This window comes from Caulobacter sp. GW821-FHT09H08, assembly GCF_059415885.1.
In genome coordinates, this window is sequence record NZ_JBWKOC010000003.1 from 871,747 (window position 1) to 925,840 (window position 54,094).

At 67.8% G+C, this 54,094-nt stretch carries 58 protein-coding genes and 1 riboswitch (2 of these 59 running past the window's edge); of the genes, 38 read left to right on the forward strand and 20 right to left on the reverse strand.

The annotated features are described in order from the left end of the window. The 4 genes in view from AC07NN_RS13695 to AC07NN_RS13710 are tightly spaced (at most 26 nt apart) and all read right to left on the reverse strand, a layout consistent with a single transcriptional unit that may run on beyond the window. Positions 1-387 carry the 5' portion of a hypothetical protein gene (locus AC07NN_RS13695; protein ID WP_494641576.1) on the reverse strand. Its footprint begins 132 nt before the window's first position, so the window shows 387 of its 519 coding nt (coding positions 1-387); its start codon is at positions 385-387; its stop codon lies off the left edge, out of view. A gap of 14 nt (positions 388-401) precedes the next feature. Next, complete coding sequence (locus AC07NN_RS13700) at positions 402-902, reverse strand: hypothetical protein (RefSeq protein ID WP_494641578.1); 501 nt, start codon at positions 900-902, stop codon at positions 402-404. Positions 903-928: 26 nt separating this feature from the next. Further along, a complete protein-coding gene (locus AC07NN_RS13705) occupies positions 929-1,396 on the reverse strand; it encodes a hypothetical protein (protein ID WP_494641580.1) in 468 nt (155 codons plus the stop codon). An 11-nt stretch (positions 1,397-1,407) separates the two neighbouring features. After that, positions 1,408-1,878, reverse strand: coding sequence for a hypothetical protein (locus AC07NN_RS13710; RefSeq protein WP_494641582.1), 471 nt, complete (start codon positions 1,876-1,878; stop codon positions 1,408-1,410). Positions 1,879-2,058: 180 nt separating this feature from the next. On the opposite strand from AC07NN_RS13710, the gene AC07NN_RS13715 reads away from it, so the two are divergent. The 4 genes from AC07NN_RS13715 to AC07NN_RS13730 all read left to right on the forward strand — a co-directional run bounded on the left by AC07NN_RS13715 (position 2,059) and on the right by AC07NN_RS13730 (position 5,190). Continuing rightward, the gene (locus AC07NN_RS13715) at positions 2,059-2,616 is read left to right on the forward strand and encodes a tetratricopeptide repeat protein (RefSeq protein WP_494641584.1); all 558 of its coding nucleotides are present in this window, start codon (positions 2,059-2,061) and stop codon (positions 2,614-2,616) included. 39 nt (positions 2,617-2,655) lie between these two features. Then, positions 2,656-3,051 (forward strand): hypothetical protein, encoded by a 396-nt coding sequence (locus AC07NN_RS13720; protein ID WP_494641586.1) that lies wholly within the window; start codon positions 2,656-2,658, stop codon positions 3,049-3,051. A gap of 7 nt (positions 3,052-3,058) precedes the next feature. Further along, positions 3,059-3,907, forward strand: coding sequence for a KPN_02809 family neutral zinc metallopeptidase (gene ypfJ, locus AC07NN_RS13725; RefSeq protein WP_494641588.1), 849 nt, complete (start codon positions 3,059-3,061; stop codon positions 3,905-3,907). A 71-nt stretch (positions 3,908-3,978) separates the two neighbouring features. Then, positions 3,979-5,190: a rhomboid family intramembrane serine protease gene (locus AC07NN_RS13730; protein ID WP_494641590.1), complete on the forward strand. Its 1,212-nt coding sequence runs from the start codon at positions 3,979-3,981 to the stop codon at positions 5,188-5,190. A gap of 18 nt (positions 5,191-5,208) precedes the next feature. Here AC07NN_RS13730 and AC07NN_RS13735 read toward each other — a convergent pair whose 3' ends face one another. Next, positions 5,209-5,730, reverse strand: coding sequence for a RidA family protein (locus AC07NN_RS13735; RefSeq protein ID WP_494641592.1), 522 nt, complete (start codon positions 5,728-5,730; stop codon positions 5,209-5,211). Positions 5,731-5,908: 178 nt separating this feature from the next. Next, a riboswitch (TPP riboswitch) is annotated at positions 5,909-6,014 on the forward strand. Positions 6,015-6,088: 74 nt separating this feature from the next. Between AC07NN_RS13735 and thiC the strand changes: the two genes are divergently transcribed. The 9 genes from thiC to AC07NN_RS13780 all read left to right on the forward strand — a co-directional run bounded on the left by thiC (position 6,089) and on the right by AC07NN_RS13780 (position 15,964). Continuing rightward, positions 6,089-7,927, forward strand: a complete 1,839-nt coding sequence (gene thiC / locus AC07NN_RS13740; RefSeq protein ID WP_494641593.1) for a phosphomethylpyrimidine synthase ThiC — start codon at positions 6,089-6,091, stop codon at positions 7,925-7,927. Then, positions 7,927-8,433: a hypothetical protein gene (locus AC07NN_RS13745; RefSeq protein WP_494641595.1), complete on the forward strand. Its 507-nt coding sequence runs from the start codon at positions 7,927-7,929 to the stop codon at positions 8,431-8,433. Before thiC ends, AC07NN_RS13745 begins: the two co-directional genes overlap by 1 nt. A gap of 80 nt (positions 8,434-8,513) precedes the next feature. Beyond that, positions 8,514-9,890, forward strand: coding sequence for a S41 family peptidase (locus AC07NN_RS13750; protein ID WP_494641597.1), 1,377 nt, complete (start codon positions 8,514-8,516; stop codon positions 9,888-9,890). Between the two features lie 63 nt (positions 9,891-9,953). Next, on the forward strand, positions 9,954-10,307 hold the full coding sequence (locus AC07NN_RS13755) for a DUF1428 domain-containing protein (protein ID WP_494641599.1): 354 nt from the start codon (positions 9,954-9,956) through the stop codon (positions 10,305-10,307). A 332-nt stretch (positions 10,308-10,639) separates the two neighbouring features. After that, entirely contained in the window at positions 10,640-13,390 is a 2,751-nt protein-coding gene (locus tag AC07NN_RS13760; RefSeq protein WP_494641601.1) for a TonB-dependent receptor, read from the forward strand. 98 nt (positions 13,391-13,488) lie between these two features. Continuing rightward, entirely contained in the window at positions 13,489-13,875 is a 387-nt protein-coding gene (locus AC07NN_RS13765; protein WP_494641603.1) for a hypothetical protein, read from the forward strand. Between the two features lie 62 nt (positions 13,876-13,937). Beyond that, entirely contained in the window at positions 13,938-14,273 is a 336-nt protein-coding gene (locus tag AC07NN_RS13770) for a GIY-YIG nuclease family protein (RefSeq protein WP_494641604.1), read from the forward strand. After that, positions 14,273-14,833, forward strand: a complete 561-nt coding sequence (locus AC07NN_RS13775; RefSeq protein WP_494641606.1) for a DUF2239 family protein — start codon at positions 14,273-14,275, stop codon at positions 14,831-14,833. The genes AC07NN_RS13770 and AC07NN_RS13775 overlap by 1 nt, the downstream gene beginning before the upstream one ends. Positions 14,834-14,881: 48 nt before the next feature. Beyond that, complete coding sequence (locus AC07NN_RS13780; protein ID WP_494641608.1) at positions 14,882-15,964, forward strand: M23 family metallopeptidase; 1,083 nt, start codon at positions 14,882-14,884, stop codon at positions 15,962-15,964. Here AC07NN_RS13780 and AC07NN_RS13785 read toward each other — a convergent pair. Continuing rightward, complete coding sequence (locus tag AC07NN_RS13785) at positions 15,961-17,001, reverse strand: ThuA domain-containing protein (RefSeq protein ID WP_494641610.1); 1,041 nt, start codon at positions 16,999-17,001, stop codon at positions 15,961-15,963. The genes AC07NN_RS13780 and AC07NN_RS13785 overlap by 4 nt on opposite strands. Positions 17,002-17,011: 10 nt before the next feature. Beyond that, entirely contained in the window at positions 17,012-17,398 is a 387-nt protein-coding gene (locus AC07NN_RS13790; RefSeq protein ID WP_494641612.1) for a VOC family protein, read from the reverse strand. Between the two features lie 106 nt (positions 17,399-17,504). Between AC07NN_RS13790 and AC07NN_RS13795 the strand changes: the two genes are divergently transcribed. Then, positions 17,505-18,008 carry a hypothetical protein gene (locus tag AC07NN_RS13795; RefSeq protein ID WP_494641614.1) on the forward strand — a complete coding sequence of 168 codons (504 nt, stop codon included), beginning with the start codon at positions 17,505-17,507 and terminating at the stop codon, positions 18,006-18,008. Between the two features lie 102 nt (positions 18,009-18,110). On the opposite strand, the gene AC07NN_RS13800 is transcribed toward AC07NN_RS13795, so the two are convergent. Then, on the reverse strand, positions 18,111-19,127 hold the full coding sequence (locus tag AC07NN_RS13800; RefSeq protein WP_494641616.1) for an SDR family oxidoreductase: 1,017 nt from the start codon (positions 19,125-19,127) through the stop codon (positions 18,111-18,113). 111 nt (positions 19,128-19,238) lie between these two features. Here AC07NN_RS13800 and AC07NN_RS13805 point away from each other — a divergent pair, with 111 nt between their 5' ends. Together AC07NN_RS13805 and AC07NN_RS13810 are read left to right on the forward strand one after the other, a co-directional pair. After that, on the forward strand, positions 19,239-20,648 hold the full coding sequence (locus tag AC07NN_RS13805) for an MATE family efflux transporter (RefSeq protein WP_494641617.1): 1,410 nt from the start codon (positions 19,239-19,241) through the stop codon (positions 20,646-20,648). Beyond that, on the forward strand, positions 20,645-20,995 hold the full coding sequence (locus AC07NN_RS13810; RefSeq protein WP_494641620.1) for a barstar family protein: 351 nt from the start codon (positions 20,645-20,647) through the stop codon (positions 20,993-20,995). The genes AC07NN_RS13805 and AC07NN_RS13810 overlap by 4 nt, the downstream gene beginning before the upstream one ends. On the opposite strand, the gene AC07NN_RS13815 is transcribed toward AC07NN_RS13810, so the two are convergent. Together AC07NN_RS13815 and mdoH are read right to left on the reverse strand one after the other, a co-directional pair. Next, positions 20,992-21,888 carry a cobalamin biosynthesis protein CbiG gene (locus tag AC07NN_RS13815; protein WP_494641622.1) on the reverse strand — a complete coding sequence of 299 codons (897 nt, stop codon included), beginning with the start codon at positions 21,886-21,888 and terminating at the stop codon, positions 20,992-20,994. The genes AC07NN_RS13810 and AC07NN_RS13815 overlap by 4 nt on opposite strands. 89 nt (positions 21,889-21,977) lie before the next feature. After that, positions 21,978-23,969, reverse strand: a complete 1,992-nt coding sequence (mdoH, locus tag AC07NN_RS13820; RefSeq protein ID WP_494641624.1) for a glucans biosynthesis glucosyltransferase MdoH — start codon at positions 23,967-23,969, stop codon at positions 21,978-21,980. A gap of 242 nt (positions 23,970-24,211) precedes the next feature. On the opposite strand from mdoH, the gene AC07NN_RS13825 reads away from it, so the two are divergent. Next, positions 24,212-24,601, forward strand: a complete 390-nt coding sequence (locus AC07NN_RS13825) for a copper-binding protein (RefSeq protein ID WP_494641627.1) — start codon at positions 24,212-24,214, stop codon at positions 24,599-24,601. Here AC07NN_RS13825 and kdsA read toward each other — a convergent pair. Beyond that, entirely contained in the window at positions 24,598-25,449 is an 852-nt protein-coding gene (gene kdsA, locus AC07NN_RS13830) for a 3-deoxy-8-phosphooctulonate synthase (RefSeq protein ID WP_494641630.1), read from the reverse strand. The genes AC07NN_RS13825 and kdsA overlap by 4 nt on opposite strands. A gap of 52 nt (positions 25,450-25,501) precedes the next feature. After that, positions 25,502-26,527 carry an NADP-dependent oxidoreductase gene (locus AC07NN_RS13835; RefSeq protein WP_494641632.1) on the reverse strand — a complete coding sequence of 342 codons (1,026 nt, stop codon included), beginning with the start codon at positions 26,525-26,527 and terminating at the stop codon, positions 25,502-25,504. A 125-nt stretch (positions 26,528-26,652) separates the two neighbouring features. Here AC07NN_RS13835 and AC07NN_RS13840 point away from each other — a divergent pair, with 125 nt between their 5' ends. Continuing rightward, entirely contained in the window at positions 26,653-27,570 is a 918-nt protein-coding gene (locus AC07NN_RS13840; protein ID WP_494641634.1) for a Gfo/Idh/MocA family protein, read from the forward strand. Between the two features lie 3 nt (positions 27,571-27,573). Here AC07NN_RS13840 and AC07NN_RS13845 read toward each other — a convergent pair whose 3' ends face one another. The 3 genes from AC07NN_RS13845 to xth form a co-directional block, all read right to left on the reverse strand. After that, complete coding sequence (locus AC07NN_RS13845; protein ID WP_494641636.1) at positions 27,574-29,541, reverse strand: potassium transporter Kup; 1,968 nt, start codon at positions 29,539-29,541, stop codon at positions 27,574-27,576. Positions 29,542-29,663: 122 nt separating this feature from the next. Beyond that, entirely contained in the window at positions 29,664-30,581 is a 918-nt protein-coding gene (locus AC07NN_RS13850; protein ID WP_494641638.1) for a hypothetical protein, read from the reverse strand. 46 nt (positions 30,582-30,627) lie between these two features. After that, a complete protein-coding gene (gene xth / locus AC07NN_RS13855; RefSeq protein ID WP_494641640.1) occupies positions 30,628-31,416 on the reverse strand; it encodes an exodeoxyribonuclease III in 789 nt (262 codons plus the stop codon). Positions 31,417-31,451: 35 nt separating this feature from the next. Between xth and AC07NN_RS13860 the strand changes: the two genes are divergently transcribed. Next, positions 31,452-31,778, forward strand: coding sequence for a hypothetical protein (locus AC07NN_RS13860; RefSeq protein WP_494641642.1), 327 nt, complete (start codon positions 31,452-31,454; stop codon positions 31,776-31,778). 10 nt (positions 31,779-31,788) lie between these two features. On the opposite strand, the gene erpA is transcribed toward AC07NN_RS13860, so the two are convergent. Then, entirely contained in the window at positions 31,789-32,121 is a 333-nt protein-coding gene (gene erpA / locus AC07NN_RS13865; RefSeq protein WP_494641644.1) for an iron-sulfur cluster insertion protein ErpA, read from the reverse strand. An 88-nt stretch (positions 32,122-32,209) separates the two neighbouring features. Here erpA and AC07NN_RS13870 point away from each other — a divergent pair, with 88 nt between their 5' ends. The 5 genes from AC07NN_RS13870 (at position 32,210) to scpB (ending at position 37,077) form a co-directional block, all read left to right on the forward strand. Then, complete coding sequence (locus AC07NN_RS13870; protein WP_494641646.1) at positions 32,210-33,394, forward strand: deoxyguanosinetriphosphate triphosphohydrolase; 1,185 nt, start codon at positions 32,210-32,212, stop codon at positions 33,392-33,394. 183 nt (positions 33,395-33,577) lie between these two features. After that, entirely contained in the window at positions 33,578-34,384 is an 807-nt protein-coding gene (gene ftsN, locus AC07NN_RS13875) for a cell division protein FtsN (protein ID WP_494641648.1), read from the forward strand. Continuing rightward, on the forward strand, positions 34,381-35,418 hold the full coding sequence (gene nagZ, locus AC07NN_RS13880) for a beta-N-acetylhexosaminidase (RefSeq protein ID WP_494641650.1): 1,038 nt from the start codon (positions 34,381-34,383) through the stop codon (positions 35,416-35,418). The genes ftsN and nagZ overlap by 4 nt, the downstream gene beginning before the upstream one ends. Then, complete coding sequence (locus AC07NN_RS13885) at positions 35,415-36,239, forward strand: segregation and condensation protein A (protein WP_494641652.1); 825 nt, start codon at positions 35,415-35,417, stop codon at positions 36,237-36,239. Before nagZ ends, AC07NN_RS13885 begins: the two co-directional genes overlap by 4 nt. Before the next feature lie 157 nt (positions 36,240-36,396). Beyond that, positions 36,397-37,077 (forward strand): SMC-Scp complex subunit ScpB, encoded by a 681-nt coding sequence (gene scpB, locus AC07NN_RS13890; protein WP_494641654.1) that lies wholly within the window; start codon positions 36,397-36,399, stop codon positions 37,075-37,077. Between the two features lie 135 nt (positions 37,078-37,212). Here the strand turns inward: scpB and AC07NN_RS13895 are convergent, their stop codons facing one another. Beyond that, complete coding sequence (locus tag AC07NN_RS13895; protein ID WP_494641656.1) at positions 37,213-37,524, reverse strand: hypothetical protein; 312 nt, start codon at positions 37,522-37,524, stop codon at positions 37,213-37,215. Between the two features lie 279 nt (positions 37,525-37,803). Here AC07NN_RS13895 and AC07NN_RS13900 point away from each other — a divergent pair, with 279 nt between their 5' ends. From AC07NN_RS13900 to tatC, 3 genes are all read left to right on the forward strand, one after another. Further along, the gene (locus AC07NN_RS13900; protein ID WP_494641659.1) at positions 37,804-38,028 is read left to right on the forward strand and encodes a twin-arginine translocase TatA/TatE family subunit; all 225 of its coding nucleotides are present in this window, start codon (positions 37,804-37,806) and stop codon (positions 38,026-38,028) included. Positions 38,029-38,115: 87 nt separating this feature from the next. Continuing rightward, entirely contained in the window at positions 38,116-38,724 is a 609-nt protein-coding gene (gene tatB, locus AC07NN_RS13905; protein WP_494641661.1) for a Sec-independent protein translocase protein TatB, read from the forward strand. Beyond that, the gene (gene tatC, locus AC07NN_RS13910; RefSeq protein WP_494641663.1) at positions 38,721-39,644 is read left to right on the forward strand and encodes a twin-arginine translocase subunit TatC; all 924 of its coding nucleotides are present in this window, start codon (positions 38,721-38,723) and stop codon (positions 39,642-39,644) included. Before tatB ends, tatC begins: the two co-directional genes overlap by 4 nt. A 341-nt stretch (positions 39,645-39,985) precedes the next feature. Here the strand turns inward: tatC and AC07NN_RS13915 are convergent, their stop codons facing one another. Continuing rightward, positions 39,986-40,450, reverse strand: a complete 465-nt coding sequence (locus AC07NN_RS13915) for a hypothetical protein (RefSeq protein WP_494641665.1) — start codon at positions 40,448-40,450, stop codon at positions 39,986-39,988. 368 nt (positions 40,451-40,818) lie between these two features. Here AC07NN_RS13915 and serS point away from each other — a divergent pair, with 368 nt between their 5' ends. The 4 genes from serS to dipM all read left to right on the forward strand — a co-directional run bounded on the left by serS (position 40,819) and on the right by dipM (position 45,609). Further along, positions 40,819-42,114, forward strand: a complete 1,296-nt coding sequence (gene serS / locus AC07NN_RS13920) for a serine--tRNA ligase (RefSeq protein ID WP_494641667.1) — start codon at positions 40,819-40,821, stop codon at positions 42,112-42,114. Continuing rightward, positions 42,111-42,899, forward strand: coding sequence for a 5'/3'-nucleotidase SurE (gene surE / locus AC07NN_RS13925; protein WP_494641669.1), 789 nt, complete (start codon positions 42,111-42,113; stop codon positions 42,897-42,899). The genes serS and surE overlap by 4 nt, the downstream gene beginning before the upstream one ends. Further along, positions 42,896-43,564 carry a protein-L-isoaspartate(D-aspartate) O-methyltransferase gene (locus AC07NN_RS13930; protein WP_494641671.1) on the forward strand — a complete coding sequence of 223 codons (669 nt, stop codon included), beginning with the start codon at positions 42,896-42,898 and terminating at the stop codon, positions 43,562-43,564. The genes surE and AC07NN_RS13930 overlap by 4 nt, the downstream gene beginning before the upstream one ends. Before the next feature lie 92 nt (positions 43,565-43,656). Further along, on the forward strand, positions 43,657-45,609 hold the full coding sequence (gene dipM, locus AC07NN_RS13935; RefSeq protein ID WP_494641673.1) for a cell division endopeptidase DipM: 1,953 nt from the start codon (positions 43,657-43,659) through the stop codon (positions 45,607-45,609). Positions 45,610-45,688: 79 nt separating this feature from the next. On the opposite strand, the gene AC07NN_RS13940 is transcribed toward dipM, so the two are convergent. Next, positions 45,689-46,528 (reverse strand): ATP-binding protein, encoded by an 840-nt coding sequence (locus AC07NN_RS13940; protein WP_494641675.1) that lies wholly within the window; start codon positions 46,526-46,528, stop codon positions 45,689-45,691. 131 nt (positions 46,529-46,659) lie between these two features. On the opposite strand from AC07NN_RS13940, the gene yajC reads away from it, so the two are divergent. From yajC to AC07NN_RS13975, 7 genes are all read left to right on the forward strand, one after another. Continuing rightward, positions 46,660-46,965: a preprotein translocase subunit YajC gene (gene yajC, locus AC07NN_RS13945; protein WP_494641677.1), complete on the forward strand. Its 306-nt coding sequence runs from the start codon at positions 46,660-46,662 to the stop codon at positions 46,963-46,965. 143 nt (positions 46,966-47,108) lie between these two features. After that, on the forward strand, positions 47,109-48,710 hold the full coding sequence (gene secD / locus AC07NN_RS13950; RefSeq protein ID WP_494641679.1) for a protein translocase subunit SecD: 1,602 nt from the start codon (positions 47,109-47,111) through the stop codon (positions 48,708-48,710). An 11-nt stretch (positions 48,711-48,721) separates the two neighbouring features. Then, positions 48,722-49,669: a protein translocase subunit SecF gene (secF, locus tag AC07NN_RS13955; protein ID WP_494641681.1), complete on the forward strand. Its 948-nt coding sequence runs from the start codon at positions 48,722-48,724 to the stop codon at positions 49,667-49,669. After that, a complete protein-coding gene (locus AC07NN_RS13960; RefSeq protein ID WP_494641683.1) occupies positions 49,669-50,022 on the forward strand; it encodes an Mth938-like domain-containing protein in 354 nt (117 codons plus the stop codon). The genes secF and AC07NN_RS13960 overlap by 1 nt, the downstream gene beginning before the upstream one ends. Before the next feature lie 96 nt (positions 50,023-50,118). Further along, the gene (locus AC07NN_RS13965) at positions 50,119-50,733 is read left to right on the forward strand and encodes a urate hydroxylase PuuD (RefSeq protein WP_494641685.1); all 615 of its coding nucleotides are present in this window, start codon (positions 50,119-50,121) and stop codon (positions 50,731-50,733) included. Positions 50,734-50,815: 82 nt separating this feature from the next. Next, on the forward strand, positions 50,816-51,529 hold the full coding sequence (locus AC07NN_RS13970; RefSeq protein WP_494641687.1) for a squalene/phytoene synthase family protein: 714 nt from the start codon (positions 50,816-50,818) through the stop codon (positions 51,527-51,529). 387 nt (positions 51,530-51,916) lie between these two features. Continuing rightward, positions 51,917-53,050, forward strand: a complete 1,134-nt coding sequence (locus tag AC07NN_RS13975) for a hypothetical protein (RefSeq protein WP_494641689.1) — start codon at positions 51,917-51,919, stop codon at positions 53,048-53,050. Positions 53,051-53,177: 127 nt separating this feature from the next. On the opposite strand, the gene AC07NN_RS13980 is transcribed toward AC07NN_RS13975, so the two are convergent. Then, positions 53,178-54,094, reverse strand: the final stretch of a protein-coding gene (locus tag AC07NN_RS13980) for a S9 family peptidase (protein WP_494641691.1). It continues 1,204 nt past the right edge of the window; 917 of the gene's 2,121 nt are visible here — the last part of the coding sequence; its start codon lies beyond the right edge, outside the window — the gene reads right to left on this strand; the stop codon is at positions 53,178-53,180.

Consider the following 54,094-nt stretch of genomic DNA (forward strand, 5'->3'; position numbering starts at 1 on the left):
GGGCGGTGGTCCGGTCATGCCGCCGACGGGCGCATAGCCGCCCTTCGGACCCCGCAGGCGGGCCATGGTCCGCTGGGTTCCGCGCGAGTCTTCCAGGTCGAACCACTGTTGCAGCGAGCCGCAGTAGCCGCGCGGGATGCGCGTGCCGAACTCGGTCTTGCGCAGACACACCACCCGGCCCGGCTGATCCTTCACCAGCTGGTTCAGTTGCTTCTCGATCGCGCGGTCGCTGATCTGGGGCTTGCCGTTGCGATAGCTCTCGATAATCAGCGGTTCGACCATGTCGCTCTGGGGCGCGGCGTTCTGCGGCGCGACGTTCGGAACGGGCTGAGTGGTTTGTTCCGGAGCGGCGGCGAGAAGCGCGGCGGCGGCGAGGAATGCGAGCACTGGGATTTCCGGATCTAAGGGTGTGAGACAGGCGGCGTGGCGGGCGAGATCGATCGGCGGGACGCGGCGGACACGCGAGCGCGTTCGCGTTCCAGCGCCCGGGCCCGCACATTGGGGTTCTGATAGAGGTCCTTGACCGCTTCCATCAGCTCGTGCGGCGGCCCAGACTTGCCGCCGACCGGATCCTTGCCGCCTTCCGGCCGCATGACGAAGATGATGTCGGCGGTGTTGGCCTCGGTGTCGCGATCGGCCTCGAAGTCGTACCAACCTCGCAGCGTGCGGCACGCCGGTCGCGGCATCCGGCTGCCGGTCCGGACCAGGTTCAAGCAGACAACCTTGTCCGGCTGCGCCTCGACGGCGGCGTCCAGCTGCTTCCGGAGTTCCAGGTCCGAGGGCACGGGGCCGCCCCAACTCTTGCGCGGCTGGATGATCGTCGGCGCGACTTCATTGGTCTGTGGCGTTTCCGGCGGAGCGGCGACGGCCAGGGTCAGGGCGAACGCGGCGAAGGTAAGCATCGGCGAAGTTTCCGGGGGGCAGGGGTTCAGACCGGCGGCGTGGACGGCGACGCCTTCGAGCGCTCGGCCGCGTGGCGCAGACGTTCGCGTTCGAGGGCGCGAGCGCGGACTTCGGGGCTGCGGTAACGCGCCTTGATCATCTCGACCACCTCGTGAGGCGGCCCTGACAGGCCTCCGAACGGCGCGATGCCGGCGATCTTGGCGATGCGATCGTTGGTGTCGCGACCGTCCTCGTAATCGTACCAGCCCTGCAGGGTCCGGCATTCGCGCCCGGCCAGGCGCGTGCCGGTCCGGGCGAGGTCGACGCAGACCTTGAGGTCAGGTTGCTCCTTGACCAGGGCGTTCAGCTGCTGGGTGATTTCCTTGTCGCTCGGCACGACGCCGGGCCACCGCTTGGGCGCCTCGATGATCGCGGGATCGACCTCATTGGTCGCTGCGCCTTGCTGGGCCTGGGTTCCGGCCAGAAGCAGGGTGAGGGCGAGCGAAGCCAGCATGGATATCGCTCCTAGGGATTGGAGACGGGCGGTGTGGCCGGCGAGCGCGCCGCGCGGATGCGCGCCTGGGCGCGAACCTCCGCCCGGGCGCGGACGCTGGGCAGCCGGTAGCGCGCCTTGATCAGTTCGACGACCTCGTAGGGCGGGCCGTCCAGGCCTCCGACCGGCGATTTGTCCCCCGCGAGGGCTGCGATCCGGGCCTGGCTGTCGCGGTCGAATTCGAGATCGTACCAGCTCTGCAGCGTGCGGCAGTCGCCTTGCGACATGCGGGTGCCGATCTGCCTGAGCGGCACGCAGATCTTCAGGTCGGGCTGTTCCTTGACGAGCTGATTGAGCTGCTGGGTGATCTCAAGGTCGGAGGGGATGACCCCGGGCCACCGGCCCTTTGGCTGGACCACCGCAGGCGCCACCGTGTTGGGTTCCGCGGTGGTTTCCTGCGGCGCGCCCGACAGGGCCAGGGCGAAAGCGAGGTATAGCAACATCAACCAAGTCTCCCGATCCGTTCGGGAACAATCTTGGCTCAGTCGCCAAGTTCCGCAACCTCAAATTTATCGAACCAAAGTCCGCACGCTCAGGGCTGCTTCCATGTGAGCTTGCGACAGGTGGTGCTATAGTGATCGCACAAGGCCGGCCTCGAAGACCGGTCGCCATGGGAGGACGACATGACCAGAGCGATCCCCTTTGCCGCGCTCTGCGCGACCCTGTTGGCCGGCGCCGGAGTCGCCGGCGCTTCCACCCTCGTCATCGGCAGCGGCTCGGCCCAGGAGTGTTCCGACGCCGCGCTGAAAGGCCGGTCGGACAACCGGTCGGTGCTGGCCTGCACGACGGCGCTGGAGGTCGAGAACCTGAACTTCCGCGACCGCGCCCGGACCTATGTGAACCGTGGCGTGCTGCAGTTGCGCCAGCGCCAGTTTTCAGCCGCCCGCGCCGATTTCGACCAGGCCGCGGGCATCGATCCAAACCTCGGTGAAGCCTATGTGAACCGGGGCGCGACCTTCGTGGGCGAGGAGCGCTATCGCGAGGGCGTCGAGCAGATCGACAAGGGTCTGGCCCTGGGCGTCAAGGACCCCGAGAAGGCCTTCTTCAACCGGGGCTTGGCCAACGAAGGGCTGGGCGACCTGAAGTCGGCCTTCAAGGACTATTCCCGCGCGTCGGAGCTGAAACCCGAATGGACGGCGCCGAAGATCGAGTTGGCGCGTTTCACGGTCAAGCGGCCCTGACGCCCGAAGCGTCATCGGCCGTCTGGTGAAGAGGGTTCGATGACGCGCGCGGCGCTTCTACTGTCGGTCAGCCTGGCCGCCCTGGGCGGAGCGGGGTTCGCGCGCGCCCAGGACCTGCGGGACATTCAGGCCCGCAACGCCGCCGCCCATGCCCTGGAGGACGCGCGGCGCGATCTGCTGTCGAGCCAGATCGAGGTCTCGAACGCCAACGAGCGCGCTCGGACCGAGGTGCGGCTGCGGGACCTGTCGGCCCAGCGATCGGCGTCGACACGGTCGCTGACCGTCCCACCGCCCCGGACGATCGAGACGCCTGGGCAGCACGAGGCCGAACTTTCGGCGTCGGCCAGTCGTCTGGAACGCTTGACGCAAGAGGCTCTAGCCGAGAGCAATGCGCGTATGCGGGCGATCCGTCCCGCCAGCCAACGCAGGAATTGAGGGTCTCATGGAGTGGGAAGGCGGTCGCCGGTCCGGCAACATCGAGGACCGGCGTGGTCTGGGCCGCGTCGGCGTCGCCGGCGGGGGCATCGGGGCGGTGGTGCTGGCCGCCATCGGTTACTTCGTGTTCGGCATTGATCCGCGCACGACCATGGAGGCGACCCAAGGGCTGCAGCAGCCCGCCCAGCAGGAGGGCGTGCGCGGTGAGGTCACCGACAAGGACGGCCAGTTCGTCGATGTGATCGAGACATCGAACCGCCAGGTCTGGACGCCGATCTTCCGAAACGAGGGCGTCGACTACCGGCCGCCCGAGGCGATCGTGCTCTACAAGGAGGCCACCGGCACCGGCTGCGGCACGGGCCAGTCGGCCATGGGGCCGTTCTATTGTCCGGCCGACCAGAAGGTCTATCTGGACCTGTCGTTCTGGCAGGAGCTGGAAACCCGCTTCGGCGCCAAGGGCGAGTTCGCCCGCGCCTATGTGATCAGCCACGAAATCGGCCACCACGTGCAGCACCTGCTGGGCGCGGACCAGAAGGCCCGGCGCCTGGGCGCGCGCGGCGAGGAGAGCGGTTCGGTGCGGCTGGAGCTGCAGGCCGACTGCTACGCCGGGGTCTGGGCGGCCCATGCGGGCGAGGTTTCCGGCGGCAAGATCGTGATCAACCCGGCGGACATCGAGGACGGCCTGGGCGCCGCCGCCGCCGTGGGCGACGACACCATCCAGAAGCGCTCGCAGGGTCAGGTGGTCCCCGACAGCTTCACCCACGGCAGCAGCGCCCAGCGGATGCGGTGGTTCAACCGGGGCTACGAGCAGGGCGATCCTTCGGCGTGCGATACGTTCAAGGCTTCGCGGCTCTAGAGTAACCAAACTCGTTCACCCGGCGTCAGGGGCGTCTTGGCATCCTCTTGGTTGAGTTGGAGCCAGGAACGATGTCCTCGACATCCACCTTCGGCCGCCGCGCGGCCCCGCCCGCCGTCCAGGCTCGCGCCTGGGCGCCGCCTCCGCCGCGCATGACGCTGAGCGCGGCGGCGATCGATGAGCGGCGCTTCGACAAGACGCCCTATCTCAGCATCGGCCTGCTGACGCTGCTGGCCCTGATCTTCATCTTCCAGCCGACCGCCGGCCTGCCGATGGGCCCAGGCATGGAGATGAGCCTCCACAACCTGATGGCCGTCGGCGGTTCCAGCCGCTCGCTGGTGTTCGAGCACGGCGAGTGGTGGCGGGTCTTCACCGCCCCGCTGCTGCACGCCAACCTCGCCCACATCGTCGGCAATGCGGTGGTCATGGCCTTTGCGGCGATCACCCTGGAGCGGGTGGTGGGCCGCTCGTGGCTGGCGGCGGCGTTCGTGGTTTCGGGCCTGGGCGGTTCTGCCGCCTCGCTGCTGCTGAACCGGCAGGACGTGGTGTCCGTCGGCGCGTCCGGGGCGATCATGGGCCTGCTGGCCATGATCCTGATGTGCAGCCTGCATCCGGCGATGCACCAGCACGCCAAGCGGCTGCGCTGGATCACCCTGCGCCTGTTCATCCCGTCATTGATCCCGTTCGGCGCGGCCCTGGGCTCGACGACGGACTACAACGCCCACATGGGCGGCGCGGTCGCCGGCGGCGTGCTGGGCTTCGTCCTGCTGGCCACCTGGGACGAGCAGTCGGAGAACCCGCGCCAGAGCCGCCTGCTATGGATCGTCGGCGGCGCCGGTCTGGCCCTGGCCGTGCTGGCCTTCGCCCTGATCGTCCCGCGCCACCAGAGCTATATCGAGCGCGGCCGGCCGCTGATCCCGGACTTCATGCTGCCGGACAAGGGCTGGGCGGCGGAGCCCCAGGCCAGGGCGCTGGTGCAGGCCTATCCCCACGACCCGCGCGGCCGCCTGCAACTGGCCCACGCCTATGTCGAGGTCGACAACTACGTGAACGCCGAGCGGGAGATCCGCCAGGCGCTGACCGAGCGGGCGCTGCTGCGCGACCTGTCGCCGGACCTGGAGATCGTGCTGCGCAACTACCTCGTGGGCGTCCTGGCAGCCCAGGAACGGATCGCCGAGGCCGAGCGCGAGGCCCAGCCCCTGTGCAAGCTGCGCCCCACGAGCCGTGACCTGAAGGAGATGGATCGCCGTCTCCGCGACGCCGGTCTCTGCGCGAAGATCTGATCGACTTCGGGACCTGACCTACTTCGGAGAAACGTGGGCGATCAGCTGGATCTCGACGATGCCGCCGGGCGCCAGCAGGCCCGTGGTTCCGACGGCGGTCCAGGCCGGGTTCGGGCCCTTGATGAACTCGCTCTTCACGGCGTTGATCATGTTGATCTGCTCCCAGCGCGGGGCGGGCTGATCGGGGCCTTCCCAGACGTGGAAGCTGTTGATCATCGCCACGTCGTCGAACGTGGCGCCCGACGCCTTGAGGATGGTGTCCAGCTGGGTGAAGGCGCGGCGGACCTGCTTCTTGAAGGACTCGGGGTCGGTGCCCTCATCCTTGCCCCGGCCGACGATGACGCCCGAGATGTACAGCGTGTCGCCGACGCGTCGGGCCGGAGCGTACCTGATCTCGTCATACGACTTCTGGGACCGCGCGGTCGGGATGATCACCTCGCCGCCGGAGGCGGGGATTTTCTTGGGGTAGGTCTCCTGGGCCAAGGCGGGCGTGGCGATGAGGGCGCACAGAAGGGGCAGGGCGAGGCGGCGGAAGGCCATGGGCGAGCTCCGGAAGAACGGTGGTCTTCGGATCGCGTGCCGGCCTGTCGGCGGCAAGTGAAATAACCGTCACCCGGTGGGGCGGTCGACCAAGTTGGCGCAAGGCGCGACGAACAGGTTGGCTCGTCGGACGTCACCCTCGCTCTTGACCTGCGCGGCAACCGGCCTAGTGTCCCGCCATTGTTCACCGGGGGGTCGCTCGCGCGGCTGAGATTGGGCTTTGGCCCTGACCCGTAGAACCTGATCCGGGTCATGCCGGCGAAGGGAGGGAACGCGGTCGGAGCGCCAGAAGCCCGTCCGTAAACCGACTCAAGCGCGACACGTCCGGGTCTCCTTAAAGCCGAAGGAGCGCCCGACTATGAATATCCAGACCACCATCAAATCCGTGGCCGAGACCATCTCGACCGGCCCCATCCCTGGTTCGCGCAAGGTCTATCAGGCCGGCGAACTGTTCCCCGACATCCGCGTGCCGTTCCGCGAGGTGGCCGTCCACCCGTCGGCCAACGAGCCGCCGGTGACGATCTACGATCCCTCGGGTCCGTACAGCGATCCGACCGTGGCCATCGACATCGAGAAGGGCCTGCCGCGCACCCGCGAGGCCCTGGTGGTGGCGCGCGGCGACGTCGAGATCGTCACCGACCGTCGCCAGGTGAAGCCCGAGGACAACGGCTTCGCCCAGGGCAAGCACCTGGCCCCCGAGTTCCCCGATCAAGGTCGCACCATCTACCGCGCCAAGCCCGGCAAGCTGATCACCCAGCTGGAATACGCCCGCGCCGGGATCATCACGGCCGAGATGGAATATGTCGCCATCCGCGAGAACCTGCGCCGCGAGCAGAACCGCCCTTGCGTGCGCGACGGCGAGGACTTCGGCGCCTCGATCCCCGACTTCGTGACGCCCGAGTTCGTGCGCCAGGAAATCGCCCGTGGCCGCGCCATCATCCCAGCCAACATCAACCACGGCGAGCTGGAGCCGATGGCGATCGGCCGCAACTTCCTGGTCAAGATCAACGCCAACATCGGCAATTCGGCGGTGCTCTCGACCGTCGCCGACGAGGTCGACAAGCTGGTCTGGGCCACGCGCTGGGGCGCCGACACGGTCATGGACCTGTCGACCGGCCGCAACATCCACAACATCCGCGACTGGATCATCCGCAATTCCAGCGTCCCGATCGGCACGGTGCCGATCTACCAGGCGCTGGAGAAGGTCAACGGCGTGGCCGAGGACCTGAACTGGGAGGTCTTCCGCGACACCCTGATCGAGCAGTGCGAGCAGGGCGTCGACTACTTCACCATCCACGCCGGCGTGCGCCTGCCGTTCATCCCGATGACGGCCAAGCGGGTCACCGGCATCGTTTCGCGCGGCGGCTCGATCATGGCCAAGTGGTGCCTGGCCCACCACAAGGAGAACTTCCTCTACGAGCGCTTCGAGGACATCTGCGAGATCATGCGCGCGTACGACGTGTCGTTCTCGCTGGGCGACGGCCTGCGTCCGGGCTCGACGGCTGACGCCAATGACGAGGCCCAGTTCTCGGAACTGCGCACCCTGGGCGAGCTGACCAAGGTGGCGTGGAAGCACGGCGTCCAGGTGATGATTGAAGGGCCGGGCCACGTGGCCATGCACAAGATCAAGGCCAACATGGACGAGCAGCTGAAACACTGCCACGAGGCCCCGTTCTACACCCTCGGCCCGTTGACCACGGATATCGCGCCTGGCTACGACCACATCACCTCGGCCATCGGCGCGGCGATGATCGGCTGGTTCGGCACGGCGATGCTCTGCTACGTCACGCCCAAGGAGCACCTGGGCCTGCCGGACCGCGACGACGTCAAGACCGGCGTCATCACCTACAAGCTGGCCGCCCACGCCGCCGACCTGGCGAAGGGGCACCCGGGCGCGGCCATGTGGGACGACGCCATCAGCCGCGCGCGCTTCGAGTTCCGCTGGGAGGACCAGTTCAACCTGGGCCTGGACCCCGAGACCGCCCGCAAGTTCCACGACGAGACCCTGCCGAAGGAGGCGCACAAGACCGCCCACTTCTGCTCGATGTGCGGCCCCAAGTTCTGCTCGATGAAGATCAGCCAGGAAGTTCGCGACTTCGCGGCCGGGATCGCGCCGAACGCCGAGTTGGGCATGGCGCAGATGAGCGAGAAGTTTAAAGAGCAGGGGTCCGAGATTTACCTGAAGACGGAGTCGTGATGCTGACCGTGATGATGTTCCTGGCTGGGCTGCAAGCCGCCCCGGCCGCCGACCCGTTGGCTCCGGCCCACGCCGGCAAGCAGCAGTGCCAAGCGCCCAACGCGGCTGCGAAGTCGTGCCGTTCGCTGGCGAGCTATACGTTCGCCGCTGATGGTTCGATCTCGAACCGGGCCGAGGTCCTGCTGGCGCCGCAGATGGGCCTGATCATGACCGTGACCTCCCCGGTCGCGGTAAAGAACGGCGCGGTCTGCGGCGCGCTGACGGGTCTGGACCAGGCGACGTTCGTCATGAACGGCCAGCCGGTCGATCAGCCGACGACCGAAGCCATCCGCCAGCAAGTGGGCCAGGCGATGGTCTCCATGATCGGCAAGGAGATCTGCACGACCTACAAGTCGGACGGCGAAGGCCTCCTTGCCGAAGCCACGATCGGCGGCGAGCCCGCGCCCGGCGGAGCTCAAAAGGTGATCTGGGTGGCTCCGGCGGACGGCTACAAGGTCGCGCCCTGACGGCCATCCAGGCGGTCCGCCCGAAGGCGTCCTGGTGATTTCGCTGGCGCGACGGTGGAGACATCTCCACCGTCGCGGCCATGAAAGCCCTGAGTCTCCTGGCGGCCGTCGCCGCCCTGTCCGTCGCCTCGCCGGTCCTGGCCGAGAGTCCGTTCTGGCCGGTGCAGCCGACCAAGGGCGGACCCGTCGCTGCTGAGCTGAACGGGGCCTGGAAGGCGCGCGGCTATGGCTGGATCGTGCTGTTCGGGCCGGAGGGCGCGCAGCTGTTCCAGACCGCCGGCGGGGCCTGCTATCCGGACCCGCGCCGGGAGTCTGATCCCGACGGCGTGATGACCCAGTGGCGGCCGGAAGGGCAGGGGGCGATCAGCCTGACGGGCGATCCGTCCGGCACGCGCTACATGTTCGACAAGCTGCCGGGTCTGCCAACCAACTGCATCGCCGCGGCGGCCTGGACGCCCGACCGCATCGTCGCCTTCGCCGCCGACACCTTCGCCGAGCTCTATCCGCGCTCGGCCGAACGCAAGCTGGACTGGCCGGCGCGCAAGGCCGCGGCCCTGGCCCAGGTCTCGCCGACCGCCACCGACTTCCAGCTCTGGACGGCGCTGTCGAGCCTGATCGCGGGCCTCGACGATCCGCATGTCGAGCTGCACGGCATGGTCGGCGGCGCGCGTCGGGACCTCGAGCCGGGCGAGTCCCCGACCCTGATCCGCGTCCACGCCGCCGATCCGGCCGGCGACGAAAAGGCCTGGCTGCAGGCCTATCGCGACGGGATCCTGACCCAGGTCCTGGAAGGCCGAGGCCGGCAGGCCGCCAACAACCGGATCTTCTGGGGGCGCGTCGGCGACATCGGCTATCTGAACCTCGTCACCATGGGCGCCTTCGCCCGCAACACCCCGCCGGACGATCCTCGGCCCCTGGACGTGGCCCTCGACGAGGCGATGACCGCGTTTTCGGGCGCCAAGGCGGTGATCGTCGACGTCAGCAACAACCGGGGCGGCTACGACACCATCAGTCTGCGGGTCGCCGCCCGCTTCACCGACCGGCCGCAGACGGCCTACTCGAAGGTCGGCGTCGGGGCCAAGGCCGCGCCGCAGCCTGTCCGCGTCGAGCCCGCCAGCCGACCCAGCTTCACGGGGCCGGTCTACCTGGTCACCAGTGACGTCACGGTCAGCGCCGGCGAGACCTTCACCCTGATGATGAAGGCCCTGCCGAACGTGAAGCAGGTGGGCGCGACCACGCGCGGGGCGTTCTCGGACCAGGTGCCCAAGCCGTTGCCCAACGGGTGGGCCTTCGCCCTGCCGGCCGAACTCTACAAAGGGCCGAAGGGCGAGGAGCTGGAGGGCAGGGGCCTGGCGCCCGACACGCCGCTGGCGGTGTTCCCGGAAAACGATCTGAATGGTGGACACGCCAAGGCGATCCGGGCCCTGATCGAGAAAATTCGCCAACCTGGCGGCTAGGCTGTCGGAACTTCGCTCCGCCGAACGTCCTTGGTCCGTCAACGACGCAAAAAGGAGGACGTCATGGCCTATGTCGACGGTTTCGTGGTCCCGGTTCCGAAGGACAAGTTGGACGCCTACAAGGCGCTGGCCCAGAAGGGGGCCGAGGTCTGGATGGAGCACGGCGCCCTGTCCTACGTGGAGTGCGTCGCCGAGGACGCGCCCTATGGCGAGGTCACCTCTTTCCCGCGCGCGGTCCAGCTGACCGAGGACGAGGTCGTGATCTTCTCGTGGATCACCTACACCGACCGCGCCAGCCGCGATGCGGTCATGGCCAAGGTGATGGCCGACGAGCGCCTGAAGGCCGACATGGCCAGCATGCCGTTCGACGGCAAGCGGATGATCTTTGGCGGCTTCCAGGCGTTCCTGGAACGTTAATCATCTCAAGGTTGCGTCGCTCGCGCGGAGGTCCGGCGAGCGACGCCTAAATCTCGCCATTTGGGACGCGCCGCGACACGAGCGCGCACTTTGTTTCTCATTTGTAACATCATTTCCCGAGCAACATGTCGTCGCCGAAAATGTGACGATATTTCAATGCTTGAGCCCGATATCGGCGTTCCGAGACACACCACTGTGTGGTTTATGCTGCATTGCGTTTTGTTAATTCCGGAGGGCGTTGCCGCGCGCGTCGCAGGCCCGTAAGGAGCAGCAACCCAGCGTTGGCGCCATGAATGCCGACGTTCCTGTCACTCGTGTTTTCGTGGGCCTGTATGACCCTTTCGACCGTGCTCCTCTATGGGCTGGCCGCCGCCTCGCTCGACCCCACCGGCGCTACCGCCTCGCCGCCGCCACCGGCCGTGATTCCGGCCGCCGTGGTCGCCGAGGACGACCAGAAGAAGCCGCAGAAGGACGACGGTCCCAACGAGGTCGACGGCCTGGTGATCAAGGCCGACCCGCGCGGCAAGGTCGAGGGCAATATCGAGCCCGAGATCGAGCTGAATGAGGAAGAGATCAAGAGCTTCGGCGCCGGTTCGATCGGCGAGCTCCTGACCATGCTGACGCCCCAGACGACCAGCACGCGCGGCCGCGACGGCGGCGGTGGGCCGGTGATGCTGGTCAATGGTCGCCGCATCTCGGGCTTCCAGGAGATCCAGGGCATTCCGCCGGAAGCCATCGAGCGCTTCCAGGTGCTGCCGGAGGAAGTCGCGCTCAGCTACGGCTACAAGGCCGACCAGCGCGTCGTGAACATCATCCTGAAGAAGAACTACAACGCCACCCAGCTCCAGGCGGCCGTGAACGTCGCCACGGACGGCGGCCGCGCCTCGCCCAGCGGCGGCGGCAATCGCGTGCACATCGACGGCGACAAGCGCTGGAACGTCGACGTCCAGGTCTCGCACGATCCCTATCTGATGGAGCGCGACCGCGACATCGTCCGCTCGCCCAACGGCCAGCCGTTCGATCTGGTCGGCAACATCAGCGGCCTGAACGGCGGCGAGATCGATCCGGCCCTGTCGGCCGCCGCGGGCAGCGTCGTCACGACCGCTGGCGTCCCGGACGCCGCCCAGGCCGGCAAGGCCAGCCTCTCGGCCTTCACGCCGCTGGCCGGCCGCTACAACATCGACGACCTGACGGCCAACCGCTCGCTGATCTCCAAGTCCGACCGCGCCACCCTGCGCGGCTCGATGAGCCGGGACCTGAACAAGACCACCCAGCTGACCGTCACCGGCAACCTGGAAGACAGCAGCAGCCACGCCCTGCTGGGCCTGCCGGGCGTGACCTTCACCTTGCCGGCCGGCAGCCCGTTCTCGCCGTTCGCCAAGGCGGTGACCGGCTACCGCTACATCGAGGCGCCGGGCGCCCTGTCTCGCGACGTCGACACCCTGCGCACCCAGCTCAGCATGGCCGCCAACGGCCGGATCAAGGACTGGCGCTGGAACCTGACCGGCGACTTCGACCGCACCAAGACCGACACCACGACGGGCCGGGGGCTGGACGCCTCGGGCTTCCTGGCGGCGGTCGCGGCCGGCGATCCGACCGTCAATCCGTTCGGGACCATCGCGTCGAACCTCTACAAGGCCGTCGCGCCGGACACCGCCCACTCGGTCTCGACCTCGGCCAGCGCCGAGCTGGTGCTGAACGGCGCGCTGTTCCAGCTGCCGGCGGGCGCGCTGCAGACGACGTTCAAGGTCGGCGCCGATACCCGCGGCCTCGACTCCAAGACCGTGCGCTCGGGCGTGACCACGACGCGGGACATCACCCGCACGCGTGAGAACTTCCAGAGCAGCTTCAACCTGCCGATCACCAGCACGCGCAACAACGTCCTGGCCAAGGCGGGCGACCTCTCGGCCAACTTCAACTTCGGCTACGAGGACCTGTCGGACCTGGGCGGGCTGACCACCCTGGGCGGCGGCATGAACTGGTCGCCGATCAAGAAGATCACCTTCATCGCCAGCTATACTGACGAGGAGGGAGCGCCCTCCACGAACCAGATCAACGACCCGACCGTGGTGACGCCGAACGTCTCGGTGTTCGACTTCACGACGGGCCAGACCGTGATCATCACCCGCACCGATGGCGGCAATCCGAACCTGCGCAACGACAATCGCCAGGTCAGCAAGTTCGGCGTGAACTTCAAGCCGATCGACACGCTGGAACTGACGTTCAACGGCACCTACACGCGGTCCGAGACCAAGAACATGATCTCGGGCTTCCCGGCGATCACGCCGGACCTGGAGCGCGCGTTCCCGGAGCGGTTCACCCGTGACGCCGGTGGCCGCCTGCTGGCCATCGATGCTCGACCGGTGAACTTCGCCAGCGCCGAGGCCGAGAACATCCGCTGGGGCTTCAACCTGTTCAAGCCGATCGGCCAGCCCACGCCGGGCGCGGCGGGTCCTGGCGGTCCCGGCGCCCCGGGCGGCGGTCGTGGTCCTGGCGGCGGTCCGGGTGGCGGCGGCGGCATGATGCGCTTCGGCGGCGGCCCGGGTGGCGGCGGCGGCGGCGGCGGGATGATGATGGGCGGCGGCCGTCCCGGTCAGGGCATGCTGCAGCTGTCGGTCTACCACACCTGGCGCCTGACCGATGAGCTGAGCATCCGCAAGGGCCTGCCGGTCCTGGATCAGCTGGACGGCTCGGCGATCAATTCGCGCAGCGGCCAGGCGCGTCACGAGGTGCAGGCCCAAGGCGGCTATTTCAAAGACGGCCTGGGCGTGCGCTTCAACGCCAACTGGAAAGACAAGACCTGGGTCAATGGCGGCGCGACCGGCGGTCAGACCCTGTTCTTCTCCGACCTGGCCACCCTGGACATCAACCTGTTCGCCAACTTCAGCGTCCCGGCGCGCAAGAAGCTGGTCGACAAGTACCCGATCCTGAAGGGCGTTCAGGCGTCGCTGAACTTCAACAACATCCTCGACACCAAGCAGACGGTCCGCGACCAGAACGGCGCCACGCCGCAGGCCTATCAGAAGGACTATCTGGATCCGCTGGGCCGTACGGTGCGCATCGGCTTCCGCAAGCTGCTCTAGGCCTTGCAAGGACGGGTGGGGGAGACCTCAACCCGTCCTTAAGCTGTAGGGCGCAGGCTTCTCGCCTGAACGGCCGCATCGGCCGGATGGAGACCGTCATGGCGATCATGACTTCCAGCACCCGCCGCACCGGCGACCACTTCGAACCCAGCGATGTCGATCCCCAGGTCCAGCGCCGCCTGCGCGGCTATCTGGAACAGATCGACTACACCGCCTTCGCCTCGAACAAGGCGGTGCTGGGCGCAACTATCCCCCATACCGATGGCGAGCGCTTCCAGCGCTTGGCCGTCGCCGTCGCCACCGCCCGCGCCAAGTGGGTGACCGAGGCGGCCTCCATGGCCGACGCTGGCGCATCCCTCTCCGAGAGCCAGGTCGCGCGTCTGGCCCACCTGCGCTCGGCCTTCGAGGAGCTGTCGGCGGTCTACGAGGCCACGCGACGGATGGTCGAGCGGGGCTATATCGCCTACCGGTCCCCCCAGGGGTAATTTACCCGGACGATATTGACTCTTGATTTCGTCCGGGTAAAAGGCGGGTCAGGAGGTTCGCCATGTCCGGACGCAAAGCGCTGCTGCGCGCATACAAGGAACGCAAGGTCGAGGCCGGCATCTATGCCGTGCGCTGCGCCGCGACCGGCGAGGTGTGGGTCGGCGCCGCGCCAGACCTGTCCAACCGCCAGAACGGCGTCTGGTTCTCGCTGCGGCTGGGGTCGCATCGCGAGCCGAGCCTGCAGGCGGCCTGGACTGCCCACGGCGCCGACGCCTTCGCCTTCGAAGCCATCGAGGCGGTGGATCTCGAGGGCTTGGACAGGTTCGGGCGCGACAGCCGACTGAAGGAGCGTCGCGGTCATTGGATCGAGACGCTGAACGCCAAGGGACTGATGTGATGGACGGACAGTTTGTGGTCTTCCACGGCGCGACGCGCGTGGCGGTCGGCTCGCGCCTGGAAGCGGCCCTGGCGGCGCAGCGCCTGTCTGGCGAGATCGGCGTCCTGATCTTCGGTCCCGATGGCCGCGGCGTGGATTTCGACCTCAGTGGCGGGCCGGACGCCCTGGCTCGGCGCCTAGCCGAGCCGGCCGATGCGCCACGTGGGCGTGGACGGCCGAAGCTGGGCGTCGTGGCGCGTGAAGTGACCCTGCTGCCGCGTCACTGGGACTGGCTGGCCAGCCAGCCGGGCGGCGCCTCGGTGGCGCTGCGCAAGCTGGTCGAGGCCGCCCGCCGGGAGAGCGAAGGCCCCGACCGCATCCGTGCGGCCCGCGAGGCGGCCTATCGTTTCGCCTCGGCGATCGGCGGCAATCTGCCAGACTTCGAGGAGGCGATGCGGGCCCTGTTCGCCGGCGACGACGCGGGCTTCGAGGCGAGAATCGAGGCTTGGCCGGCCGATATCGCCGCTCAGCTGCGGACCTACGCGGCCGAAGCCTTCGGTCCGGACATGACGGAGGTTTAAGCGGCGGATCGCGGAGGCGCGTGGCAGGGTCCGGCCCGGAGGGACCCTATGAACCACGTGAAGACCGCCGTCGCGGCGCTGCTGGCCGCCTCGTGCGCCGGCGCGGCCGCCGCCCAGACCGTCAAGATCCTGCCGGAGCGGCCCTATCTGGAGCCCGCCACGGCGGGACCCAGCGCCAATTTCGACATCCTGGTCCGCAACGATGGCGACAAGCCAATGGAGGTCTCGGGCCTGACCGTCCACGTCATCGACACCGCCGGCCGTGAGGTGCTGGAGCGCCGCGTCGACGGCAACGGCGTCACGCCGTCGGTCCAGACCCTGGCCGCCCCGCCGCTAAAGCCGGGCGAGGCGCGGATCGTGTTCAATCCGTTCCCGGTGATCCCGGTCGACATCGCTGTCGGCGGCGTCCGCGTCGAGGTCGAGCTGTCGCCCAGCGAAGGCGACGGGAAGTCGGTCACGGGCGAGGCCAAGGCCAGCTTCCGCAGCGCCCCGGCGTCAGCGCTCAAGCTGGCCCTGCCGCTGGCCGGCAAGGTCTGGGTCTGGGACGGCCACGATCTGATGGGGCACCACCGACGCTGGGACTACAGCCATCCCGCCATCAAGGGTTTCGGCTTCTCCAGCAACGCCATGCGCTACTCCTACGACCTTGTCCGCGTGGACGATCAGGGACGGCGCGTGGTCGGCGATGCGGCCAGGAACGAGAACCATCTCAGCTTCGGCCTGCCGGTCCGCGCGCCCGCCGCCGGCACGGTTGTCGATGTCGAGAACGGCCATACCGACGACGGCAAGTTCGATCCCTCGACCTTCAAGGCCCGCCCGAACCTGGTGCTGGGCAATTACGTCATCGTCCGCCACGCCGACGGGACCTTCAGCGCCCTGGGGCACCTGAAGCAGGGCAGCGTGACGGTGAAGGCGGGCGAGGTGGTCAAGGCCGGCCAGACGATCGCCGCCGTCGGCAATTCCGGGACCTCGATGTTCCCGCACCTGCACTACCAGCTGATGGACGGCCCGACCTTCGCGGCCGAGGGCGTGCCGAGCGCCTTCACCGGCCTGACGCGGGTAAGGGGCGACAAGCGCTCGCCGCTGCCGACCGGGGCGATCGACAGCGGCGACGTGGTGGAGAGCCGCTAGCCGCCGGACTTGGCGACGACGTCTGCCAAGACGGCCTTGTAGGCCGCGTCGAACTTGGTGCGGTCGCTGTCCGGCTTGGCCGGCCACAGCGGCCGCAGCGCCGCCGTGCGGGCGGCGGCGTCGCGCAGCCAGGCCGGATCGGCCTTAGACAGCTTGGCCAGGCGCGCCTCGACCTCGGCCCTGTCGCGGCCGTCATAGGCCAGCAGCGAGAGCAGGGCCCACAGCGCCTGCTCGTCGGCGTTCGGCTTTGCGGCGCCGGGCGCGCGATGCGCCGTCCAGCGGATGGCGTCGACGATCTGGGCGCGATAGCGCGGGTCGCTCCAGGTGCTGGGTGTATGGCCCAGGCTGGTCTGGAAGAGACGCCCCTGGCCGATCTCGCGGGTCCAGGTCACCGGCACGAACCACGGGCGCTTCAGCGCCGTCTCGGTGAAGTCCAGGGCCTGCAGCACGCGGACCTTGGCCGGGTCATAGTCCGAGTACTGATAGATCTCTTCGGCATAGGCGAAACGCGCCGGCCAGGCCTTGTTGACCGGGTCGTTTCCGCCCAGCGCCTGGACGGTGATCGGCGTGCCCATGGTCCACGGATGACCCGCGAACTTGCCGTTGATGAAGGCGGTGTAGGTCTCGCCGGGACCCGTGTAGTCCCAGTGGGTGTCGGTGGCGCTGTGCAGCCCCACGAACCCGCCCTTGCCGCTCTGGACCCAGTTCTGGACCGCCGCCCAGTTCTCGGCCGAGATTGGCAGTTCGCCGGTCGTGTAGAAGATCAGGACGTCGATATCCTTCAGCTTCTCGGGCGTGATGATCCGGGCGTCCTGGGTGGACTCGACGGTGAAGGCGCCGGTCTTGGCGCCGATCTCGGCCAGGGCCACCTCGGACAGCGTCGGGCCGTTGCTGTTCTTCGGGCGGGTGACGGGCTGATGCCGGAAGCCCACGGACTGGTCGAGGTACAGCACGCGGATCTTGGCTGGCGCGGCTTGCGCCGCGACGGGAGCGGAAAGCGCGGCCACCGCCGCGATGAGGGTCAGCAGGCGGGCCATCTTGTTCTTCTCAGCTCTTGGGTTGCAGCAGGTCCCAGCGATTGCCGGAAAGGTCCTCGAACACCGCCACCGTGCCGTAGGCCTCATGGCGGGGTTCCTCCAGGAAGGTGACGCCGGCGGCGCTCATGCGGGCGTGGTCGTCGGCGAAGTCGTCGGTGTGCAGGAACAGCCAGACCCGGCCGCCGCCTTGATTGCCGATCGCCTGGGCCTGGTCGCCGGTCGCTCGGGCCAGCAGGAAGTCCGTGCCGTCGCTTCCCGGCGACACCACGACCCAGCGCTTGCCGTGGCCCATGTCGGTGTTCTCGACCAGGGTGAAGCCCAGCTTGCCGACATAGAAGGCGATCGCCTCGTCATAGTCGGCGACCAGCAGGGACACGAGCGCGACGCGGCGGGCCATTTGCGACTCCTTTGAGTTGGGCGATTGCATAGCACGCGTCAGGCGGTTGTCAGCGTCGGGGTTCTAGACCCTGGCACATCCTCCCCAGCCCCCAAGGAGAACACCCATGAACCGCTCGATCATCCTGACCCTCACCGCGCTGGCCCTGGCGCCGCTGCCGGCCTTCGCGGATGGACCGAAGACCAAGGTCACCGAGGTCGCCGTCAAGGACATCCCGGCCGCCGTGGTGGCGGTGGTCAAGGCGGCCGCGCCGACCATGACTATCAAGGAAGCCGAGCTGAAAGAGCGCGCCGACCGCCGCTACTACGACGTCGAGGGCGTCATGCCCGACGGCTCGGAGATCGAGTTCGACCTGCTGGAGAAGAACGGCGGCTGGGAGATCGTCGAGACCCAGCGCGACATCGCCTGGTCCGCCGCGCCCAAGCTGGTGCGCGACACCGCCGCCGCCTCGGGCAAGTCGATCGCCCCGGTGCGGGTGATCGAGAGCAAGCAGGCCGACGGCATGGTCATTTACGAGCTCTTCGCCGCCGGTAAGCCCGACGAGCCGTCGATGGAGGTCAGCCTGAAGGACGGCAAGGCCAAGGTGCTGGCGGAGGTTTGGCCGCACTGAGGGGCCGTCCTCGTCCTTCGACAAGCTCAGGATGAGGACGACTGTGGCGCGATAGAAACCTCACCCTGAGCCTGTCGAAGGGCGAGGTTTCGGTCTCGCTGACTAACCCCCGCTGTATCCCCCGATGATCGGCAGGATCTCGCCGGTGATGTAGCTGGCCGTCTGCGGCGACGCCAAAAACACATAGGCCGGCGCGATCTCTTCGGGCTGCGCGGCGCGCTTCATCGGGGTCTTCGCCCCGAACTGCGCCACCTGCGGCCCCAGCTTGTCGGCCGGGTTCAGCGGCGTCCAGACCGGCCCCGGCGCCACAGCGTTCACGCGGATGCCCTTGTCGATCAGGTGCGTGGCCAGCGACCGGGTGAAGGCGTGGATGCCGCCCTTGGTCATCGAATAGTCCAGCAGGTCCTTGTTGCCGAGCAGGCCGGTCACCGAGCCGGTGTTGATGATCGAGCCGCCATTGGGCAGGTGCTTCACCGCCGCCTTGGCCATGTGGAAGTAGCCATAGAGGTTGGTCCGCAGGGTGCGGTCGAAGTGCTCCTCGGTCAGGTCCTCGAAGTCGGTGACGTGCTCCTGGAAGGCGGCGTTGTTGACCAGGATGTCCAGCCGGCCGAGCTCCGCGACGGTCTTCTCCACGGCCGCCTTGGCGTAGGCCGGATCGGCGACGTCGCCCGGCAGCAGGACGGCGCGGCGGCCTTCCTTCTCGACGGCGGCCTTGGTCGCCTGCGCGTCCTGATCCTCGCTGAGATAAGCGATGGCGACGTCCGCGCCTTCCCGGGCGAACAGCACGGCCACGGCGCGACCGATGCCGCTGTCGGCGCCGGTGATCAGGGCGACCTTGTGCGCCAGTTTGCCCGAGCCCTTGTAGAAGGGCGCGTCGTACATCGGGGCGGGATCGAGCTTGGTCTCCAGGCCCGGCTTGGCTTGGTGCTGTTCCGGAAAGGGGGGCGCGGGGTAGGGACGGGCGCCAGCCTGCATGGCGTGGCTTCGCCCGTCGTCCTTCTCTGCCTTGGGCTTGAAGGAGCGTTCCTCCTTGGCGTCCAGCGGCGCCTGGATGTCGCGTTCAGCCTGGGCGACGCGGTCGGCCGCGTTCTGGAACTCGGGGGTCTTTGTCTCGGCCATCGCGCGTCTCCTGGGGGGAGCCCGAAGAACCGTTGGGGTGGCGCGATGTTCCAAGCCTCACTAAATGCGGGTTGCCCGAAAAACGGGCATGGGCCACCTTGCCCGCCTTCTTTGACATTGGTGACCACCATGCCGCGCGACGCGGCCGGAACGGCGCTTCCTCCGAAGCGGCCGCGCGGCCCCATTATGACCGACTTGATCGAACTGCTCCGTCTTGCGGGGCCGGTCGTCCTGTCGCGCCTGGGCATCATGGTCATGGGCCTGACCGACGCCATCGTTGTCGGCCACTACTCGGCCCAGCAGCTGGGCTTCCACGCCATGGCCTGGGCGCCGTCGTCGGTGTTCGTCACCGCCAATGTCGGCCTGCTGGTCGGGGTGCAGGTGATGACCGCCCGCGCCATCGGGGCCGGCAACCCGCATGAGACCGGCGCGGTGCTGCGGAGGGGCCTGGTCTACGCCGTCTGGCTGGGCCTGGGCTCGATGGCGCTGCTGGCGCTGCTGGGCCCGCTGTTCCTGCACGCGATGGGGCTTAAGGACGGCCTGGCGGACGGCGCGACCTTGCCGTTGATCGTCTTCTCGCTGTCCCTGCCGGTCTACGCCATCTCGGTGGTGCTGACCTTCTGGCTGGAGGGCCTGGCCCGTCCCGGTCCGGGCGCGGTGATGATGTGGCTGGCCAATGTCGTGAACCTGGGCGCCAACCTGCTGTTCGTGCCCGGAGCCCTCGGCTTGCCGGCCATGGGCGCGGTGGGCGGCGCCTGGTCGACCTTCGTGGCCCGCACCGCACTCGCCATCGCCCTGGCGATCTACGTCATCCGCATGAAGGAGGCCCGCGAGCTTGGCGTCTTCGACAAGCCCGCCCGCGACAGGCCGGCCGAGATCGAGCAGCGGCGGATCGGCTACGGCGCCGGCGCGTCGAACTTCTTCGAGGTCTCGGCCTTTGCCGGCATGAACCTGATCTGCGGCTGGATCAGCGCCATCGCGGTCGCCGCCTATACGGTGGTGCTGAACGTCTCGGCGATCATCTTCATGGTGCCGCTGGGCGTCGCCTCGGCCACGGCCGTGCAGGTCGGACGGGCCTATGGCGCGCGAGATCCGGAAGGCATGAAACGGGCCGGCTGGATCGCCTTCGCGGTGATCGCCGTGGTCGGCGTCCTGTTCGGCCTGCTGCTTTATCCGACCAAGCACTGGGTGGCGCTGGCCTACACCACCGATCCGGCGGCGCTGGCCCTGATCCTGCCAGCGCTGGTCCTGTCGTGCCTGTTCTTCGCCCCTGACGCGGTGCAGGTGGTGGCGGCCCAGGCCCTGCGGGCGCGGGGCGAGGTCTGGGTCCCGACGGCGACCCACCTGATCAGCTACGCCCTGGTCATGGGCCCGCTGGCCTGGTGGCTGGCCATTCCGCGCGGCATGGGCCTGAACGGGGTGCTGATCTCGATCATTGTCACCAGCTTCCTGGCGGCCGGATTCCTGCTGATGCGGTTCCGGATGCTGGACTGGCGCGACCGGCGGCTGGCGGGCGAATGAAGACGGTCACGGTCGAGATCCCCGGCGCCGAGATCACCGACACCCAGCGTTTCCACGAGGTGCTGGCCCGCGCGTTCGGGTTTCCGGCGTTTTACGGGCGCAACCTGAACGCCTTGGCCGACTGCCTGTTCTCGGTCGATGAGCCGGACCACGGCATGGTCGATCCGGCCATCGCCGAGGGCGACCTGGTGCTGGTGCGGATCGACGACGCGCATCTCTTCAAGCAGCGCTGCGGGTACGAGTACGAGATGCTGATCGAGATCGTCGCGCACGAGAACCAGCAACGGGTCCTGAAAGGGCGGGCGCCGGTACTGGGTCTCGTCCTGGTCGGCGACTTGGGCGGCTAGGCCCCCAGGATCCAGCCTTCCTCGGTCGCCGCGGCGTCCAGGGCCTCCTCGGACAGCCCCTTCGGCGCGCCAAACACCGCGCCCAGCTTGCCGGCTTCGTCCAGCTTGGCGAAGTGCTCGGCCAGGGTGCGTACCTGGGTCAGGTCCTTGATCTCGCCGGGCGTGACCGGAGCCTTGAGCAGCGACGGATAGACCTCGGCGACCACGACCGCGACGCCTTCGAGGTCGGCCTCGGTCAAGGTCTTGAAGCCGGTCTCGAACGGCCACACCCGCACGGCCTCACCGCGCGCGTCCTTCAGGCGGCGCACGGCTGGGATGCCGACGATCGCCTGACCGCCGACCGAGCCGTTGTAGTAGAGCTTCCAGATCGAGTGCGCGCCTTTGGCGGCTTCGTCCGCGTAGCGGAACTCCGGCAGGTCGTCGGCGCCATGCTCGCGCGGGCGCTTGGGCTGCAGGGTCGTCAGGGCGTCCTTGGGCGGGCAGCCCCAGAACGGGAAGGGGCCGCCGGTCAGGCGGCGGTTGATCTCGGAGCCGACGCCGAAGCGGTTGTTGGTGTTGTCGACCTTGTCCTTGACCATCTTGGCCAGCTGGTCCCAGACCGCGCGCCAGCGGGTCTCGCCGGGCAGGTTCAGGGCCTGCGAAAGCCCGCGCGGGAAGCCCAGCGGGAAGTCGAAGCCCACCAGGGCCCGCTCGCCGCGTTTCTTGAGGTCGTCGAGGACCGCCGCCAGCCTGGTCTCGGCTTCGGTCCGGGTCGCGGGATTGTAGCTCTCGAAGGTCAGCCGGAAGCGCACGTCGCGCTTGAGCACGCCGATCCAGATGGAGTCCGCGCCGGTGGTCGGCTTGGCCGCCGCGCTCCAATCGACGATCACATAGGCGCTGAACAGACGCGACACGGTACGCGGCTCCGTGGAAGGAAACGAAGCCGCGCTTCTACTCCGGCGCGAACCTTACGGCCAGCCCAGGAGCGCGTTTGAGCGGTGGATTAGGCCGCGTCGCGCATCTTGGTGGCGGGGCCGATCGGGCGGCCTTCGCGGGCGAACCAGCGGATCGGCGGCTCGCACGACTGGCCCAGGGCCGCGCGGACGATGGCCGGCGGGCGGCGCTCTTCCGGGGTCATGAACAGGCCGTTGGCCTTGACCTTCAGGCCGGCGATCTTGTTGGCGCCCAGCATGGTCAGCGGAACGGCCAGGATGAGGCCCAGCAGGATCGGCGCGGTCGAGGTGAACAGGTCCGGCGTGAACCAGAACACGCCGCCCAGGACGAGGCCCGTGACGCTGATCCAGCCCATGGCGACCGAGGCTTCGTTGAAGCTGACCTTGTCGGCGTCGCGGCGCTGGGTGGCCCAGCCGCCGACCTTGCCGGCCAGGATCTCGACGATGGCGCGGGTCTGGGTGAGCATCAGCATCGGGGCGACGAGAGCCGAGAGCAGCATCTCGACAGCCAGGCCGGCGGCGACGCGGCGCTTGCCGCCGAAGCCTTTGGTCTCGGCCTTGCGCGAGAAGACCAGGATCGAACCCATGATCTTGGGGCCGAACAGCAGCAGGAAGGTGATGATCATGGCCCAGGCGGTGGCCTGGATCTCGCGCCAGTCGATCAGGGCGTGCGCGGCGGCCTGCAGGTCGGCCATGGTGAAGGCCGCCTTCTTCAGCTCGGGCATCAGGGCGCGCGAGGTGATGCCGGCCGTCAGGGCGATGAACCACAGCGGCGACAGGGCGTAGCTGAGCACGCCGATCACCAGGTGCATGCGGCTCATCCAGTGCAGGCCGGGCAGGGCGATCAGCGGCACGTGCTGGACGTTGCCGCGGCACCAGCGACGGTCACGGGTGGCGAAGTCGAGCAGGTTCGAGGGGCTCTCCTCGTACGAGCCTTCCAGGTACGGGGCCAGGTGAACGCTCCAGCCGCCACGGCGCAGCAGGGCGCTTTCCAGGGCGTCGTGGCTCATCACTTCGCCGCCGAAGGGCTTGGGACCAGCCAGGTGCGGCAGGCCGCAGGTCTCGGCGAAAGCCCGCGTACGGACGATGGCGTTGTGGCCCCAGAAGGAGCTCTCCGTGCCCGACCACCAGGCCAGGCCCGTCCAGGCGACGCGGCCGTACAGGCGCGTGGCGAACTGCAGGGTGCGGGCGAAGATCGTCTGGCCGTTGATGATCATCGGCATGGTCTGGATCAGGCCGGCGCCGGGGTGACGCTCCATGGCGTCGGCCAGGCGGACCATGGCCTCGCCGGTCATCAGGCTGTCGGCGTCCAGCACCAGCATGTGCTCGTAGGCGCTGCCCCAGCGGCGCACCCAGTCGGCGACGTTGCCGGCCTTGCGGCCCGTGTTTTCCTTGCGGACGCGATAGAAGACGTTGCTGTGGGCCTCACGGCGGAACCGGGCGAAGCAGGCCTGCTCGGCCAGGGCCACCTGGGCGTCGCGCGTGTCGCTGAGCACGAAGATGTCGAAGTGGCGGCTCATGCCCGTCTCGAAGATCGAGGCGTCCATGGCGCGCAGGCGGGCGAAGACGGCGGCGGCGTCCTCGTTGTGCACCGGCATCAGGATGGCCGTACGCGTGTGCAGCTTGGGCATCGGCGTCTCGCCGTCGATGCCCAGCGGATCCTTGGGCTTGCCCAGCAGGATGACGAAGCCGGCGACGGCGGTGCAGAACCACAGCGACAGGGCCAGGAACAGCGGGGCCAGCAGGGTCAGGACCACGCCTTCCAGGCGGGTCACACCGCCCAGGGCGATGGTATCGAAGGTGGCCTTCCAGCCGGCGAAACCCATGGCGATCGTCGCCAGGGCCACGACCCAGCGGCGGAAGGTCATGTTGGCGACCAGCGCCGTGGCGCGGCGCGGACCGCCTTGCCAGAAGCCCAGCGGCTGGACCGGCATGGCCAGCGGAACCTCGGCCGGAATCTCGACCGTGTCACGGCGAACGACCTGATCGAGGGTCACGCTCGTGGAGGAGCGCACGTCGAAGAGGGCGGAGCGATCGCTCATATCGTCAGATCTCGGACTTTTCCGGCGGGCCGGGCTCTCTCCGCGTGTTTCGACGTCGCTGGCCTCTTTCCGCCCCGCCGCGCATCCGCTAGGGACGGGTCGGGGTGTGTGACGGCTTCGTGACGGTCGAAAACCGGCGTGGAGAGCCGCCGGTAATCCCTACAGTAAAACTTCGATCACAAATTCGCTACCAGAAATCACGCTGATTTCGCAGTTGCGAGAAAAAACCTGGGGAAGGCGTCGTGCGTCGGGCGCCCGACGTTGCGAAGGATCTTTGCAAGCCTATGAATTTTAGAGTTTTTATCGCTGCGATGGCCGCCCTAAGCTTGACCGCATGCGGACAGGCCGAGCAACGTAAGAGCCCGCATCCGGGCGCCGTTCAGGCCATGCCGTCGACGGAATCGCTGCCCGCCTATGACGCCCAGGGCGTGATTTCGAGCCTGGATGGCCAGATTCTCACGCTGGATCACGACGGCGCGACCGCCGCGGGCCTCAAGCCCGGGCGCGATAAATTCAAAGTTTACGCTGACGTGTTGGCCGAAGCGCCGATCGCGCCGGGTTCGCGCGTGACGTTCCAGTTTAAGAAGACCCCGGATGGGCTCGAGGTCTCCAGGCTTGAGCCGCGTCCCTAGGCCCGAACGGCCTCGTGAACGGCCTTAAGGGTCTTCAGCAGCGCCGCCGCGCCACCCAGCGGCAGGCAGCTGGGCGCGTCGCACAGGGCCGCGTCCGGATCCGGATGGAATTCCAGGAAGACGGCGTCCGCCCCGGCCGCGACCGCCGACTTGGCGATGATCGGCACGCCTTCGCGGCGTCCGCCGGTCGAGGCCCCGCCGGTGCGCGGGTCGGCGCCCGGCAGCTGGACGGCATGGGTGGCGTCGATCGACACCGGCACGCCCAGGGCTCGCATCTGGCCGACGCCCAGCATGTCGACCACCAGGTTGTTGTAGCCGAACGAGGCCCCACGCTCGCAGAGCACGATCTCCAGGTCGGGCGCGGCCTCGCGGGCCTTGGTGATGATGTTCTTGCAGTCCCAGGGCGCCAGGAACTGGGCCTTCTTGACGTGCATCAGGCCTTCCTGGGCCGCCGTGGCCTTGGCGGCGGCGACGATCAGGTCGGTCTGGCGAACCAGGAAGGCGGGGATCTGGACGAGGTCGGCGACGGCGGCGACCGGCTCGGCCTGATCGGGCTCGTGCAGGTCGGTGGCGATCGGCACGTTCAGCTGGCGCTTGACCTCGGCCAGCATCTTCAGGCCCTCGGCCAGGCCGGGCCCGCGATAGCTGGTGATCGACGAGCGGTTGGCCTTGTCGAAGCTGGCCTTGAACACATAGGGCAGGCCCAGCTCGGCGGTGATCGCCTTCAGCTCGCGCCCGACCGACAGGGCCAGATCCAGGTTCTCCAGCACGTTCAGGCCCGCGATCACGACCAGCGGCTGACCGTCGCCGAACGTGATGTTCCAGCGCTTGAGATGGGCGACGGGCATGGGAGTCTCCTGGGGGCAGATGGGGTCATCTACCCCCGGGAGGTGGCAAGAACTAGCCCAGCTTCACCAGCATCTTGCCCAGGTTCTCACCCGAGAAGAGCTTCAGGAACGCGTCCGGAGCGCGCTCGACGCCTTCCTCGATGGTCTCGTGCCACTTGACCTTCCCGGCCTTGATCCACTCGGCCATGTCCTTGGCGAACTGCGGATAGAGGTCGTAGTGGTTGGAGACGATGAAGCCCTCCAGGCGCAGGCTCTTGCCGACGGCCAGGATGATGTTGGGCGGGCCTTCCGGCTTACCGGTCTCGTTGTATTGCGAGATCATTCCGCACAGGGCGAAGCGGGCGAAGGGGCGGGCCGAGTTGATGGCGGCTTCCAGGTGCACGCCGCCGACGTTCTCGAAATAGACGTCGATGCCCTTGGGCGCGACCTTGGCCAGCTCGGCGACGACGTCGGGCGTGGCCTTGTAGTCGATGACGTGGTCGACGCCGATCGACTTCAGGAACGCCACCTTCTCGGGACCGCCGGCCGAGCCGATCACGGTGTGGCCCTTCAGCTTGGCGATCTGGCAGACGACCGAGCCCACGGCGCCGGCGGCGGCCGAGACGAACACGACGTCGCCATCCTTCAGGGCCGCGACGCGCAGCAGGCCGGCATAGGCGGTCATGCCGGGCATGCCGACCACGCCCAGGAAGGCCTGGGGCGGGATGCCGTGGGTGTCGATCTTGGTGATCGCGCCCATGCCGGCGGCGGCCAGGGCCTTCGGATTGGCGTTGAAGCCCTCACGCCAGCCGAACATCGAGTTGACGATGTCGCCCGGCTGGTAGTCGGGATCGTTGGAGGCGACGATTTCACCGATCGCGCCGCCCTGCAGGGCCTGGCCGATCTGGAACGGCGGCACGTAGCTGGGACGGTCGTACATGCGGCCGCGCATATAGGGGTCGACCGACATCCACAGGTTCCGGACCTGGACTTCGCCATCGCCCGGCGCGGCCAGGTCGACGGTGGCCAGTTCGAAGTCCGAGGCCTGGGGCAGGCCCACGGGACGGCTCTTCAGGCGGATTTCGCGCGAGGTGGTCATGGTGTTCCTCCCTTGTGGCGGCTCGGCTTCGGTCGAGCGTTGCTAATTTAAACGGATGTTTAGCGCGCCCTTACGGAAGTCTCCAGTGCTTCTAAGCGACAGCGAAGCGCGGTAGACAGCGGCCCATGACCCAGACCCTCAAAGCGGGCGTCGTCGGCGCCGGTGTGTTCGGTGGCTATCACGCCAAGAAGTACGTCGAGCTGGACGGCGTGATCCTGGTCGGCGTGTTCGACATCGACCTCGCCCGCGCCACGGCCCTGGCCGAACCGCTGGGCGCGGAAGGCTTCGACGACATGGATGCCTTCCTGGCCGCTGTCGACGTGGTCACGGTCGCCACGCCCGCCGTCCACCACGCCGGCGCGGCCCTGGCGGCGCTGAAGGCGGGCAAGCCGGTCTATTCCGAAAAGCCCCTGGCCGTGACGCCGGAGGACGCGGACCGGATGGTCGCCGCCGCCGCCAAGGCCGGCGTGCCGCTGGCTTGCGGTCACCAGGAGCGGGTTGTGTTCCAGGCCATGGGCCTGCTGGACATTCCCGAGCAACCGCTGCGCCTGGAAGCCGTGCGCCGGGGCACGCCCTCGGACCGCAATCTCGACGTCTCGGTCGTGCTGGACCTGATGATCCACGACATCGACCTGGCCCTGGCCCTGTGCGAGGCCCAGCCGATGACGGTGGACGGCGAGGGTGCGATCACCCGTTCCACGTCGCTCGATTGGGTGAAGGTCGAGGCGATGTTCGAGAACGGCTTCATCGCCGTGTTCGACAGCTCCCGCGTCGCCGAGGCCCGCGAGCGGACCATGAAGGTCGTCTACCCCTCGGGCGAGGTCGAGATCGACTTCCTTCAGCGCACCTTCCGCAACACCACGCCCTATCCGCTGATCGAGAACTTCACCGAGACCCCGGCCGGCAAGGACCCGCTGGGCCTGTCGGTCGCTGGTTTCCTCGCGGCCGTGCGGGGCGAAGCTCCTCGCCCGGTTGTGACCGGCGAGGAAGCCGCCCGCGCCCTCGACCTCGCGCTCGCGGTGGAGCAGGCGGCCGAGGGCTAGCCGCTACAGGCTCACCTGGGTCCCCAGTTCGACCACCCGCCCGGGCGGAAGGTGGAAGAAGGTCGTCGGGTCGGCGGCGTTGCGGGTCAGGAAGGTGAAGAGCTTGCGCTTCCAGGCCGGCAGGGCGTCGCTGGCCGTCGAGGGCACGATGGTCCGGCGGCTGACGAAGAACGACGTGCTCATGATGTCGAACTTCAGGCCCTGCTTGCGGCAGGCCGCCAGGGCCTGGGGGATGTTCGGGCTCTCCATGTAGCCGTAGCGCAGGGTGATCAGCCACCAGCGGTCGTCCAGCGCCTTGGTCTCGATCCGCTCTTCCTCGGGCACGTGAGGGCGGGTCTCGCTGACCACCTTCAGCAGCACGTTGCGGTCATGCAGCACCTTGAAGTGCTTGAGGCTGTGCATCAGGGCCGGCGGGGTCGTTTCCGGGTCCGAGGTCATGAACACCGCCGTGCCGGCCGTCGAGGCGGCCGGGCGGCGCAGGATCATCTCGCGGAAGTCGGCGAAGGGCAGGCCGTCCTTGCTGAGCTTGGTCCGCAGGCGCTCGGTGGCGCCGACGAAGACCGCCATCAGCAGGCAGAGGCTGGCGCCCAGGGCCAGGGGAACCCAGCCGCCGGTCAGCACCTTCAGAAGGTTGGCGGCGAAGAAGGTCAGGTCCAGGAGCAGCAGCGGCACGATCAGGGCGAGGGCCGTAGCCAGGCGCCATTTCCAGACGTGGCGCACGACGATGTAGGCCAGCATGGTGGTCACCACCATCGTGCCGGTCACCGAGATGCCGTAGGCGTGGGCCAGGGCGCTGGACGAGCGGAACGACAGCACCACCAGCACCACGCCGACGAACAGCAGCCAGTTGATCGGGGCGACATAGATCTGGCCGGCCTCGGTCGACGAGGTGATCTTGACGTCCATACGCGGCAGCAAGCCCAGCTGGATCGCCTGCTGGGTCAGGGAGAAGGCCCCGGTAATCACCGCCTGGCTGGCGATGACGGTGGCGACGCCGGAGAACAGCACCAGCCCCAGCCGCCACTGGTGCGGCGCCATCAGGAAGAACCAGTCGGCGTTGGGCAGGGCGGTGTTGGAGGCTTCGGCGATCGCCAGCGCCTTCGAGGCCAGGGCCGCCTGGCCGAAATAGTTCAGGGCCAGCATCGGCAGGGCCAGGGTGAACCATGAGAACTGGATCGGACCGCGCCCGAAGTGGCCCATGTCGGCCGTCAGGGCCTCGGCCCCGGTGACGGTCAGGAACACCGCGCCCATCACCAGGAAGCCCGTCAGGCCGTGATGGGTCAGGAAATAGATGGCGTAGGTCGGCGAGATCGCGCCCAGCACCGCCGGATCGTCCTTGATGTGCCAGAGGCCCAGGGCGCCCAGGCACAGGAACCAGCAGACCATGATCGGGCCGAAGATGTTGGCGACCTTGGCCGTGCCCTTGGCCTGGAAGCTGAAGAGGGCGGTCAGGATCACCAGGCTGACGACGATGACCTCCTGGGTCCCGAACCAGTGCTGGAAGCCCTTCACCGACTTCAGGCCCTCGACGGCGGACAGCACCGACACCGCCGGGGTGATGATCCCATCGCCGTAGAACAGCGCCGCGCCGATGGCGCCAAGGGCGAAGATCAGGCCGGTGCGGCCCTTCGCGCCCTGCTGGGCCAGGGCCATCAGTGACAGCACCCCGCCTTCGCCCTTGTTGGAGGCGCGCATCAGGAAGAGGACGTATTTGATCGTCACGACCAGGATCAGCGCCCACAGCGCCAGGGACAGCACGCCCATGATCTCCGGGCGGACCAGGCCGTCGCGGGCGGCCTCCTCCAGCGCGTCGCGGAAGGCGTAGAGGGGGCTGGTGCCGATGTCGCCGAACACGACGCCCACGCTGCCCAGCGCCAACGGCCAGAAACGCGACGCCGCGTGGCCGTGGTGGGAAGCTTGAGTTGTCGAAGAGGTGGAATCGGCAGCGGCGAGGGGGTCTTTACCCGCCATGTAAGCTCGAGGCTCCAAGCGCCGGCTCACGTCCGGCGGCCGGCGCTGTACGCCTGCTTGTGCACCGCAGCAATCGAAAAGGCGACGCTCTCGAAAGCGTGATCGCCAGGCGTCAGGCCAGCCTAGTCGTCGAGGTCGAAGGGCAGCTCGTCCTGGTCGATGTTGTTCTCGCGGCGCGCCTTGGACACCGGCTTGTAGCTGGGCGTCGGCGGCGGCGCGGGCGTGTCGAAATCATCGTCCCAGGGCGGGTCGTCGAACATGTCGGGTTCGGCCGGCGGCGGAGGCGGCGCCGAAGGGCGCGACGCCGGGCGAGCCGCGCCCGGCCGTGCGGCCTGGTCGAACGACGAGCGGCGGGCCAGGGGCGGCGGTGTGTCCGGCAGGGGCGGCGGCGGCGCGCGATAGTCGTCGTCCTCGTCCTCCTCGTCGTCATAGACGGGTTCCGGCGGCGGCGCGGGGCGCGCGGAGACGACCGGGGCCGGCGCGACCTGCTGCTCGGGACGCGGCGGGCGTGGGGGCAGGGGGCGACGGACGATGGCCTCGCAACGGGCCAGCCAGCGATTGGCCTCCTGCATCAGTTCGCCGGGCGAGCGGCTCTCGCGGCGCTGCTCGTCGCCGGGGGCCCAGAGCTCCAGCATGAAGTCGGGATGGCGCGGGTCGTCGAAGACCAGGCGCAAGGTGACGCGCTCGGCCTGGGGCGCGACGTGGTCGATGGCCCGGCGGCCTTCGCCTCTGAACACGCGGCCCATGACCTGGCCGTCGACCAGCAGTTCGGCGCCCATAAGTTCCTCGAGCCGATAGACCAGGCACCAGCCGCCCCGATCCCAGGCCACCGCCAACAGGTTGGTGGAGAACGAGAAACCCGCGCCGCGGCCCCGGCCGCGCGCGACCATCACGCCTTCCGGATCGCTCTTGAGCACGTTGCGCAAGGCGCGGCGGATACGCCGGTCCTCGTCGCCGTACCAGATGGCCAGGCTGCCCAGGAACGTCACCGCCGAACCGGCGATGGCGACGAACAGCAGGAGACGCGCGAGTTCGCTCATAGTGGGGGAAGGCTAGCGGGAGTCGCGTTTTCGGGACAGGCGGCGACTAGTCGCGGAAGTGGCCGACGACCGGCACGTGGTCCGAGGGCTTTTCCTTTTCGCGCTCGTCGCGGTGGATGACGACGTCGGTCAAGCGGTCGGCGGCCTGGGGCGAGCACAGCAGGTGGTCGATGCGGATCCCCAGGTTCCGGGGCCAGGCGCCGGCCTGGTAGTCCCAGAAGGTGTAGCCGCCCGGCGCGCCGTCGACCTGCATGTAGGCGTCGGCGAAGCCCAGGTTCTTCAGCGCCCGGAACGCGCCCCGGCTCTCGGGCTGGAACAGGGCGTCGCCCAGCCAGGCCTCGGGATTGGCCACGTCCTCGGCCTCGGGGATGACGTTGTAGTCGCCCAGGATGACCAGGGGCTCCTCGAAGGCCAGCAGCGTTTGGGCGTGGGCGTGCAGGCGACGCATCCAGGCCAGCTTGTAGTCGAACTTCTCGGTCCCGAGCGGATTGCCGTTGGGCAGGTAGATGCCGACCACCCGGAACGGCGTCGGCGCATTGATCACCGCCTCGACATAGCGCGACTGCTCGTCGACCTCGTCCTCGGACAGGAAGGGCAGGCCCTTGCGGACGTCGTCGATCGGGAACTTCGAGAGCAGGGCCACGCCGTTGTAGGTCTTCTGGCCATGGACGACGACGTTGTAGCCAAGCCGTTCAAAGGCTTCGGTCGGGAACTTCTCGTCGACGCACTTGATCTCCTGCAGCACCGCGACGTCGGGGGCTTCGGCTTCGAACCAAGCCAATACCCCTTCCAGGCGAGCATTGACCGAGTTGACGTTCCAGGTGGCGATACGCATTGACGGCTCCAGAGTGCGCCGGGAAGCTAGGGCTCATGAAGGTCCCGCTCAAGTCACCGCGCGCATCGAAACAGGTCCTGTGGATGGTCCTGGCGACGGGCGCGTGTGTCGCGCTGGCGGTCGTCGGCGCGATCCTGGCGATCTTCACGCCGGTGATCTTCGACAACGGCAACGTGCGCAACCCGCTCGCCTGGCTGGGCTTCCTGCTGGCGGCGCTGTTCTGGGTCGTCTGCCTGCTGTCGCCGCTCGCTAGCTGGATCGTCTGGCGCAAGGGCGAGGCCCAGGCGGCCTGGGGCTTCATGGCCGCGCCGCTGGCCTGGGGCGCGGTGACGCTGACCCTGCTGCAGTTCGTGCCGAGCTAGGCCCGAGACGCTAGATCGAGAAACTCACGCCGCAGCCGCAGCTGGACTTGGCGTTCGGGTTGCGGACCCGGAACTCCGCGCCGGCCAGTTCGTCGACGAAGTCGATCTCCGAGCCCTTCAGGAGGGCCAGGGACACCACGTCCACCAGGGCCACGGCGTCGTCACGCTCGACCTTCAGGTCGTCGTCCTCGACGGTGTCGACCAGGTCGAACCGGTACTGGAAGCCCGAGCAGCCGCCGCCATCGACGGCGACGCGGAGCATCAGCGGGCGTCCCTCGGTCGCGGCGATAGCCTTGATCCGACGAGCGGCGTTTTCGGAAAGCGTTAAGTCTACTTGGGTCATGGCTGCGTAAAGGTCATCCTTGGCCTATATGAGGACGTCGCGGCCTCTTCGGAAGGGGCCAAATCGTCCAATGCGATAAAGGCGGTTCATGTCCTCCACTCCGTACTTCGTTCCTCGCGCCCCCTACGCCGAAGATCCCTTCAAGTCGAAGGGGCGCCGGTTCAAGGAGGATGAGAGCCGGACCCGGACCCCGTTCGCCCGCGATCGCGACCGCATCATCCACGCCTCGGCCTTCCGCCGGCTGAAGGAAAAGACCCAGGTTTTCGTGGCCCACGAGGGCGACAACTTCCGCACGCGCCTGACCCACTCGCTGGAAGTGGCGCAAGTCGCGCGCTCGCTGGCGACGGCCCTGGGGCTGGACAGCGACCTGGCCGAGACCATCGCCCTGGGCCACGACCTGGGCCATCCGCCGTTCGGCCACGCCGGCGAGGACGAACTGGAAATCCAGATGAAGCCGTACGGCGGCTTCGACCACAACGTGCAGACCTTCCGCGTGGTGACCGAGCTGGAGCACCGCTATCCGGACTTTCTCGGGCTCAACCTAACCTGGGAGACCCTGGAAGGGATCATCAAGCACAACGGCCCGGTGACCAACAAGCTGGGCAAGCCGTCCTGGAAGGCGATCTCCAAGTACGACGACGAATACGAGCTGGGCCTCGACACCTGGGCTTCGGCCGAGGCGCAGGTCGCGGCCCTGGCCGACGACATCGCCTACAACAACCACGACGTGGATGACGGCGTCACTGCCGGCCTGTTCAGCCTGGAAGACCTGATGGACGTGCCGCTGATCGGCCCGATCCTGTTCGCGGTGAAGAGCGAGCGGCCCGACCTGGACGCGCGGCTGACCCATCTGGAGGCCATCCGTCGGATGATCGGGGCGATGATCGACGACGTGATGGGCGAGACCCTGCAGCGCGCCGCCGCCACCGGCGTGTCGTCGGCCGACGACGTCCGGGGCCTGGATCACGCCCTGGTCGCGTTCTCGCCGGACATGGCCGAGGACCTGGCCCGCCTGCGCGCCTTCCTCTACGAGCGCATGTACCGTCACTGGCGCGTCAATCGGACACGCAGCCAAGCTCGCCGTATTCTGGGCGAAATGTTCGCGCTTTTCTTGAAGGAGCCGGAGGTCCTCCCGACCGTCTGGTTCGCCAAGTCGCAGAACCGCGACGAAGCCGGCCGGGCCCGGGTGGTGTGCGACTACATCGCCGGCATGACCGACCGCTTCGCGATAGAAGAGCACCGCAAGCTGTTCCACCTCGACGTCTGGAACTAGGCCCCAAGGCCCGGAGACGCGAGGGCAGGGACGCGAGCGGCTTTCCGTCTGCCACCTGAGCGGGGCGGATGCTTCTTGGACGCGCCGCTGGAGGGTAACCTAAGGTCGCGCGCGTCTGATTCGAGGCGTTCGATCCGCGCGTCCCCTGTTCTGGGGCCTACGAGTATCTGGAGCCTGTCTGAGATGTCCGACCCGCACCGCGGAGCCTATACGCCGCCCACCGACGCGCCGTTGTCGTTCGACGCGCGTCAGCCCGTGCGCGGGGCGCGCCCGCTGCCGATGACGCTGATCATCAGCGCCGTCGTGCTGGTGACCCTGACCGTGGCGGTGGTGATGGTCTATCGCGGCGGCATCCGCAATCCGAACGAGCCGCCGCAGGCGGTCGGCACGGAAGTGGCGCAGATGAAGACCGCGCCGGCGGCCAGCAGCCAGCCGAAGGATCCGGCGGCCGGCCTGCAGATCTATCACAACGAGGAAGCGCAGCCCTCGGCCACCTTCGCGCCGCCGCCCGAAGCGCCGGCCGCGCGTCCGACGACGCCGACCGCGACGGCTCCGGTGCAGAGCGCGACCCTGCCGGCCGCCAAGCCCGCGACCGCCGCGCCGGCTCCGACCATCGAGTCCCTGGCCACCGCCGCCGCCCAGAAGCCCGCACCCAAGCCGGTGCAGCTGGCCCAGGCCACGCCGCCGAAGCCCGTCGCCGCCGCTCCGGCCCCGACCGCCGCCGCGCCGAAGCCCGTCGCGACGGCCTCGGGCCCGGCCTCGGTGCAGATCGGCGCCCTGTCCTCGCCCGCCCTGGCCGACAAGGCCTGGAGCGACGCCGTCCGCCTGGCCCCGGGCCTGGCCGCCGGCAAGGGCAAGAAGGTCGAGGCGATCGACAAGAACGGCGCCACGCTCTACCGCACCTCGGTGACGGGCTTCGCCAGCCGCGAAGCCGCCAAGGCCTTCTGTGAGGCGATCGCCGCCTCGGGCAAGTCCTGCTTCGTCAAATGAGCCTGCTATCGGGAGCGCCCACCGCCGCCATCCTCGGCTGCGCCGGAACCACTCTTTCGCGTGAAGAGGTCGAGTTCTTCAGGGACGTGAAGCCCTGGGGCTTCATCCTGTTCAAGCGCAACATCGCCGATCCGGAGCAGGTGAGGGCGCTGACCGCCGCCCTGCGCGCCACGGTCGGCCGCGACGACGCCCCGATCCTGATCGACCAGGAGGGCGGCCGCGTCGCTCGCCTGCAGCCGCCGCACTGGCGTACCTACCCGCCGGGCCGCGCCTACGGCCAACTGGTCGCCAACGACCCGCTGGTGGCCCGCGAGATCACCCGCCTGAGCGCGCGCCTGATCGCCCACGATCTGCACAGCCTCGGCATCAATGTCGACTGCGTGCCGGTGCTGGACGTGCCGGACCCCAAGGGTCACGAGATCATCGGCGACCGCGCCTATGGCGACACGCCCGAGCAGGTGGCGACCCTGGGCCGCGCGGCGGCCGAGGGTCTGCTGGCCGGCGGCGTCCTGCCGATCATCAAGCACATCCCCGGCCACGGCCGCGCCATGAGCGACAGCCACCTGGAGCTGCCGGTCGTGAAGGCCAAGCTGGCCGAGCTGGACGCTCGCGACTTCGCGCCGTTCCGCGTGCTGTCCGACATGCCGATGGCGATGACGGCGCACGTCGTCTACACGGCCATCGACCGCAAGAACCCGGCCACGACCTCCAAGAAGGCCATCAAGAAAATCATCCGCGAATCCATCGGCTTCGACGGACTTCTGATGAGCGACGACCTGTCGATGAAGGCGCTGTCGGGCGACTTCAAGCAGCGGGCCAAGGACAGCCTGGCCGCCGGCTGCGACGTCGTCCTGCACTGCAACGGCGACATGGCCGAGATGAAGGCCGTGATGTCGGGCGTCGGCAAGATGTCCAAGGAGGCCCGCCGCCGGGCGCAGGCCGTGATGGGCCGCCTGGTCAAGGTTCCCGAACCCTTCGACGTGGCCGAGGCCCGCGCCCGCTTCGACGCGGCGTTCGACGGCAAGTACGCTTGAGCACGGGCTTCCAGCCCACTTTCGACTTCGAGGCCGCCAACGAGGCGGCCGAAGACGGCGCGGCGCTGGTCATCGACATCGACGGGTACGAAGGCCCGCTGCATGTGCTGTTGGCCCTGGCGCGCAGCCAGAAGGTTGACCTGCTGCAGCTGTCGATCACGCGCCTGGCCGAGCAGTATCTGGCCTTCGTTCAGCAGGCCCGCCGCGTGCGCTTCGCCCTGGCGGCCGACTATCTCGTCATGGCCGCCTGGCTGGCGTACCTCAAGTCCCGCCTGCTGCTGCCCAAGCCCGAGCGCGCCAAGGCCGAGGAGCCGCCGGCCGAGGAGATGGCCGCGCAGCTGGCCTTCCGCCTGGCCAAGCTGGACGTGATGCGTAAGGCTGTCGAAGCCCTGAAGGATCGCCCGATCCTCAAGCGCGACGTCTTCATGCGCGGCGACCCGGAGGCGGTGAAGATCGTCTCCTCGACCCGACTGGAGGGCGACCTCTACGGCCTGATGAGCGCCTACATCACCCAGCGCAAGCGCGAGCACAGCCGCCACTACGCGCCGCGTCCGCCGACCGCCTATCCACTGGAAGACGCTCGCGACCGCCTGCGCAGCCTGCTGCCCAAGATGGAGGACTGGACCGTCCTCACCACCGTCGCCCCGATGGAGCGGGTGCTGGAGGAGGATGACGGCCCGACGCCCGCCTCGTATCTGGCCTCGACCCTGTCGGCGTCGCTGGAGCTGGTGAAGGAGGGCATCCTCGAAGCTCGCCAGATGGAGCACTTCCAGGACATCTATCTCAGGACTAGGGCGGAGCCGCTGGAGGTTACGGAATGAACCTTTCCTTCCGTCCGACTTCCCCGGCGAATGCCGGGGCCCAGATCGAACCCAAGAGCGCTCGACAAGCTGGCGGAGCGCATCTCGGATCATCCCAAACCGCTCAGGTTGAATCTGGGGCCCGGCATTCGCCGGGGAAATCGGTTATGGGGTGGGCATGAGCACGGAACTCGAACCTCTCTTCGTCGAGCGCTGCATCGAGGCCCTGCTGTTCGCGGCGGCCGAGCCGCTCAGCGACGTCGACCTGGCCAAGCGCCTGCCGGAAGGCGCGGACATCGCCGCCGGCATAGCGGGCCTGCGGGCGCGCTACGAGGGCAGGGGGATCGAGCTAGTCTGCGTGGCCAATCGCTGGCGCTTCCAGACCGCCAACGACCTGTCTTTCCTGATGACCGAAGAGCGCGAGGAGCCGCGCCGCCTGTCCAAGGCCGCCCAGGAGACCCTGGCCATCGTCGCCTACCACCAGCCGGTGACCCGGGCCGAGATCGAAGCGGTGCGCGGCGTCCAGGCCAGCCGAGGCACAATCGACGTGCTGCTGGAGCTGGGCCTGATCCGTATGCGCGGCCGCCGGCGTACGCCGGGCCGACCGGTGACCTTCGGGACGACGGACGCCTTCCTGGAGCACTACGGCCTGGCGACCCTGGCCGACCTGCCGGGCATCGCCGAGATGAAGGCCGCCGGTCTTCTGGAGATGAACCTGCCGCCGGGCTTCAACGTGCCCGATCCGCTGGGCCTGCGCCCGGGCGAGGATGAGGATCCGCTGGACCTTGACGACGGCGAGACGCCCGAATTCGCGCAGGACTTCCTGGGCGAGCCGGAGAAGGCTGAGAGCCCCTCATAGCCGACCTCCCCGGCGAATGCCGGGGCCCAGATTCATCCGGAGTGATTTGGGTGTTCGCGCCAGCGGCTTCAAAACCGCATCGGCGTTCGTGGGTTCGACCTGGGTCCCGGCATTCGCCGGGGAGATCGGTGTCGATCACGCCAGGATGTTGGCCACCAGGCCGTTCTTGTTCTTCTTGTCCGGGTCGTTTTCGACCTGCTGCTTGATCATGTCCTTGATCTTGTCCTCGACCTTCTTGCGGTCTTCGGGGGACATGGCCTTCACCTGTTCCTCGGTCAGGCCCAGCTTGGACAGCATCGCGGCCCGCATCTTCTGGGCCGGCGTCATGGACTGGTACTTCAGGAACTCGTCCTTGGCCGACAGTTCCTCGATCGGGGAGGACGCGCCGGCGCTGACGCCGCCGTAGGAACCGACGAAGCTGGACGAACCGACGGAAGAAATAGACATGGACGCTGTCCCGCACTGAGGGTGCGACATCTTGGCAAGTCGCGTGCCAGGAGCGGAAAGCTAGGCTTTGCAAACCCTTAGCCCACAAGGTGCGACGCGAAACGGGGCCGGTCGGTCAACTTCGCCGAGCAGAACTTGCCCAATGGCTGAGCCGCGGGCCGAGACCTCGCGCTTCGTGGTGGAACGATGGTCGCCAGCCCCGCGAACGCCTATATTCTTCGGCATGTTGTAACGACGCGTCGCAGCGGCTACAGGGCGCTGTCGCAAGGAGTCTCCGTTATGGGAAGTTTCGGTCCTATCCACTGGATCATCGTCGCTGTCGTGGTGCTGCTGCTGTTCGGCGGTCGCGGCAAGCTGTCGGGCATCATGGGCGACGCGGCCAAGGGCATTAAGGCCTTCAAGGAAGGTCTGAAGGACGACGTCAGCACCGAAGTCGCCGACAACAAGGCCAAGGGCTCGCTGCCGCGCACCGAGTCGGAATCCGAAGAACTTCGCAAGTCGTAAGGCGTTAGCGCGCGTGGGGGCCGTTCTCCGCGCGCGATGATCCAACCTCGCGGGGAGCCCATGGCTCCTCCGCTCTAAGGCGCGTCCATGCTTCCTGATATCGGCGGCACTGAACTCCTTGTCATCGCCGCCGTCGCCCTGATCGTGGTGGGGCCCAAGGATTTGCCCGCGCTTTTGCGCAAACTCGGCCAATTTGTCGGCAAGATGCGCGGCATGGCGTCGGAATTCCGCGCCAGCTTCGACGAAATGGCGCGTCAGTCCGAGCTGGACGAGCTGCGCCGCGAGGTCCAGGCCCTGCGCACGGGCCAGTTCTCCAATCCGGTGCAGGACGCGGCCGACGCCGCGCGTGACGCGATGAACCCCGACCAGGTCTTCGCCGACATCGACGCCTCGCTGTCCAGCGGGGCGACGCAGATGCACCCCTATGCCGCCGGCGAGATCCACAATCCGGCCCTGACCACCGACAACTCGATCCTGCCGACGCCTTCGGTGGAGATCGTCGAGAAGGCCAAGCGCGCGCCGCGCAAGAAGGCCGTCGCGGTCGCAGAGCCCGTTGTCGTCGAACCGGCCAAGACGCCGCGTAAGCGCGCTGTGGCCAAGAAGGACATCACCGTCGAGGCGCCCAAGGCCGCCCGCGCGCCGCGCAAGCGCACGCCCAAGGCCGGTGGCTCGACTGCTTCGGATATCGTCTCGTGAACGACAAGGCCATCGGATACGACCCGAGCGACGCCCACGAGGACGAGATCGAGGCTTCGCGCGCGCCGCTCCTGGATCACCTGATCGAGCTGCGCACCCGCCTGATCATCTGCGTGGCCGCCATCGCCGTCGGCTTCGGCGTCTGCTTCGCCTTCGTGAAGCCGATTTTCCTGTTTCTGGTGCGCCCGTTCACGGTGGCCGAGGGGCTGAAGGCCCTGCAGGACGCCAGCGGAGGCCATCACGGCTCGTTCGACCTGCTGCTGGCCCTGGTCGGCCTCAAGAAGGCGCCCGTGGCGTCGCTGGCCGACATCACCCTGCAGGCCACCGCGCCGCTGGAACAGTTCTTCACCAACATCAAGCTGGCGGCGTTCGGGGCCATCATCCTGGCCTTCCCGATCATCGCCTGGCAGCTGTACCGCTTCGTGGCGCCGGGCCTGTATAAGAAGGAGCGCAACGCGTTCCTGCCGTTCCTGATCGCCTCGCCGGTGCTGTTCCTGATGGGCGCGTCGCTGGTCTACTACGTCATGCTGCCGTTCGTGCTGTGGTTCTCGCTGTCCCAGCAGATCGTCGGCGAGGGCGTGAAGGTCGTTCTGCAGACCCGCGTGTCGGAATATCTGACGCTGGTGACGACCCTGCTGCTGGCCTTCGGCCTCAGCTTCCAGCTGCCGGTGGTGCTGTCGCTGGCGGGCCTGGCCGGCCTGATCAGCTCCACGATGCTGCGGGCCGGTCGCCGCTACGCGATCGTCGCCGTCTTCGTCGTGGCCGCCATCGTCACCCCGCCGGACCCGATCAGCCAGATCACCCTCGCGGTGCCGCTGTGCCTGCTCTACGAGATCTCGATCTGGTGCGTGTGGCTGATCGAACGCCGCCGCAAGCAGGAGGACGAGGCGGAAGCCGGCACGGACATCGTCTCGGTCTAGAGCGCATCGACATTCAATCGAACCAACAATCCCTGCTTTCATGGGCCTTGTGCCCAGGACCCATGGTTCAGATGCAAGGGAAGTCGGGCCGAGTTCATGGTCTTGCGGCCGCGCGCATCCGGAATGTCCGGGCCTGCCTCAGGCATGGGTCCTGGGCACAAGGTCCAGGAAGGCGACGGATTGAGATCGACGAATGTCGATCCGGCCGAGGTCGACCAAAACCATACGTTCCGTGACTGTGGCGCTGGCGGAAGCGCCCAAACGAAAAAGGACCCCGCGACCTATGCCGCGGAGCCCTTTTCCCACTCAGATACGCGAGTGACTTCTGTAGCTGCCCTGGATTAGGCGGCGGCGCCGATGCGCGCCTGCAGCTGAGCCTTGGCGGCGCGGACGGTGTCCGTGACGCAGGCCTGGTAGTTCACGACGCTGAAGCGCGGCTGGGCCTTGCAGACGGTCGCGGCGGCGGTGCGGATTTCGGCGTGGATCTGGTCGCGGGTCTTGCCCTTCAGCGAGATGCGGACGACCGAGACGGTTTCGTTTTCGAAGGCCTTGCCGGCGTCGCGGGCGCGCATCAGCGAGGCCAGCTGGCGGTTGGCGCTCATCAGGGCGCCGTCGATGCAGTCCTGCGTGGCGATCTTCGAACCGGTGGCGCAAACGGTGTCGGCGGCGGCCTTGATCTCGTTCTGGATCTGGACCGAGTTCTTGCCGGTGATCGAGACGCGAACTTCGTTGTTGGTCTTGGCGCCGGCCGGAGCGGCGACGACGGCGGCGATGGCGAGGGCGGCGAAAGCAGCGAACGTCTTCATGGTCTTCGAAATCCTTGAATGATCGAGAGGGCCGGGGAGGGCCGCGAAAGGAAAGCGCACTGGAATTGACGCGGCTTTTCGGCGGTCGGGATTAAGTCCGGGTTCAGAAGTGCGGCTAATATCCGTTAACAGTTGGATCGTTCGTGCAGCTGGGCCGCAAAACGGGGGATGAACGTCTTTTGAGACCTGCGTCACGCGGTCGCACATCCTCCATTTTCCCGATTTCGCGCAATGCGGGGTTGTCGGCGCGCGGAGTTCGCCGGATCACGAAGCCGTGGACAGGCGCCGCCGCCGTCCGGAAAGCTTGGCGCCCCCGCCGACGCGCCTTAGAGAGGGCGTTTCTCCTCGACTTTCCGAGCTAGCGTTCGATGCACGACATCAAGGCCATCCGCGATAATCCCGAAGCCTTCGACCGCCATTGGTCGGGCAAGGGCCGGTCGGGCGCGGCCGCCGAGGCCGTGGCGCTGGACGCTAAGTTGCGCGCCGCCCAGACGACGCTGCAGGAAGCCCAGGCCAAGCGTAACGAAAGCTCGAAGCTGATCGGCCAGGCCAAGGCCAAGAAGGACGAGGCCGAAGCCGCGCGCCTGATGGCCGAGGTTGAGGCCCTGAAGGGCGTCATGGCGACGGCCTCGGAAGACGAGGCCAAGTTCGGCGGCGAGTTGAAGGACCTGCTGGCCAGCCTGCCCAACGTCCCGGCCGCCGAGGTTCCGACGGGCGAGGATGAGAGCGGTAACGTCGAGCAGCGCGCCTGGGGCGACGCCGCCAAGCTGCCGGCCGGCCGCCTGAACGCGCCGAAGGATCACGTCGACCTGGGCCATGCCCTGGGCGGCATGGACTTCGAAGCCGCTGCCCGCATGAGCGGTTCGCGTTTCGTGGTCCTCAAGAGCCAGATCGCCCGCCTGGAGCGCGCCATCGGCCAGTTCATGCTGGACCTGCAGACGGTCGAGCACGGCTACACCGAGATCAGCCCGCCGCTGCTGGTGAAGGACGAGGCGCTGTTCGGCACCGGCCAGCTGCCGAAGTTCGCCGACGATCTGTTCCACACGACCGACGACCGCTGGTTGATCCCCACCGCTGAAGTCTCGTTGACCAACATCGTCCGTGAGCAGCTGGTGGCCGAGGAAGAGCTGCCGATGCGCCTGACGGCCCTGACGCCGTCGTTCCGCGCCGAGGCCGGTTCGGCGGGTCGCGACACGCGCGGCATGATCCGTCAGCACCAGTTCTACAAGGTCGAGCTGGTTTCGATCACCACGCCGGACCAGTCGGAAGCCGAGCACCAGCGCATGGTCGAGTGCGCCGAGGCCGTGCTGAAGAAGCTGGAGCTGCCTTTCCGCACCATGCTGTTGTGCACGGGCGACATGGGCTTTGGCGCCAAGAAGACCTACGATCTCGAGGTCTGGCTGCCGTCGCAGAACATGTACCGCGAGATCAGCTCCTGCTCGAACTGCGGTGACTTCCAGGCCCGTCGCATGGAAGCGCGCTATCGCAAGACCGGCGAGAAGGGCGGCCACTTCGTCCACACCCTGAACGGCTCGGGCCTGGCCGTCGGCCGCACCCTGGTGGCCGTGCTGGAGAACTATCAGGACGAGGCCGGCCGCATCCACATCCCGGCGGCGCTGCAGCCCTATATGGGCGGTGTGACCCACATCGGGGGCGCTGCGTGAGGATTCTCCTCACCAACGACGACGGCATCCACGCGCCGGGCCTGGTGGCCCTGGAGAAGATCGCCCGCGCCCTGACGGATGACGTCTGGATCTGCGCGCCGGAGTACGAACAGTCGGGCGCCAGCCGGGCCCTGACCCTGTCGGACCCGATCCGCGTGCGAAAGCTGGACGCGCGCCGCTTCGCCGTCGAGGGCACGCCGACCGACTGCGTGATGATGGCCGTGCAGCAGCTGATCGACGGCCCCGCGCCGGATCTGGTGCTGTCAGGCGTGAACCGCGGCCAGAACCTGGCCGAGGACGTCACCCTGTCGGGCACGGTGGCCGGCGCGATCGAGGGCATGGTCCACGGCATCCCGTCGATCGCCCTGTCCCAGGCCATGACCTGGTTCCATGACGAGGTCGTCGCCCACTGGGAGACGGCCGAGGCGTTCGGTCCCGGCATCGTCCAGCGCCTGCTGGAAGTGGGCTGGCCCGCCGACGTGGTCATGAACGTCAACTTCCCGGCCCTGCCGCCCGAGCAGGTCTCGGCGGTCGAGGTGACCCGCCAGGGTTTCCGCGACGGCCTGCTGCGCCACATGGACAAGCGCACCGACCTGCGCGGCCGCGACTACTATTGGATGGGTTTCTCGGCCAAGGCCTCGAACCCCGTCGAGGGCACCGATCTGCGCGCGATCTATGAAGGCCGCATCTCCGTCACGCCGCTACACATCGACCTGACGCACAACGAAACCGTCCACGCGCTGAAGGGCGTGCTGGGCGGCGCTCCGCCCAAGGTGAAGGCATGAGCGGACGGACGACCAAGGCCGCCGAGAACGCCAAGGCCGACTTGCCGCGCCTGATGCAGGCTCTGCGCGACCAGGGGGTGACAGATCCCCAGGTGCTGAAGGCCATCGAGACGACGCCGCGCGACCTGTTCACGCCGGACCTGTTCAAGGATCGCTCGTGGGAGGATTCGGCCCTGCCGATCGCCTGCGGCCAGACGATCAGCCAGCCGTTCATCGTCGGCCTGATGACCCAGGCCCTGACGGTCGAGCCGCGCGCGCGCGTGCTGGAGATCGGCACGGGCTCGGGCTACCAGACCACGATCCTCAGCAAGGTCTCGCGCCTCGTCTATACGATCGAGCGCTATCGCACGCTGATGAAGGAGGCCGAGGGCCGCTTCAACAAGCTGGGCCTGACCAATGTCATCACCAAGTTCGGCGATGGCGGCGAAGGCTGGGCCGAACAGGCGCCGTTCGACCGCATTATGGTCACGGCTGCGGCCGAAGATGATCCGAAACGGCTGCTTTCGCAGTTGAAGCCCAACGGCGTGCTGGTCGCGCCGGTGGGGAAGGGGCCAGTACAAAGCCTTCGCCGCTATGCGGGCGACGGCAAAGGGGGCTTCCGGGTCGAGATCCTGTGCGACGTGCGCTTCGTGCCGTTGCTGGCGGGCGTCGCCAAGGATCAGTGAGTCTGGGGGGCGCGGCGTTCGCGCTCTTCGGTGTTAAAGGTTGGTTTACCCTGGCGGAGCCCTCTGGTGGCCCCGGCGGGAAAGGAGAGGCTATGAGGCAGTTGTGGACGCAAGCGGCGGTGGCCGCCCTGACGGCTGGAACGCTCGGAGCCAGTGCGAACGCCGCGCCGATGGAAGGCTTGGCCGGCCAGCGCTTCACGCCCAACTTCCCGATCACGCAGCCGGCCGCCCAGCCGACGACCCAGCCCGCGACGACCGCCGCCGAGACGATCCAGACCGCGCCGGGCGAGGTCGAGACCCTGCCCAAGCCGACGCCGATCCAGAGCCAGTCGCTGCCGGCGGTGACCCAGTCGGAACTGCCGCCGCCGACCCCGGTGTCGCAACCAATCTCGCAGCCGGCCGCGACTCACGCCGCCCAGCCGGTTTCGGCTCCCGTGCTGCGTCCGGTCCCGCCGAAGACTGTCGTGACGACCACTGTCACCGGCCAGGTGGTCGAGGTGAAGGGCAAGCCGCAGACCCATACCGTCAAGTCGGGCGACACCCTGACCTCGATCGCCAAGCGTTTCGGCGTCAACGTCAACGACCTGGCCAAGGACAACGAGATCAAGAAGGGCCAGACCCTGAGCCTGGGCCAGAAGATCACCGGCCCTGCCAGTACGCAGAAGGCCTATGTCGTCCAGACCGGCGACACGATCTTCTCGATCGCCAAGCGCTTCAACGTCACCGCCGCGGCCCTGGCCGACGAGAACGACGTCAAGACCAGCGCCGCCATCAAGAAGGGCCAGAAGCTGGTTCTGCCTGACGGCTTCAAGGACAAGGGCCCGATCAAGACCACCCAGGTGATCCCGGGCACGCCCGCGTCGCAGCCGGCCCTGGCCGGTGGTGACAGCGAGCCCGCGCCGACCCGTCCGGCGACCACCACGCCCTCGCGCACCTCGGCCGCGACGACTCCGCCGCGCTCGAACCTGCCGCCGATCGGCGCCGAGTCGGCCGCTGAACAGACCATCACCAGCACCACCTCGCTCAGCGTCACCGGCGCCGTCGTGACGGTGCAGGGCCCGCGTCAGGTCCACACGGTCCGCTCGGGCGACACCCTGAGCTCGATCGCCCGCAAGTTCGACATGGGCGTCAGCGACCTGGCCGAGGACAACAAGCTGAAGGCCGGCGCCACGCTGCGCCTGGGCCAGAAGGTCAAGGGTCCGGCGACCACGGCCAAGGCCTATGTCGCCCAGAGCGGCGACACGCTGGGCGACATCGCCAAGCGCTTCAACGTCAGCGTCAAGGCGCTGGCCGCCGAGAACAACCTGCGCAGCACGGCTTCGGTCAAGAAGGGCCAGAAGATCCAGCTGCCGGACGGCTACCGCGACAAGGGGCCGATCCGCACCACCACCACGGTGACCAAGCCGGCGCCGGCCCAGCCGTCGAACACCTACGCCAAGGTCGAGACGCCGACGACGGGTCCGAACACGACGCGTCCGTCGACCTCGGCCCCTGCGCCGTCGACGCCGTCCAGCCCGGTCCCGTACACGCCCAGCTATTCGCGCCCCAGCGCGCCGATCGCCGCGCCGCCGTCCGCGCCGCCCACTAGTGCCCGTCCGATCATCGAAAGCGCCGCCCCGCCGACCGAGGCCGAGATCATCGCCTCGGGCAAGGGCAAGTTCGCCTGGCCGTTGCGCGGCGAGATCATCTCGTCGTTCGGCGTCAGTGGCCCGGGCCAGCGCAACGACGGCTTGGACATCCGCGCGCCGCAGGGCACGCCGGTGCTGTCGGCCGCCGACGGCAAGGTGGCCTACGCCGGCAACCAGGTCCCGCAGTTCGGCAACCTGGTGCTGGTCAAGCACGCCGACGGCTGGGTCACGGCCTACGCCCACCTCTCCAGCATCAATGTGAAGATGCAGCAGGACGTGCGTCAGGGCGAACAGGTCGGCGCGGTCGGCGCCACCGGCGGGGCCAACGAGCCCAAGCTGCACTTCGAGATGCGCTACGCCCCGACCGTCAAGGACAAGGCCAAGCCGGTCGATCCGGGCCTGGTGCTGCCGCGCTAGGACGTCATCGCCACCGCGACCCGAAAGACGGCCCGCTTCGAAAGAGGCGGGCCGTTCTGCTGTTGGAGGTCCTGCGCCGCTAGGCGGGCAGCTTCACGCCCAGCTCGCCGGCCACGTCGCGGACGAACTGCCAGGCCACGCGGCCCGAGCGGCCGCCGCGCTGGGTCGACCACTGCAGGGCGCGGCGCTCGAGGTCCGGCGCGGCCAGGCCGAACTGCGCGGCATAGGCGCGGATGGCGGCCAGGTAGGTGTCCTGGTCCATCGGCGGGAAGCCGATCCACAGGCCGAAGCGGTCGGAGACGCTCATCTCCTCTTCGGCGTTCTCGGCGGCGGCGATGGCGCCCTGGCGCTCGACGTGGTCGCGCGGCATCAGGTGGCGGCGGTTCGAGGTGGCCACGAACAGCACGTTCTCCGGCGGACCCGAGACGCCGCCCTCCAGCGCCGACTTCAGCGCCTTGGCCGCGGCCGCGCCGTCCTCGAACGAGAGGTCGTCGCACAGCACGACGAACCGTTCCGAACGCGTACGTAGCAGGTCGAACAGCGGGGGCAGGGCGGCGACCTCGTCGCGGTCGACCTCGACCAGCTTCAGGTCCGTGAACTCATTGGCCAGGCTGACGAAGGCGGCCTTGGTCACCGAGCTCTTGCCCGTGCCGCGCACGCCCCAGAGCAGGACGTGGTTGCAGGGCAGGCCCACGGCAAAACGGCGCAAGTTCTCGACAAAGCGGTTCTTTTGCCGGTCGATGCCGACCAGCAGGTCCAGCGCCAGCGGGTAGTCCGGCGCGGGCACGAAGGCGCCGTCCTTGGGGTCATGCCGGAACAGGCGCGCGGCGCTGAAGTCTGGCTTGGCGGGCGGCGGCGGCGCCAGGCGTTCCAGGGCGTCGGCGATGCGCGTGAGCAGGGGAGTTGTCGCGTCGGTCATGGGCACGCTGCATACCGGGTGCGCTTGCATTGCAAAAGGGGAGGCGAACGCATAGCTTCCGCCGACTTGGCGCGACCCTATGAGCTTGGCTCCCCTGGGCGGCGCGCCTTACCGGTTTTCTTGGAGCTCTTATGTCCAATATGTCTGCCCAGCTCGTTCAGCTCGCGCCGATCCTCCTGATGGTCGTGCTGTTCTACTTCATGCTCATCCGCCCGCAGCAGAAGCGCGCGAAGGAGCACCAGAACATGCTCGCCAACATCAAGCGCGGCGACAGCGTCGTCCTGGCCTCGGGTGTCCTGGGCAAGATCGTCCGCGTCGAAGACAAGGAAGTGGGCGTCGAGATCGCCCAGGGCGTCACGGTGAAGGTCCTGAAGGGCATGATCACCGAAGTCCGCGCCAAGGGCGAGCCGGCGGCCGCCAACGACGCCAAGAACTAAGGCGTAAGCCGAGCCTGCGAGGCAGGCTCGGCCCTTTATCTGGAGCGTGATGGTCGCCGAAACCGCTCACACTTTCGGCTATCACGCTCTAGAAACCCTATCTCGAGGCGTTCGTAGCGACGCCGCCTGAAAAGTCCCGATCCATGCTGACTCTCTCCCGCTGGAAGATCATCGCCGTCACCCTGTCGGTGATCTTCGGCATTCTGTTCTCCCTGCCCAACGTGCTCCCGCAGAGCACGGTGGACGCCATGCCCGGCTGGCTGCCGCACAAGAAGCTGAACCTCGGCCTCGACCTGCAAGGCGGCTCGTACCTGCTCTATGAGGTCGACACCGACGCCCTGCACCGCGAGCGTCTGTCGAACCTGGTGGAAGACACCCGCACCCAGCTGCGCAACGAGCAGATCCAGTTCGGCGAACTGGCCCAGCAGGGCGAGATCGTCAGCGTCCGCATCGCCGACGCCGCGCGCTACAACGATGCTCTGAACCTGCTGCGCAAGAACCTCGGCGCGCCGCTGGCCGGGGTGATCGGCGGCAAGGACGTGACCGTCGCGGGCAAGGGCGACCAGCGCATCGAAGTCAGCTTCGTGCCGGAAGCCGCCCGCGCCGACGCCGCCAAGGCGGTCGAGCAGTCGATCGAGACGATCCGTCGCCGTATCGACAGCCTGGGCACCAAGGAGCCCTCGATCAATCGCCAGGGCGACAACCGGATCATGATCCAGGCCGCCGGCGAGAGCGATCCCGAGAAGCTGAAGAACGTCATCGGCAAGACCGCCAAGCTGACCTTCCAGATGGTCGACGAGACGGTGACGCCCGAAGACGTCGCGGCGGGCCGCATCCCGCCGGGCTCGGAAGTGGTGCCCAGCGAGGACCGCTACGCCCAGTACTATGTGCTCAAGAAGCGCGCCCTGGTGTCGGGCGAGGAACTGACCAACGCCCAGCAGCAATTCGACCCGCAGTCGGGCTCGCCGGTCGTCCAGTTCGCCTTCAATGGCGTGGGCGCGCGCAAGTTCGGCGACGCCACTGCCCGCAACATCGGCAAGAAGTTCGCGATCGTCCTCGACAAGAAGGTGATCTCGGCTCCCGTCATCAACGGCGCGATCACCGGCGGCACGGGGGTCATCACCGGCAACTTCACGGTCGACAGCGCCAACGAACTGTCGCTGCTGCTGCGTTCGGGCGCTCTGCCCGCGCCGCTGAACGTCGAAGACCAGCGCACGGTGACCGCCGAGCTCGGCGCCGACGCCGTCAAGGCCGGCTCGATCTCGCTGGCCATCGGCGCCCTGGCGATGTTCGTTTTCGTGATCCTTGCCTACGGCCTGTTCGGCGGCTTCGCGGCCATCGCCCTGGTGGTCAACGTGCTGCTGATCATCGGCATCATGTCGATGACCCAGGCGACCCTGACCTTCCCGGGCATCGCCGGCCTGATCCTGACCCTGGCGGTCGCCGTCGACGCCAACGTGCTGATCTACGAGCGCATGCGCGACGAGGCCAACGCCGGGCGCACGCCCATGGCCGCGGCCGACCACGGCTACCGACTGGCCCTGACCTCGATCCTGGACGCCAACATCACCAGCCTGATCTCGGGCCTGATCATGTTCGGCTTCGGCTCGGGTCCGGTGAAGGGCTTCGCCTGGACGCTGGTGATCGGCGTGTTCACGTCGCTGTTCACCGCCATCTTCATCACCCAAGTGCTCATCGGCTGGTGGTTCAAGACCACCAAGCCGAAGAAGCTGCCGATCGCATAGGAGAACCGACCATGCGTTGGCCCCTCATCCGCTACATCCCGCGTTCGACCCACTACCGCTTCGTGCGGTGGGCGCCGGTCGCGGCCGTCTTCTCGGCCCTGCTGATCATCGGCGCGATCGTTTCGCTGGTCTTCCAAGGCCTGAACCTGGGCATCGACTTCAAGGGCGGCGTCGCCCTGGAAGTGGCCATGCCGCGCCCCGTGCCCCAGGCCGAGCTGCGCGTGGCCCTGAACCAGATCGGCGCCCACGACGGCCAGGTCCAGGGCTTCGGCTCGCCGAACGCCGCCATGGTCAAGTTCCGCCCGGCCGAAGGCGAGGCGGCGACCGCCGCCTCCAAGCACGTCGAGGCCGAGCTGGTGAAGCGCTTCCCCGATCTCAAGGTCGTCAGCCGCTCGGAAGTCGGCGCCAAGGTCTCGGGCGAACTGCTGATGTCCGGCTTCAAGGCCCTCGGCGTCGCCCTGCTGCTGACCCTGGGCTACATCTGGTTCCGCTTCGGCCTGTCGTACGGCACGGGCGCGGTCGTGGCCGTGATCCACGACATCGTCCTGACCCTGGGCCTGCTGTCGGTCGTGGGCATCGAGTTCTCGATGACCGAGATCGCGGCCCTGCTGACGGTCATCGGCTACTCGATGAACGAGAAGGTCATCACCTTCGACCGTCTGAAAGAGAACCTGCGCAAGTACAAGACGACCCCGCTGCGCGACATCATCGACCTGTCGGAGAACGAGCGTCTGTCGCGGACGATCATCACCGGCACCACGGCCCTGCTGGCCCTGGGCGGTACGATGCTGTTCGGCGGCCCGGTGCTGTTCCCGCTGGTCTTCACCATGGTGTTCGGCATCATCATCGGCACCTACTCGTCGATCTACATCGCCCTGCCGCTAATCCTGGTCTGGGGCGTGAAGCGCGGCGACGAAGAGGCCACGCCGATCAAGTTCGGCGCAGCCTCGCGCCCGTAATGCGTCAGCCGCCGTCCATCGACGCCTGGGGCGGCGGCGGCTTTCGGGTCGCCGGCGACTGGCGGCCCGGTTCGCTGCTGATCATCGACGATCAGCCGCGCGACTGGGCCATCTCGGCCCTCTCCGAACTGACGCCTGAATCCTTCGCCGAAGTCTTCGCGGTAGAGGGCACGGTCGAGTTCGTCCTCCTGGGCACGGGCCTCGTCAACGCCCTGCCGCCACGCGCCGTCCGCGACGCCCTGAAGGCGGCGGGCGTGGGGCTGGAGTTCATGAGCACTGAAGCGGCCGCCCGCACCTACAACGTGCTGGCCAGCGAGGGCCGTCGCCTGGCGGCGGCGCTGATCGCGGTTTAGCGAGGTCCAAAAGACCTCCGTTCCCCGAACTTTACCCGACTCTCGAAAACCCCGTATGGTCCCGCTCAAGCAATAGGGATCCGAGGGGGAAACCGAATGTCTGGACTGCTTTCCAACTTCCGCAACACCATCATCGTCAGCTTCGTCCTGGCGCTGGTGATCATCATTGGCTACTCGCACGGGCCCCAGGGCCACGGCGAAGTGTTCCTGCAAGCCGTCTTCCGCTGGCTGCACGTGATGTTCGGCATCCTGTGGATCGGGCTGCTGTACTACTTCAACTTCGTCCAGATCCGCGTGATGCCGCAGATTCCGGCCGAGCTGAAGCCGGCCGTCAGCAAGTACATCGCGCCCGAAGCGCTGTTCTGGTTCCGCTGGGCCGCCCTGTTCACCTGGGTCATGGGCGTGATCCTGGCCTTCAGCCGGGGCTACCTGGTCGAGGCCGCGACCCTGGGCCTGGCGGGCGGCTACACGCCCGGCGTCGACATGAGCTTTACCTTCATCGGCACCGGCATGTGGCTGGGTACGGTGATGTTCTTCAACGTCTGGGTCTTCATCTGGCCGAACCAGAAGATCGCCCTGGGCCTGGTCGAGGCCGACGCCGACGCCAAGGCCAAGGCGGCCAAGATGGCGATGCTGTTCTCGCGCACCAACACGCTGCTCAGCCTGCCGATGCTGGCCACCATGGCGATGAACCAGACCATCTTCGGCTAAACACCGCCGAGAATTGCTGTAAGGGGAGGGTCCGTCATCTCGACGGGCCCTTTTCTGTTTCGAAGACCCCATTTCCCAGATCATGGCCGATACCGAAACCCTCGACGATCTCGTCCGCCGCCTCGATCCGGACCGCTGGCTGGCCACGCGGTTCATCGGCGACGCCGCCGCGCGGGCCGACGTCATCGCGCTGTACGGCCTGAACTACGAGCTGGCCCGGGTGGCGGGCGGCGTCACCAACGCCCTGATGGGCGAAATCCGCATCACTTGGTGGCGCGAGGCGATGAAAGAGATCGCGGCCGGCAAGACGCCGCGCAAGCATCCCAATGTCGAGGCCCTGGCCGCCTCGACCTTCGATCCGAACGCCCTGGCCGTCCTGACCGAGGCGCGGTTCACCGACCTGGACGAAGGCCCGCTGAGGGACGAGGCGGCGGTGCTGGCCTATGTCGACGGCACGGCCGGCGCCTTGGCCGTGCTGGCCGCGCGTCGCCTGGACCCCGCCGCCGATCCCCACGCCGTGAAGGGCGCGGCGCGGGCCTATGGCCTGGCGGGCCTCTGGCGGCTGAAGCAGGCCGGCCGCTCGCGGCTGCCGGAGGACTGGACACAGGCCGATATGGCGCGGCGGGTGGCGGAACAGCTCAAGGACGCGCGGGAAGAAGTGAGAGGACTGCCCGTGGCGGCGTTCCCAGCGATCGCCACCGCCGCCCTCGCCAAGCCGTTCGTCACAGGCCGCGAGATGGGCGACCTGGAGAAGAAGGCGCGGCTGACGTTCGCGGTGGCGACGGGGAAGCTTTAGGCCTCAAGGCTATCCGTCATTACGACCAGCTCTCCGAGGAACGGATCGACCCGACAATTCGAACTCGCAACTGATCCCTTGACGTTCAAGGGGTGAGCTCGGCAACCTCCAATTGTTGAGCGGGGCGCCGACGGGGCACAATAGCGATCGGCAACGGTCGTTCGGTCCAAGTGTACCGGTGAGGTGGTGTCGCGAGTTCAAATCGAGAGGCGGTATTTCATGCGCTCTGTCTTGATCGTTCCCGCGCTCGCCGCCGTTCTATTCCTTCCCGTTGACCTGGCGGTGGCGCAGACACGCCCGAGCAAAGCTGGTGCAAACGCGAGCCGGGTAGTCCCCGCTCCTCCGCCACCTGCTCCCACCCTGCCGCCCGTGTCACTCGTCGGGGCGATGCAGCCGACGCAGCAATGGTTTGGAATTCTGACGGGAAACACGGAGGGAAGTCGCTTCCTCGATATTCAAGCCAATCTGGATGCGACAGGCCAGTTGTCGGGCAAGGTGGACTTCTTCCCCTTGCGACAAGGCGCGAGTGGCTCCTGGCCGCTGACCGGAAAGTACCGCGATGGCAGTTGTGAGCTAAAGTTCGGTGGCAATACCTATCGGGGCGCCTGCTCTGCGACGGCATTTCGCGGGGTGAAGAAGTTCCTCGGCAAGTCGGAAATGATGGTCGTCGTGGCCGCCAGCGGGCGCGAGCGCCTGAAGTTGAGCGACAAGCTCCTGCCGACTTCCCTGACCTATGCAGGCACCGCTCGCATGTCTGAAGGTGACTACGCCTTTCAGGAGGTGATCACCCTTAGCCATTCGAATGGCTATCTCGAGGGGAACATTCGCAACCAGTTCGGCTCACTGCCCGCGCATGGCGTTGCCATGGATGGGAGCTGTACGATCCTGGTCGGAATGGGGCGTACCTATACGGGCCGATGCGACCGAAGCTCGTTCGTAGGCGAGGAGCTGAACGATCGCGGCGGCATAGAGATGTCTTTCCGACATTCCGCCGTTTCCAGCGAAGTCGCGAACAATTTTGCGCGGCCGACCTCGCCCTCCAGCAATCAGGTCGCGGCCCCTGTCCAAAATAGCCCCGGCGCGAGTCCGGCGGGACAGGCCGCGCCAAGCTCGGGTCCCGTTGCGGCAACCGTGCGTCGCGTCAGCGCGACGGGGCGAGCCCGTATTCTGGTCGAGCCAGGCGGCTACTGTGGGCAGGAGGCCATGCTGCTCAAGGGATACTGCTTCGACGAGGCCATCGCGCACCTTGAACAGGATCCCAAGAAGAAGGACATCACCGTCATCCGTACGCGCCAATCCTTGCCGCTAGGCGCGCGGATCGGGCGGGGCGAGTATGATTTTGTGGAGGTCAAACGGCGGAAAGAGGGCGGGTATCTCGCCGACAAGGATTTGCGAGGCACGTCGCGCGTTCCCGTTCCGTCGGGATGCATGTACCGGGGCGTCGCCGATGAAGGCTTCGTAATTAGCGTGTCGGGCGGACGTAAGGTCGCTGTCGAAACCGCTGACTACCTTTGTGACTAGATTTGCCGAGGTATCGCCAAACGCGGTCGATGCCTGAGCAGGAGACCGAGGGATTCGAACCCTCGATACCCTTTGGCTATCCCGGACCAGCCGCGCGGGCCGTCCGGGATAGCCAGGATGGCGCGGTCTATTTCCCCGGCCGCTTGTTGCCCGTCCACTGGTCCAGCCAGTCCAGCACTTCCTTGTGCCACTGCACCGAGTTCTGGGCCTTGAGCACCCAGTGGTTCTCGTTCGGGAAGTACAGCAGCTTGCTGGGCACGCCCTTGCGCTGCAGGGCGGTGAAGGCCGAGAGGCCCTGTTCCACCGGGATGCGGTAGTCGAGCTGGCCCTGGATCACCAACTGCGGCTTGGTCCACTTGTCGACGTGCAGCACCGGGTTGAAGGTTTCGTAGGTCGTGTTCGGCTGCCACGGCGTTCCGCCGTTCTCCCACTCGGTGAACCACAGCTCTTCGGTGGCATAGCCCATCGAGCGGGTGTCGAAGACGCCATCGTGATCGACCAGGCACTTCCAGGGCTCGTTCCAGTTGCCGGCGATCCAGTTGATCATGTAGCCGCCGTACGAGGCGCCGAGCGCGCAGGCGCGGTCGCCGTCCAGGAAGCTGTACTTGCCCAGAGCCGCGGCCCAGCCCTTCTGCAGGTCTTCCAGCGGGCGGTCGCCCCAGTGCTGGCTGATCGCGTCGGTGAAGCCCTGGCCGTAGCCGGTCGAGCCATGGAAATCGACCATGACCACGGCATAGCCGGCGTTGGCGTAGACCTGCGGGTTCCAGCGGTACGACCAGCTGTTGCTGAACGAGCCCTGCGGACCGCCGTGGATCAGGAAGGCGACCGGATACTTCTTGGCCGGATCGAAGTTGGCCGGCTTCACGACGAAGCCGTGGACCTCCTCGTCGTTCCAGCCCTTGAAGGCGAACTGCTCGGGCTCGCCCCAGACGACGTCCTTCAGGGCTTCGCTGGAGACGCTGGCGATCTTCACCGGCGGCCCCTTGGGGACGGTCATGTAGAGCTCGGACGGGCTCTTCAGCGAGTCGGAGGCGTAGACGATGC

Bases quoted from the DNA above. Each gene is read 5' to 3' on its own strand.
- AC07NN_RS13700 (WP_494641578.1), bottom strand. From the start codon at position 902: ATGCTTACCTTCGCCGCGTTCGCCCTGACCCTGGCCGTCGCCGCTCCG.
- AC07NN_RS13705 (WP_494641580.1), bottom strand. From the start codon at position 1,396: ATGCTGGCTTCGCTCGCCCTCACCCTGCTTCTGGCCGGAACCCAGGCC.
- AC07NN_RS13710 (WP_494641582.1), bottom strand. From the start codon at position 1,878: ATGTTGCTATACCTCGCTTTCGCCCTGGCCCTGTCGGGCGCGCCGCAG.
- AC07NN_RS13715 (WP_494641584.1), top strand. From the start codon at position 2,059: ATGACCAGAGCGATCCCCTTTGCCGCGCTCTGCGCGACCCTGTTGGCC.
- AC07NN_RS13720 (WP_494641586.1), top strand. From the start codon at position 2,656: ATGACGCGCGCGGCGCTTCTACTGTCGGTCAGCCTGGCCGCCCTGGGC.
- ypfJ (WP_494641588.1), top strand. From the start codon at position 3,059: ATGGAGTGGGAAGGCGGTCGCCGGTCCGGCAACATCGAGGACCGGCGT.
- AC07NN_RS13730 (WP_494641590.1), top strand. From the start codon at position 3,979: ATGTCCTCGACATCCACCTTCGGCCGCCGCGCGGCCCCGCCCGCCGTC.
- AC07NN_RS13735 (WP_494641592.1), bottom strand. From the start codon at position 5,730: ATGGCCTTCCGCCGCCTCGCCCTGCCCCTTCTGTGCGCCCTCATCGCC.
- thiC (WP_494641593.1), top strand. From the start codon at position 6,089: ATGAATATCCAGACCACCATCAAATCCGTGGCCGAGACCATCTCGACC.
- AC07NN_RS13745 (WP_494641595.1), top strand. From the start codon at position 7,927: ATGCTGACCGTGATGATGTTCCTGGCTGGGCTGCAAGCCGCCCCGGCC.
- AC07NN_RS13750 (WP_494641597.1), top strand. From the start codon at position 8,514: ATGAAAGCCCTGAGTCTCCTGGCGGCCGTCGCCGCCCTGTCCGTCGCC.
- AC07NN_RS13755 (WP_494641599.1), top strand. From the start codon at position 9,954: ATGGCCTATGTCGACGGTTTCGTGGTCCCGGTTCCGAAGGACAAGTTG.
- AC07NN_RS13760 (WP_494641601.1), top strand. From the start codon at position 10,640: ATGACCCTTTCGACCGTGCTCCTCTATGGGCTGGCCGCCGCCTCGCTC.
- AC07NN_RS13765 (WP_494641603.1), top strand. From the start codon at position 13,489: ATGGCGATCATGACTTCCAGCACCCGCCGCACCGGCGACCACTTCGAA.
- AC07NN_RS13770 (WP_494641604.1), top strand. From the start codon at position 13,938: ATGTCCGGACGCAAAGCGCTGCTGCGCGCATACAAGGAACGCAAGGTC.
- AC07NN_RS13775 (WP_494641606.1), top strand. From the start codon at position 14,273: ATGGACGGACAGTTTGTGGTCTTCCACGGCGCGACGCGCGTGGCGGTC.
- AC07NN_RS13780 (WP_494641608.1), top strand. From the start codon at position 14,882: ATGAACCACGTGAAGACCGCCGTCGCGGCGCTGCTGGCCGCCTCGTGC.
- AC07NN_RS13785 (WP_494641610.1), bottom strand. From the start codon at position 17,001: ATGGCCCGCCTGCTGACCCTCATCGCGGCGGTGGCCGCGCTTTCCGCT.
- AC07NN_RS13790 (WP_494641612.1), bottom strand. From the start codon at position 17,398: ATGGCCCGCCGCGTCGCGCTCGTGTCCCTGCTGGTCGCCGACTATGAC.
- AC07NN_RS13795 (WP_494641614.1), top strand. From the start codon at position 17,505: ATGAACCGCTCGATCATCCTGACCCTCACCGCGCTGGCCCTGGCGCCG.
- AC07NN_RS13800 (WP_494641616.1), bottom strand. From the start codon at position 19,127: ATGGCCGAGACAAAGACCCCCGAGTTCCAGAACGCGGCCGACCGCGTC.
- AC07NN_RS13810 (WP_494641620.1), top strand. From the start codon at position 20,645: ATGAAGACGGTCACGGTCGAGATCCCCGGCGCCGAGATCACCGACACC.
- mdoH (WP_494641624.1), bottom strand. From the start codon at position 23,969: ATGAGCGATCGCTCCGCCCTCTTCGACGTGCGCTCCTCCACGAGCGTG.
- kdsA (WP_494641630.1), bottom strand. From the start codon at position 25,449: ATGCCCGTCGCCCATCTCAAGCGCTGGAACATCACGTTCGGCGACGGT.
- AC07NN_RS13835 (WP_494641632.1), bottom strand. From the start codon at position 26,527: ATGACCACCTCGCGCGAAATCCGCCTGAAGAGCCGTCCCGTGGGCCTG.
- AC07NN_RS13840 (WP_494641634.1), top strand. From the start codon at position 26,653: ATGACCCAGACCCTCAAAGCGGGCGTCGTCGGCGCCGGTGTGTTCGGT.
- AC07NN_RS13845 (WP_494641636.1), bottom strand. From the start codon at position 29,541: ATGGCGGGTAAAGACCCCCTCGCCGCTGCCGATTCCACCTCTTCGACA.
- AC07NN_RS13850 (WP_494641638.1), bottom strand. From the start codon at position 30,581: ATGAGCGAACTCGCGCGTCTCCTGCTGTTCGTCGCCATCGCCGGTTCG.
- xth (WP_494641640.1), bottom strand. From the start codon at position 31,416: ATGCGTATCGCCACCTGGAACGTCAACTCGGTCAATGCTCGCCTGGAA.
- AC07NN_RS13860 (WP_494641642.1), top strand. From the start codon at position 31,452: ATGAAGGTCCCGCTCAAGTCACCGCGCGCATCGAAACAGGTCCTGTGG.
- erpA (WP_494641644.1), bottom strand. From the start codon at position 32,121: ATGACCCAAGTAGACTTAACGCTTTCCGAAAACGCCGCTCGTCGGATC.
- AC07NN_RS13870 (WP_494641646.1), top strand. From the start codon at position 32,210: ATGTCCTCCACTCCGTACTTCGTTCCTCGCGCCCCCTACGCCGAAGAT.
- ftsN (WP_494641648.1), top strand. From the start codon at position 33,578: ATGTCCGACCCGCACCGCGGAGCCTATACGCCGCCCACCGACGCGCCG.
- nagZ (WP_494641650.1), top strand. From the start codon at position 34,381: ATGAGCCTGCTATCGGGAGCGCCCACCGCCGCCATCCTCGGCTGCGCC.
- scpB (WP_494641654.1), top strand. From the start codon at position 36,397: ATGAGCACGGAACTCGAACCTCTCTTCGTCGAGCGCTGCATCGAGGCC.
- AC07NN_RS13895 (WP_494641656.1), bottom strand. From the start codon at position 37,524: ATGTCTATTTCTTCCGTCGGTTCGTCCAGCTTCGTCGGTTCCTACGGC.
- AC07NN_RS13900 (WP_494641659.1), top strand. From the start codon at position 37,804: ATGGGAAGTTTCGGTCCTATCCACTGGATCATCGTCGCTGTCGTGGTG.
- tatB (WP_494641661.1), top strand. From the start codon at position 38,116: ATGCTTCCTGATATCGGCGGCACTGAACTCCTTGTCATCGCCGCCGTC.
- AC07NN_RS13915 (WP_494641665.1), bottom strand. From the start codon at position 40,450: ATGAAGACGTTCGCTGCTTTCGCCGCCCTCGCCATCGCCGCCGTCGTC.
- serS (WP_494641667.1), top strand. From the start codon at position 40,819: ATGCACGACATCAAGGCCATCCGCGATAATCCCGAAGCCTTCGACCGC.
- AC07NN_RS13930 (WP_494641671.1), top strand. From the start codon at position 42,896: ATGAGCGGACGGACGACCAAGGCCGCCGAGAACGCCAAGGCCGACTTG.
- dipM (WP_494641673.1), top strand. From the start codon at position 43,657: ATGAGGCAGTTGTGGACGCAAGCGGCGGTGGCCGCCCTGACGGCTGGA.
- AC07NN_RS13940 (WP_494641675.1), bottom strand. From the start codon at position 46,528: ATGACCGACGCGACAACTCCCCTGCTCACGCGCATCGCCGACGCCCTG.
- yajC (WP_494641677.1), top strand. From the start codon at position 46,660: ATGTCCAATATGTCTGCCCAGCTCGTTCAGCTCGCGCCGATCCTCCTG.
- secD (WP_494641679.1), top strand. From the start codon at position 47,109: ATGCTGACTCTCTCCCGCTGGAAGATCATCGCCGTCACCCTGTCGGTG.
- secF (WP_494641681.1), top strand. From the start codon at position 48,722: ATGCGTTGGCCCCTCATCCGCTACATCCCGCGTTCGACCCACTACCGC.
- AC07NN_RS13960 (WP_494641683.1), top strand. From the start codon at position 49,669: ATGCGTCAGCCGCCGTCCATCGACGCCTGGGGCGGCGGCGGCTTTCGG.
- AC07NN_RS13965 (WP_494641685.1), top strand. From the start codon at position 50,119: ATGTCTGGACTGCTTTCCAACTTCCGCAACACCATCATCGTCAGCTTC.
- AC07NN_RS13970 (WP_494641687.1), top strand. From the start codon at position 50,816: ATGGCCGATACCGAAACCCTCGACGATCTCGTCCGCCGCCTCGATCCG.
- AC07NN_RS13975 (WP_494641689.1), top strand. From the start codon at position 51,917: ATGCAGCCGACGCAGCAATGGTTTGGAATTCTGACGGGAAACACGGAG.